Genomic DNA, 57,671 nt, shown 5'->3' on the forward strand with positions numbered 1-57,671 from the left:
AGTATCAAGGCATCTTTACCGTGCACAAGGTGGCTGCGGTTTAGTTTTGTGGTGATCTGCACCGTAAGGTCACAGTTACGCAAGCCCTTCCATGTTTGATCTGTATCAGGCGTTGCAATAGAGAAGTTACCGCCTAAACAGATAAATACCTTCACTTCATTATTCAACATGGCACGGATCGCAGAGACGACATCATGGCCATCTTCACGTGGTGGCTCAAATTTGTAGACTTCACCAAGACTATCGAGAAACTTCTGCGCAGGTTTCTCATAGATACCCACGGTGCGGTTCCCCTGCACGTTGCTATGGCCGCGCATTGGGCATAGGCCTGCACCTGCTTTGCCGATATTGCCACGCAATAGCATGAGATTGGTAATCATCTGTATGGTCGCTACGGAATGCTTATGCTGCGTAATGCCCATACCCCACGTAGAGATCACACGTTCACCTGCAACATAAATACGGGCTACCGCTTCAATATCACCAAGACTAACGCCAGACTCTTCAAGAATCACAGCCCAATCTTCACGACGGATATCACTGGCTAATGCTTCATAACCAGCTGTGTGGTTCTGAAGGAAATCAATATCGACTATGCGCTTACCACCCGTGCGAATAGCTTCATCATCCCACTCGACGATGAACTTCATCATGCCTTTGACAAAGGCTAAGTCCCCACCCAGTTTAGGCTGAATGAAAGTGCCACTGATTTTGGTGCTGCCGAATGTGGACATCTCAACCATGCTTTGTGGATCGGCGAATTTCTCCAACCCACGCTCACGCAATGGATTGATAGAGACGATTTTCACCCCTCGCTTCGCGCATTCGCGCAACTCACCCAACATGCGTGGGTGGTTAGTCGCTGGATTATGCCCAAATAACAGCAAAGTATCGGTATGTTCAAAGTCCTCAAGTGTCACACTGCCTTTACCAATACCCACCATCTCAGGCAAGCCAGCGCTGGTAGATTCATGGCACATATTGGAGCAATCAGGGAAATTGTTCGTACCAAACTCACGCCCAAACAACTGATATAAGAATGCAGCCTCATTGCTTGCACGACCAGAGGTATAAAACACAGCCTGATCAGGATTTTCCAACGCTTTCATCTGCTTACCGATAAAGCTGTAAGCTGCATCCCAATCGATTTGGATATATTTATCAGAAGCTGCGTCATACACCATCGGATGGGTTAATCGACCTTCATCTTCAAGTTTAAAGTCGCTCCACTCCATGAGCTCAGTTACAGTATGCTTGGCAAAGAACTCTGGAGTTACACGCTTGGCCGTGGCTTCTGCCGCAACTGCTTTTACACCGTTCTCACAGAACTCAAACGTAGAGGTATGTTCTTTATCGGGCCATGCACAGCCGGGGCAATCAAAGCCATCCGGTTGATTCTGCGAAAATAGCGTCAAGGCGCCCTTGATCGGTATTTTCTGATTAATCAGGTGGATTGCGACGTACTTCAGCGCACCCCAACCCGCTGCTGGCGCGTTATAGGGGCGAACAACATCTTTAAGCTCTGAATCTTTAACTTTTAAATCTTTAACTTCTGACATGAAATCTTGGTCTCAGCGATCTGCTTTAAGAGAAACAGATAATGGTTTGATATATATGAAATGCTACAGAGACTAGCGGGAGAAAAGCAGATACAGATCAGGTCTATTTTTGCAGTACAGTTCTAGAATTACTTGGTAAAACAATCAGGTATCAGGCTAAGTACAGTATAAAACTGGATCAGTTGATACTAGAAGTTCCCCTGCATGATGGGAGGCTCATCCATCAAAGCGATCTGCTCCCGCAACTCCAGAATGCGGTCTTGCCAATAACGCTGCGTATTAAACCATGTGAATGCGGCGGGAAATGCAGGATCATCCCAGCGCCGTGCTATCCAAGCGGAGTAATGGATCAGGCGTAAAGTACGCAATGCTTCGATCAAATAGACCTCACGTGGATTGAACTCGTAAAAATCTTCATAGCCCGCCAAAATATCATTGAGCTGCGCTGCCATTTCAGCGCGATCACCAGACAACATCATCCACAAATCCTGAATGGCTGGCCCCATGCGGCTATCATCAAAATCGACAAAATGCGGACCATCATCCGTCCATAGCATATTACCCATATGGCAATCGCCATGTAATCGCAAGCTGGCTACATCACCAGCACGATCAAAGCACCGTTGCACACTCTCTAACGCGTGTTTGACCACCCCTTCATAGACATCAACAAGCTCAACAGGAATAAAATTGTGATTCAACAAAAATTGGCTGGGCTCAATACCAAAACTCGCAATATCGATTGTTGGGCGAGATTTAAATACATCAGACGCGCCTATGGCATGAATTCTGCCGATAAATCGGCCTATCCACTCTAGTACCCCTTCCCTATCAAGCTCTGGGGCACGACCACCATGTTTTGGAAAAACTGCGAAACGATGCGCTTGATATGAAAACAAAGACTGATTTGCATATGCGATAGGCGCAACAACCGGGATTTCAGCGTCAGCAAGGCTATTTACAAAGTCATGCTCTTCGATAATGGCCTGATCTGTCCAGCGGGCGGGTCTATAAAACTTAACGACAAGTGAGGGCGCTTCATCCATCCAGACCTGATATACACGATTTTCATAGCTATTCAGCGCAAGTAAACGTCCATCTCCTTTTAAGCCGATGCTATCAAGTGCATCTAGAATAAAATCTGGGGTAAGGTCTTCGAATGGTGCAGTTTGGCTTGCTTTTACATCAGTCATTCAGCACGCCTAGTTATTTATTAATATTTATAAAACATCATATTATATTAATAATTTAATGTTTTACTTTATATAAGGCTTAAGTTTGTCCATCACGTCAGCCGACTCAGGGGCAATATCACTACTAAAGGCATAAACCTGTTTGCCATGAGGCAAAATCAGGTATTTGTAGAAATTCCACATCGGTGGCTCTTTGGTAATAGAGGCAAGCTGTTTATAGAATGCATTTGCGTTCGACCCGACCACTGAGCTTTTTTCGACCATAGGGAATTCTACTGCATAGGTCATCTTGCAGAACTCCCCTACTTCCTTATTGCTTCCCGGCTCTTGTTTAAAATCATTCGATGGAAAACCAATAATCAATAAGCCCTTATCTTTATGCTTTTTATACATCGCCTCCAGTTTCTCGAACTGAGGTGTGAAACCGCATTTGCTAGCCGTATTCACCACAAGAATCGGTTTGTCTTGATAATCACATAAATTGATTTTTTTGCCTTGTAGGGTGTCGAACTGATGATCATATAATTCAGAGCAAGCAGCATGCACGGTATTAACTCCCATCAACAAAAGAAATGTTACTAACAGCCGTTTCATTATGCATATCCTCAACTGATTACTTTAATTGACACCCAAGCTTAAATACATCTCAACAATAAGACATCGCATGTTTTTATTCGTTCTTATCTATCAAAGGCCTGCATAGTCTCAAATGCATCTATCATCGACGGATGTTTTATAATTACTGTATTAATTGGGGGTGAGAATACTGCTGAGACTGACTGGGGTATGCCTGGCGGAGAGGGAGGGATTCGAACCCTCGACAGGGTTACCCCTGTGCCACCTTTCCAGGGTGGTGACTTAAGCCGCTCATCCACCTCTCCGTTCGTGGAGGCGGATTATATCCCAACTATACGATCAGTCCAAACCTATCACGCTTAACAATCAACGCTTACCCTTTAGAATATAGGCCAAAACCTCACCTTTACCCTTAACGGATATAAGCCCTCTAGTTTCAAAAATATACTCGTTCTGCAATAACTGATAAGTCGCCTCAGTCACTTGAATCGTGTTAGGAATCGCAAGCTGCTCCATCCTGCTAGCCAGATTGACAGTATCCCCCCATAAATCATAGCTGAATTTAGAATGGCCGATAACGCCCGCCACGACAGGACCACTATTGATACCGATACGCATGGATAGTTTTTTGCCTGTCGCTGCAGATACCTCAGCTAATATTCCACTGATTTCTAGTGCCATATTTACAACTGCGGCAGCATGGTCAGGTCGACTGACTGGCACACCTCCTACGACCATATAAGAGTCACCAATCGTCTTGATTTTCTCAAGCGCGTATTTTTCAGTCAACTCATCGAATCGGGAAAATACCTGATTCAATAAATTCACCAGATCAGCTGGCGACATATCCGCTGACACTCCGGTGAAATCAACCAGATCCGCAAACATAATGGTCACCGCATCATGGTGCTCAGCAATGTGTGCGTCACTTATTTTCAGGCTATCTGCGACTGACTGGGGGAAGATACTTAAAAGCAGTTGCTCTGACCGTGCCTTCTCAATCGCCAGCGCATCTAACACCTTGGCTTTTTGCGATTGAAAATAGCGCATGACGATATATAAAATGACCGATAACCCCGCCATGTTGATCACGGAGAATATATCTTTCAAATGTGTCGGGATTGGCAGCGCATTACCAGCAAATAAAGGATTTAGATACCAAGAGATGCCTGCAAGCCCGATAAATAAAACAAACCATGGCGTAGATTGACGAGCACCCAAAATCATCAACGCACCTACTGGTGATAATATGGCCCAGATGGCGACACCACTGGATGCAGAGAAACCACCGATTAGCCATTGCATGAAATAAGGCATGACTAGCAACATTACGAGCTGGATGAATGTGAAGTAATCAAAACGTTTGAGTCGGTAAAATATAAGCAGGCTGGTGTATGAGAGTACGAAATATACATAAGGCACGGCTGCCATTAATGCATAGCCCTCCCCTAATCCTGATAACGCATAAATCCAGAATATACAGACTAGGCTTTCAGCCAATACCAGAATGGAGAGAATGGCTTTACTGAGCAGAGCAGCTGGCGGTTCGCTTAATTGACCTATAAAGAGACGAAGGCTCTCCACAGACTGCGTTGGTGTTATTTGCATCAAAGACTTTCGCAACTCAAGGTTCTTTATTTTTATTTATCAATGCCTAACACTGAGCAATATAGCGTAAGCCCTAATTAAACGCCACCACTGCGAAATATAGACTAACGAATAATTGGCAAGTTGGGTTAAAATACAGTCTGGCGGGCCTCCCCGCATTGCAAAGTAGCCAACTTGGTCAGGTCCGGAAGGAAGCAGCCACAACTATTGAAGCAAGTGCCGGGGGTCAGGCTCGCCTCTCAATTTTTCTGCTATAGAACCCGATATCTTTAAACTTTAGGCAGCAATAATTCAATACAAGCATGCAGACGAATCCTGTATTTTGGGCTAAAGTTAATACCTTACTCAACCAAAAGCATATCGCCTTATGAGCTATCAGGTTCTTGCCCGTAAATGGCGTCCCAAGCTATTTGAAGCACTCGTTGGCCAAGAGCATGTAGTGCGCGCACTCACCAATGCCCTTGAGCAACAGCGTCTGCATCACGCTTACCTGTTTACCGGTACCCGCGGCGTTGGTAAAACCACCTTGGCTCGCATACTGGCAAAATCGCTTAACTGTGAGACTGGCATTACAGCAAACCCTTGTGGGCAGTGTTCAGCCTGTGTAGACATAGACAGAGGCAGATTTGTTGACCTGCTTGAGGTCGATGCCGCATCGAATACCCAAGTCGATAGCATGCGCGAGCTACTTGAGAATGCGCAGTACGCGCCGACGGTTGGTCGCTTTAAGGTCTATATCATCGATGAAGTGCACATGCTTTCGCGCTCGGCATTTAATGCGATGCTGAAAACGCTAGAAGAGCCGCCTGCACACGTTAAATTTATCTTAGCGACTACAGATCCCCAAAAAGTACCTGTCACGGTTCTATCACGTTGCCTCCAATTTAATCTGAGGCAAATGTCGAGCACCGCAATTGCCGACCATTTGCAGTCAGTCCTTGGGCAAGAAAATATATCGTTTGAATCGGTCGCTTTGCAATTGGTCGCACGCGCGGCAAATGGCAGCATGCGCGATGCACTATCCTTGCTAGACCAAGCCATTGCTTATGGTGGGAATGCGGTGCACGAGCAAGAAGTACGTGCGATGCTGGGCGCAATCGACCAAAGCTATCTATTTGAGCTACTACACGCCTTGATAGCGCACGATGGAGCACGGCTGATTGCCCAAGCTCGTATTATGGAGCAGCGCAGCCTTTCATTCGATGCAGCATTAAATGATCTTGCGAACCTGCTTCAGCAAATAGCCATCACGCAGACCGTACCCGACAGTATCGCTACTGACCTTCCTGAACGGGCAGCCCTCCTGAATTTGGCAGAAAAACTGACTGCAGAAGAAGTACAGCTTTATTACCAGATAGCACTACTCGGACGTCGAGACCTTGGCTTGGCACCAGACGAATTCGCTGGCTTTACAATGAGCCTACTGCGCATGCTGGCTTTTACACCTGGCAATGCTGTTCAATCGCAAGCAGCAAAACCGATTACACCTAATCTAGCAATTGCGCCAAAGGTAGAAGGTGCTTTGCTGAAGCCTAAAGTTGCGGAACCTCAGCAGACTAGCCCTGCTATCGCAGACAAAGTAGCCTCCCCAACATTCCAAGAAGATGTCAGCGCTCCCGCCAGCACTGAAAACAATGCCATTTCAGAGCCCCCACTGGCTATAGAACCAACGAACTTCGATGGCAATTGGCGCGGTTTGGTTGATTTACTAAAGCTAGGGCTGGCTCGCGCGCTAGCTCAAAATTGTGAGTTAGTGAGTTTTGATGAAAACAACATTCACTTATCAGTCTCGCAGGAACAAAAGCATTTGCTGGATGCCAACTATAAAGATAAATTGCATGCGGCCATCCAACAATATTTCGGCAGGAAAATCCAGCTACATTTCGACATAGGTGGCACCGGCAATACCCCTGCCCAGCAAATCAGCCAAGAAAAAGCAGCATTGCAATCACATGCCGAATCAGCAATAGAGCAAGATGACTTTGTACAGGCACTGGTAAAAGACTTTGGGGCAAAAATTATCCCAACCAGCATCAAACCTATTCAATAGATAAATTTTAGGAGCATTCCATGATGAAAGGCGGCATCGGCAACCTGATGAAGCAAGCGCAGCAAATGCAGGAGAACATGAAGCGCGCGCAAGCAGAACTTGCAAATATAGAGGTAGAGGGTCAAGCGGCATCCGGCTTGATCAAGGTGCTGATCACCTGTAGCAACGAAGTCAAACGTATCAATATAGATGATAGCCTGCTTAGTGATGACAAAGAGATGCTAGAAGATCTAATTGTGACAGCACTCAATGACGCCATTCGTAAAGCTGAAGCAACTTCACAACAACGCATGAGCGCCCTGACAGCAGGCTTGCCTATTCCCCCAGGCATGAAGCTGCCATTTTAATTCTGTTGCGTTCTATCCATGCGTAATCCCCCTGCCCTTGAATCGCTGGTCGAGGCTTTGCGATGTCTGCCAGGCGTGGGGCCAAAATCCGCATTACGCATGGCATACCACCTACTGCAACGTGACCGCGTGGGCGCAAATGGGTTAGCCTTGGCATTACACAACGCCTTACAGGTCGTTAGCCACTGCGAGCTATGCAACACCTTTAGTGAACAGTCGATATGCCCTTTGTGCGCCTCAAGCAATCGTGATGGTAAGCTACTCTGCGTAGTTGAGATGCCCACTGACCTGATGATGCTAGAGCAAACACAGGCTTATCAAGGGTTGTACTTTGTATTGATGGGAAAATTATCGCCGCTTGATGGTATTGGGCCGCGTGAAATCCATCTGGATAAATTACTCAAGCGCGCACAGGATGGCATCGTCGAAGAAATCATCCTCGCCACCAACTACACCGTTGAAGGCGAAGCGACAGCGCATTATGTGAGCGAGCTACTGCGTGCACGCGGTCTGAAAGTCAGCCGCATTGCCCGAGGATTGCCAATGGGCGGAGAAATAGAACATGTAGATAGCGGCACGCTTGCCCAAGCCATGATGGAACGCCGTAGCGTTGAATAAGTCTGGCACTATCTGGAGCAAGATAGCCTGTAGCATTGGCCTACATGATTGGAAAGTCGAATTACACGGGTTTCAATTTGAAGGGAATATTTATCCCTTACGCATTAGATACTGCAAACGTTGCGGCACCAAAGAGAAAGAGATTTTGGATCAATCTCGTCTAACTGCACACTGGACCAAGTCTGAAGAAGAATAAAGACTTTAAATGAGATCCAGCAAGGCCTGAGCATTCGCTATCTGCATATCAGCACCCCAACTTTGAGGGGTTTCACTCGCATCAATGTAGCCATATAAGGCCACTACCGTTTTCATACCGGCAGCCCTGCCGGCCTGAATATCCCGCTCAGCATCACCCACATAAAGACAATCCGTAGCGCTTATGCCCATTTGCTCGCATGCCATCAATAAGCTATCGGGATAAGGCTTGGGGCGTGCCGCGCTATCTCCACTAACCACGCAAGCCGCACGTGTATATAAAGCGATGGATTTCAATAATGGCTCAGTAAATCTCTTAGGTTTATTGGTGACGATGCCCCAGGGCAAACCTTTCGCTTCAATCGCATCAAGCACTTGCTGAACACCATCGAATAAAATCGGTGATTGGGTGAATACCTGATCGTATAAATCCAGATATTCTGTGCGCATGCTCTCAAAATCGGGATCTTCTGGTGTAAGACCAAACCCTATCGACAAAAGCCCTTTGGAGCCATGGGAGGCAAACGGTCTGATCTGCGCATCGGGTAACCTGGGTAGACCATGGCGCTCACGCTGTAGATTTAGCGCCAACCCCAAATCAGTTGCAGTATCGATGAGTGTTCCATCAAGATCGAATAAAATAGCTTTGGACACGTGACTACTTGCTTGTTTGTATCAAGTAATTAACAGAAACGTCGTCGCCCAGCCAGTAATGCTTAGTCAGTGGGTTGTAACTCATGCCTTTCAAATGACTGACAGACAAATCTGCCTGCCTTGCCCATGATGAAAGCTCTGATGGTTTGATGAATTTGGCATAATCGTGCGTACCACGAGGAAGTATATTCAAGACATACTCCGCACCTATCACGGCGAATAAGTAAGCCTTTGGATTCCGATTAATCGTCGAGAAAAACACCGAACCGCCCGGCTTAACAAGATCCGCGCAAGCTTGCACTACTGCCGCAGGGTCAGGGACATGTTCAAGCATCTCCATGCACGTCACCACATCAAAACTTGCTGGTGCTTGTTTTGCAAGCTCTTCCACTGAAATCAATTGATAATCGACCTGCGCCCCACTTTCAAGCCGATGTAGCTCTGCAACCTTAAGTGCTTTCTCACCCAGATCTATCCCAGTAACATCAGCGCCCTTCTTACTCATGGATTCAGATAATATCCCGCCGCCACAACCGACATCTAACACGCGTTTTCCATTGAGCCCGACTGCAACATCTATGTAATTCAACCGTAAGGGATTGATCTCGTGCAATGGCTTGAATTCGCTATTGGGATCCCACCAGCGATGCGCCAGCGTAGCGAATTTCTGCAACTCAGCCTGATCGACATTTACGCTTTGAATTGGTTGAGCTTTACTTGCCATAAAGAAGTGATTTCCTTTAGTTCTGCTGGTTCTATGCTGGCATAGACACCGTTTTGATCATCATGCTTTTGGTATCGAAGATCGCCAGCGACCCATACATGGCTCACATGCTCACGACCTAATACATACACAAGATGCGAGATCGGATCGAAACACGGCAACGTTTCAGGGCTGCTGATTTTAACCGCCGTGAGGTCTGCAAGTTTACCGATTTCTATTGAGCCGATTTTATCATCCATACCGAGTGCGCGGGCACCATTAATCGTAGCCATTTGTAGAGCCTCAGCGGCTGAAACCACGGTTGCATCGCCAGTAATGCCTTTAGCGAGTAAGGCTGCCATGCGCATTTCAGCAAACATATCCAGGCGATTATTGCTCGCTGCCCCATCGGTACCTATTCCCACATTCACATGCTTGCTCACCATTGCCGCTACAGGTGCAATGCCACTTGCCAGCTTCAGATTGGATGTTGGGCAATGCGCCACATGGCAACCATATTCCGCCAATATTTTAATGTCTGCCTCATCTGCACACGTACAATGCGCCGCAACGAGATTAGGTCCAAGTATGCCAAGATCAGCCAATCTTCGTAAAGGTCGCACGCCATACTGTTCAATACTCTGACGAATTTCTTCCTGCGTCTCATGCAAATGGATGTGAATACCTAAGCCCAACTGCTCGGCATAAGTCATCACTTTCTCGAAAGTATGATTAGAGACCGTATATGGCGCATGGGGTGCGAGGCTACTAGATAATAAAGGCTGGCCGCGCCAACTGTCACGCGCCTCAAGCCCTTTTTGCAGATAATCATCTGCATCATTCGCATAAGGCAACGGAAATTCTAGGACAACCAATCCCAGATTCGCCCGCATACCGCTTTGAATCGCAGCCTCTGCCGTTGCATGCGGATAAAAATACATATCATTGAAACAGGTGATGCCGCCAGCGAGCATCTCCGCACAGCCAAGCAATGTACCATCTCGTACGAGTCTAGGAGAAATAAGCTGTTTTTCAGCTGGCCATATATGTTCACTCAACCAAGGCATCAAAGGCACATCATCGGCCAAGCCGCGCATCAAAGTCATCGCTGCATGCGTATGCAGGTTAATGAGTCCAGGAATTAATATATGCTCACTTAACTCAATGCGTTGTGCTGGTGAATACTTCTGTCTTGCCTGCTCAATGGGAAGGACCTCTATAATCGCCCCATCGTTAACAACGACAGATACACGCTCCAGCACTTGACCATGAGGTATCACTGGCAAGACCCAACGCGCTTCAATGACAAGATCAATTTCTATATTTGACATGTTATTCATCATGGTAGGCATAAAAAAGCCCCGCATTGCGGGGCTTTTTAGCGTGCGCTTTAAAGATTACTCAGCAGCACGTTGTACTTCGATTTCAACCACAACGCGACGGTTAGGTTGCAAAGCTTCGATCAGCTTCTTACCACGGACGCCTTCTGGAGAAACAACCGCTTCAGACTCACCTTTACCAACTGCATGTAAACGGCTTTCTGCAATACCTTGGCTAACCAAATACTTCTTAACTGCACTAGCACGACGCTCAGACAGTTTTTGGTTATAACCAGCATCACCGATAAAGTCAGTATGGCCTGTGATCAGAACCAATTCAACTTCTGGATGTGCTTTCATTTTTTCTACAACATCAACATCCAGCTTCTTCTTGCCTTCTTCTTTTAGTACGTCTTTATCAAAACCGAACAAGACCTCAGATGCAAGTGTGACTTTCTCAAATGCTGGTGCAGCTGGTCCAACTGGTTCAGCGGCTGCTGGAACTACTGCTGGCTCTGTTGCCACTGGAGTAGCCGCTGCAACTTTAGTTGGTGCGCCAAAACGCCAGATAGCGCCAATATTCAGATACGTATTGCCGATTGTCTCGTTGCTTTCAGCAGGCTTGTAATCAGCCTTGCTCCAAACTTGACGTAAATCAGCCTGAAGGCCGAAAGTCTCAGTAATCAAGTATTGCGCACCGATACCAACGTTTGCCATCCATGAAGTCTTGCTGTCATCTGTAAGGCCAGCATTGCTGTAATCAACTTTATTGTGTGCCACACCAAGACCTGCAAGCAGGAATGGGCGGAATTTTTCACGGCTGAACATATATAACGCATCAACACCTAGCAATGTTTGCTTGTATTTACCGCCTACGCCAGCGATACCAGTATCTTCACTGGACTTAGCATAACCACCACCGATTTGTACGTCCCAGTGCTCGCTTAACTCTTTACCTGCTCTGACAAAGCCACCAACACCACTGCTATCAGCATCAAGATCGCTGTCTGGATGTAAAGCACTGATACCAGCTAATCCGTACCAAGAACCTTCATAAGCTTCTTCTGCGGAAGCGCTAAACGCGGCAACGCTGAGTGCACCTGCAACAGCCAAGCTAATAAGATTTTTATTCATTGTGTTCCAGCTCCTAAGTGACTATCAGAATATCAAAAGTAACTATACTCAAAGCGCCTTTATGATGCAACGCAATATTCGACATATTAAGCATGCACGGCGTTTTGCATAGCAATGTTGTTTTTATGCAACATTGATTTTAGTGTTTGTAAGCGCGTATCGCACAAAGCTAGCTTTCTATCGGCCTCATCACATAGCGCGCCTCGAAAACCAATGTAATCAGGATTGAGTGGCTTTAATACATGAAGATGATCCAGCCTGAGAGAACCAGCGAGCCCTGACACCAATCCTAAGGCTTTAGCTTGCTCAATGAAAACCCCTGCTTTTGACAGCGGTAGATGATCGAGCAAGTGGCGTCCATCTTTACCTGCCGTGTCTAACATCACACCAAAAAAACCTGCATGCTTGAAATGATCTAATAATCCGAAATCAGGATGTCTATCAGCAAAAAGCACAGCTACCACTTTCATTCCATTTTGATTCAATGCTGAAATTGCTTCGATACATTCCAAGGAGCGGGCAGATGGGAAAAAGCCTACCTTGACGATATCCACGCCTGTTTCTGCTGTGCTCTGCATCGCTTGAACAATCAACTCAGGCACCATAGGAAGATCCCCAATAGTAGCGCTTGTTATCCCTGCCCCGTTAACCAGTGCGACGATTTCAGCGATATCTTCATAGCGCAGCGCACCTAATGCACCTTGATCCGGGTTTTTGAGGTCGATGATATCAACACCGGCATTAAGCACCATCAACGCCTCGTGCTTATCTTTCACGCTAGCGAGCAATTTGGTCATGCCTGATTTTCTCCCGAAATAGCAGCTTTATGATTGTCTATACGCTCAATCAGCCATCCCCAAGCCTCAAGCTCTCTTTCGCCTGCGGTCTTTTTAATCGCGATCTCCAAGTAGGTAATCTCAGCCTCTATCTTTTCAATGGGGAGCATATGTAATCGGCTAACTAGTACAGCCAGCTCGACGACTGCGGCCTGCGCGCGATTGAATCCACGAAATGGTGCATGTGTGGCCTCGTGCACCACCCGAAAATATAACTCTGGGCGCAGGCCATCATCTTTAACCTCAACCAACTCAAGCTCACGATGTGCCAACACACCCTCAAGCACGAAACCTGCAACATGATAGGCCTTACGCACTTGCCAGTTACGACGCGCAGTAAAGGCGCCTGCAAACACACGGACGTCATCCGTGAGATTGAGGACAGCGGTACGTTCACGTAAAAAATTATCCAGACTAGATGAGGGTTTAAAAGGTGCAATCAACACTAAACCATTACGTTCACGAATGCCAAACGGGGCAACATGCGGCTGCCCTTGCGCATCAACCGTGGTGACGATGGTTTCGTAGATCATCTCTGGCTGTTTTTGTTGATTGTGCAAACTCATGGATTTTCCGGCTTTTTGGCGCGCTTCTCTTTCAGCGATGCATCGCGATGTGCCACTCGCCCTTCTGCCGCTTTTTTGGGCGTAGCACAACCCCATTCCAACTCTTCATCTTGGCTATAGCGTTTTTTCAATTGCCAAGCGATTTGCGCTCTAGCCAACTCAACCCCCAAATAAAATGCGTGGGATGCATCATCGTCGACCTTCAAATGGGGATATAACTTGAATGGGTCAGTGTCACTGAACAAGCCATCCCGGTTAAAGATATGCACGCCATCGTTGCTGACCTGAATACGGAAACTGGGGTCTTTGATTTGCGAGGCTAGCTCGTCTATTTCTTGTGATGAATAGGTAAATGGCCGTCTATCGTGCAGACCTAGCAGACCATCACTATAGTCCCGCGGCAAGCGCCTATCTTCACGCGCCGCATACATCACGCGTCTTGCGATATCGGCCTCAGCAACTGCATTGACTGCATGCGGGCTGACGGATGTCGCGAGCACAGCGTTAATACCAAGCTCACTGATGATACCGAAGAGGATCGCGTTGATTCCGGTGGTATCGGCATCAGTTAATTCAGTGAGGTTACCAACCCCCATCATGATCTGTATATCCGGGTATCGTTTGCGCAGCCTTTGATAGCGAACAATGGAGTCGGTCAACCCAAATGGAATTGGATCCAGGATCGCATCGGCGATAAATGGCCGATTCCTTTTCTGCATGCCTTCTATAGCACGGTAAAGCGACGGCATGCTGCCAGTTTTTGCCGGAATCAGGATCGGTGTTGATGGCACCTCATCTGCGATCCATAGTGATTTCTCTGTCAGGCTCAATAAGTAATCTGCACCAGACTTGCCTGCAAGCAGTAAATCGTCGTTATTGAGAGAGTCGACACTGACCTGCATGCCGATAGACTTGATCGCTTGAATTGCATCAGCAAGATGTGCAAAAGGCGTATTAGGCAAACAACCAAGATCGATGACATCAGCGCCCTGTTGGCGAAAATACTCAGCACGCGCAACGATACCATCCACCGTTAATTGGGGAGCCTCAACGATCTCGGCAAAAATCTTAACATCATGCATGGATAAGTCCGGTTCTTTACCACCTCGCCCAAAGAACTGGGGTAGGTCTTTTAAGTCTTCCGGCCCACGCTCGACAGGAATACCGTATTTTTCTTCAAGTATACGCAAATCGCCACGACATAGGCCCGGCACAAATATACGATCGGCATCTCCCGTATCGTGGAGGCGGCGAACAATGAGTTCAGGCGTCATCAATGCAGCAACAGAAACCCCAATCTGCGCGATACGATACTTAAAGTCGTGACCAGCTGGGGATGTCTCCTGAATGCCTGCCAATACTTTATGCAGGCTCTTTTCAGCGAGTTTTCCAGTTAAGAAGAGAAGGCTTTCAGACATGCCAATCTCGCCTGAATTGCCGCATTTAATTGCTGCATATCGCTAACCACCGTTGTTTCTTCAAAGGTTTTAAGCTTTTCCATGTTTTCGATGTCGATGCGCCGTGGGTAGACCTTCACCATGTGCTCGTGTGGCGCTTCTGATTCAAGCTCTGGCTCCGTATCACAAGCAAACACGATAGAAGGAACACGGCACTTACCCGCCTGCGCATAGACATTGGTCACTAAGGTATCAGAGATGCCAGCCACCATTTTAGCTACGGTGTTCGATGTTGCTGGCGCGATAACAACGGTATGGTAATCGCCATGATAGAAGAACTCGACCGGCACCGCGCTTGCCGTTTTATCCTGAAAAACACGGCTGACATTATGTTTATATCCATATTGCTGGAGAATCTCTGCCGCCGCTTTGCTTAAGAATAAATCTACATTCTCAAGCTGCTGGATGATGTCGATGCATTCGCGTAAGTAATGCCCTGAGCCAGTAATCGCCCATGCGAGTTTTTGCTCGGCTATTGGTTTCAATATAGTCGCCTTACCATCCCTTTGCTGGGTTAGTCAGCAAAGGGATGGCGAAGAACGATAGTTTCATCGCGCTCAGGGCCTGTAGAAACGATATCGACAGGCACTTCACACAATGATTCAAGGCGTTTCAGATAAGCACGGGCATTGGCTGGCAAGGCATCCCAAGTATTAATGCCAAACGTATTCTCAGTCCAGCCCGGTAATGTCTCGTAGATCGGCTTGCAACGCGATACATCGTCAGCGCCAACAGGCAACATATCGACAATCTTGCCATCAAGCTCATAGCCTGTGCAGATGTTCAATTCAGAGATGCCATCGAGAACATCAAGCTTGGTAATACATAAACCAGTGAGGCCATTGATACGCGCAGAACGGCGAAGCGCAGCAGCATCGAACCAGCCACAACGACGTTTACGCTTGGTCACAGTACCGATCTCGCGCCCTTTATCCGACATCTGGAAGCCAGGGGAATCTTGGCATTCGATATCGAGTTCACTTGGGAAAGGCCCACCGCCGACACGTGTCGTATAGGCTTTGGTGATACCCAGCACATAATGCAACATATTTGGCCCAACGCCAGCACCCGCAGCAGCTTGCCCGGAAACACAGTTTGAAGATGTTACATAAGGATAAGTACCATGATCGACATCAAGCAATGTACCTTGCGCACCTTCGAATAATAAGTTGTGCCCTGCTTTATTAGCCTCGTACAAAGCCGCAGAGATATCAGTCACCATTGGGCGCAGTGTTTCCGCACGTGACAAAGCGGAATCCAGCTGCACCTGAAAATCGACAGGCTCGCCATGCAAATATTTAGTCAGAACGAAGTTATGGTAATCCAACACTTCTCTTAATTTATCGGCAAATCGCTCAGGGTAGAATAAATCATAAACACGCAAAGCACGGCGTGCCACTTTATCTTCATAGGTAGGGCCAATACCTTTACCAGTAGTACCAATCTTCTTGCTGGGGTCGCGCGCAGCCTCGCGCGCTTTATCGAGCTTGACGTGATAATCAAGAATCAGGGGGCAACCGGGGCTTACCTTGAGACGGCTACGTACCTCGATGCCTTCTTTCTCAAGACCCGTAATCTCTTCCAGCAAATGACCTGCATCAAGCACCACACCATTACCGATATAGCATTGCACGCCTTCACGTACGATGCCAGATGGCACAAGGTTTAGCTTATATTCACGCTGTTTGTCACCCTGGCCAATGACTAAGGTATGCCCAGCATTATGGCCACCCTGAAAGCGTACAACACCTTGTGCATGATCCGTGAGCCAATCAACAATCTTGCCTTTGCCTTCATCGCCCCACTGGGTGCCGATTACCACTACATTCTTGGACATAAATACTCTTACCTAATTTAATAATTCAGGGGCATCAACAACTTGCCACCCATGAGCTTGTTTGACTAATTTTCTATCGCAATTCAATTCAGCACGATGCGCTTCATGTCCTGGTAATTCCTGCACCACGATTTGGCCTTCAGCTCGCAACGCTTCGATCTTTTCTAACAAGGATTGATCGGCGTCATACGGGGCAAATATGCCCTTTTGCAATGCGGCGACCGGTAGTGCTGTAATGACACCTCGCAGATCAAGACTGAACCCTGTCGCTGGCCGCGCACGACCAAAGACAGAACCCACTTCATCGTATCGCCCGCCCAATGCCAGCGGGCCTGCGTAACCTTGGGCGTACGCCGCAAAGACCATGCCACTGTGGTAGTGGTAGCCACGCAACTCTGCAAGATCAAAACATACGTTGACGCCAAGATCCCCTAAATTTTGATCAACTTGGCGCAAATCATTTAAGGCATTCACTATTTCAGGTGTGGCAGGCAGACGCTTTTGTGCTTCTTCAATAATCGCAACGCCGCCGTTTAATTCTGTCAAGCTGCATAGCGCCTCTCGTATAACCGGATCTATTCCAGCAGCAAGTTCGCGTACGCTGGACTGGTCTTTACTTTGCAGCGCAGTATAAAGGGCTTGCTCAAGTATTGGATTGATTCCTGCATTCTTGACTAGATGGCTAAAGATACCCACATGGCTAAAATCTATATGCAGTGACTCAACCCCAGCGGCCTGTAATGCTTTAATCATCAGACGCTGTATCTCGATATCACTCTCGATGCCTGCATGCCCGAATAACTCTGCACCCAGTTGCAATGGTTCACGCGTCTGCGCCAAACCATCAGGGCTCGTACGCAGCACGCTGCCTGCATAACATAAGCGTGATACACCATGGTTATTGAGCATGTGCGCATCAATGCGCGCCGCTTGTGGCGTGGTATCGGCACGCACGCCCATTAACCTGCCAGTCAACTGGTCGACCACCTTGAAGGTTGCCAAATCAAGATCATGGCCAACACCTGTAATCAGTGACTCCAGATACTCAAGCAAGGGAGGAATGACATATTGATAGCCATGCACTTTAAAAAGATCAAGCAGGCGGCGGCGCAATTGCTCTATACGTGCCGCCTCTGCGGGCAACACATCTTCAATGTATTCGGGGAGTAGCCAATTACGCATAAAAGTCTTTAATCAACAATAAATACCAGCAACAACCCTGCCAATATTGAAACCAAACCAACGAACCTGAGCTGGCCATCTTTAAGCTCGACCATGCGCTGGAATGTTTGCCGCCATGCTTTAGGGGCAACGAGCGGCAAGATGCCTTCCAGAACCAGCATCAGGCCAAAAGCAATTAATAGATTCGCACTCATTCGGCTATTAACAATTTATATTACTTCTTGCCGGGACTACGCATGTACTTAAAGAAATCAGAATTCGGCTCAAGTACCAAGACATCGCTCTTGCTTTTAAAGCTATTGCGATAGGCATCTAAACTACGATAGAACGCGTAGAACTCAGGGTTCTTACCATAAGCTTGCGCATACGTCTCTGAAGCTTTCGCATCCCCTTCACCCTTGATGCGCTGCGCTTCGCGATAAGCTTCTGCAATGATGACTTCACGTTGCTTGTCAGCATCGGCACGGATTTTTTCAGCATCCGCAGCACCATCTGAACGCAGTTTATTAGCTACGCCCTTACGCTCTGCATTCATACGCTGATAAACAGATTCACTGACCTCTTGTGGCAAATCAACACGCTTTAAACGCACATCCAATACTTGAATACCCATCTGGCGTGAATCACGATCAGCACGCTGGCGTAATATTTCCATAATCTTGCCACGCTCACCGGAAACGACTTCATGAATCGTGCGTTTACCAAACTCAGCGCGTAGGCCATCGTTCACGGTCTGAGATAAACGACGCTCAGCCTGCAACTCATCTCCTTTAACAGAAACATAGTATTTGGCAGGGTCGATGATGCGCCATTTAACAAATGAATCGACCAGCACATTCTTCTTTTCACTGGTAATAAAGCGGTCTGGCTCTTGCCAATTCAAAGTAAGGATACGACGATCAAAATACCTGACGTTATCGACAAACGGCATTTTAAAATAAAGCCCCGGTTCTTTTTTGACTGAAACTATCTCGCCCAAGCGGAACACTAGTGCATATTCACGTTGATCTACCGTAAAAGCTGACAAACTGGTGACGATCAATAGCCCTATCACCGCGATTAAAACTGTACCTATATTTTTCATGATGGCTACCCTTATCTACTCTCACGATCACGACTACGCAAAGCATCGCGTGAACGTAGGGAAGTATCCAGTTCAGGCAATATAGGCGTAGATGATGCAGGTAACGATGATGCATTGGCCGGGCTTGCTGGCGCCGCAGTATTGGCAATGAGTTTATCAAGTGGTAAGTAAAGCAGGCTATTGCCACCCTTTTGGTCGACGATCACCTTGCTTACACTAGATAAAATCTGTTCTTGCGCATCGATATATAAACGCTGGCGTGTGACTTCTGGCGCACGCTGATATTGTGTCAACACTTGCTCGAAACGACTGGCATCCCCTTTAGCTTCATTTTCAACACGCAACTTATAACCTGCGGCTTCTGCCAATAGTCGTGAAGCTGTACCAGCTGCACGTGGAATCACATCATTGGCGTAAGCTAAACCTTCATTACGTTGACGTTCCAAATCTTGGTTGGCTTTGACTGCATCATCAAACGCGGCCTGCACTTGTTCAGGCGGTTGGGCATTTTGCATCGTGACGTTGACCACATAAACGCCAGTCTTATAGCGATCCAAGATGTCTTGCATCAAGACTTTTGCATTAAGTGCTAATTCTTCACGCCCAGCTGAAAGTGCAAAATCCATTTTGCTCTTTCCAACGACTTCACGAATGGCCGTCTCTGCGACACCGCGCACGGACTCTTCGGCAGAACGATTGTTAAACAGTGTGTCTTCAACATTTTTGAGGTTGTATTGAACCGCGAACTGGATATCGATGATGTTTTCATCATCTGTGAGCATGAGTGACTCTTGCTGTTGCTTGCTACGTGCAGCATCACCCTCGGAGGAACGATAGCCAACCTCAACCGTGCGAACCTGCTCCATATTGACCACAGTCACGCTTTCAACTGGGTAAGGCATGTGCCAGCGAGGGCCGGGTAACGTCGTTTCTACATGTTTACCGAAACGAAGTACGACACCGCGTGAACCTTGATCCACGATATAGAAGCCAGTGGCGAACCAAACCAAAGCCACCAACCCGACAATCGGCAGAATAGGAATCGATTTATTTTCAGAACTAGGTGTCTTATCGCCAGAATCGCCTGACTTGCCGAAAAGATTATTTAGCTTGCGGGTGAACTGACGCAAAACCTCGTCCAAATCGGGAGGCCCGTCGTTGTTACGATTGCCCCAACCGGGATCGTTAGCCATGAATTACTCCGAAAATATCAAAAACAAAACTATACGACAGCACTTATATGCGACGTGTGAGTATGCGGCGTTTGCGCATTAAGGTGCTGCTGATGCTCTAGCAAAACCTGACGAACGAGATCCAGACCTTCTCCAGTCTTGGCCGAAATCCGAACTTTTGAGATTCTACCATACTCATCTCGCTCTAATCCCGGCTCTATACCAATCCGGTCTATCTGGTTTAGTACCAGCACTTGGTACACCTGATCAGCGCCTATCTCACCCAAAACTTTATTGACCTGAGCAATCTGGTCATCACGATTAGTACTTGCGGTATCGACCACATGTAATAACAAATCAGCTTGAACCGCCTCTTCTAGCGTTGCACCAAATGCCTCGACCAGTGCATGCGGTAAGTGTTTGATAAAACCAACCGTATCTGAAATAACAACAGACCCACCCTCAGGAATATAAACCTTACGAGAGGTTGTATCTAAAGTAGCAAATAACTGATCAGCAGCATAGACACCTGATTGCGTGAGCCGATTGAATAATGTGGATTTACCCGCATTCGTATAACCGACCAAAGACACAGACATCACTTGGGAGCGCCGACGAGAGCGTCGCTGCATGCCGCGCTGCTGTTTTAGCTTATCCAGCTTTTCGCGTAGTTGCTTAACACGTAAACGCAACATGCGTCTATCGAGCTCAAGCTGCGTTTCACCAGGACCACCGCGAACACCAATACCACCTTTTTGGCGCTCCAAGTGAGTCCAACCGCGAACAAGTCGTGTAGAAAGATGCTCTAGCTGAGCCAGCTCCACTTGCAACTTACCTTCATGACTTTGTGCACGTTGGGCGAAAATATCTAGAATCAGGCCCGTGCGATCAGCCACGCGTGCTTCCAAAAGACGTTCCAGATTACGCTGTTGCGAAGGACTTAAATCATGGTTAAAAACAGCGACCTTGGCCTCGACTTCTCGCATTTTTTCAGCAAGCTCGTCTGCCTTGCCTGAGCCAATAAACAACTTGGCATCTGGCTTCGGTCGACGACCCTCTACAGTCGCTCGAATGTCCATACCAGCACTAATCGCCAATTGCCTTAACTCATCAAGGCTTTCTTCGTAGCCAGTCTCACCAAAATCTAGGCTAACCAGAACGACAGCATCACCGCCAACCGGTCTATCGAACATCGTGTTTAAGCATCAAGCGTGGATTATTCTTCAGCTGAAGTATGGGGAATATTGACTGCTCGACCAGGAACAATAGTTGAAATGGCATGTTTGTACACCATTTGCGTCACTGTATTTTTAAGCAGAATAACGTACTGATCAAATGAATCAACCTGTCCTTGCAGTTTGATGCCGTTTACAAGATAAATCGAAACCGGCACGTGCTCTTTGCGCAAGGTATTTAAGAATGGGTCTTGTAGCATCTGCCCTTTGGTGTTCATTTTATGCTCCTATGGAGTTTTAATTATTAAGTAGGTTCTATAAAGAAAACATATCTTTACCTTACTACTTCAAAGTCTATTACTTTTATCAAGGTGGGGATGATTTGGCTCATCTCAAGCACCTTTACAAACTTTTAAAGTAATTAGCCAAACACATGAAATCCATGTAGCTGTCACTACGACTCTATCTTAATCAATTTGTTCTGCCCAGAGAGAACAAATTGATAATTTATTCAGGCTAAATCAACTCTGCCTTATATATTAATCAGCAAAAGTCGAGATTCTTGATAAGACTTCCTCAGCACCCAACAGCGCCATCACAGCATCGATACTTGGGGATTGAGCGCCACCGGTAATCATCACACGCAATGGCATAGCGACTTTAGGGAATTTTAAGCTATTTTCGGTGACCATTTTTTCAATCACGCCATGAATAGCCTCAGTCGTCCATTCTATTTTGGCAAGTTCTACCACCATTGCTTTAATGATAGGCAGGATATCGGGCGTAATATGCTTTTCAACCGCAGCGGGATCGATGGCTGGTTTTTGATAGAAATAAGCTACGCTCGCCGCTAACTCATTTAATGTATTCGCACGCTCACGATAAAGCTGGATAACTGCAGTTAAATTAGGCCCAGCGGTTGTATCAACCTCCAACTTTACCAAGCGCTGTTTGATATCTTGAGCAAGCCGCGCGATATCAGCCTGCTTAATATAGTGGGCATTCAGCCATTTCAATTTTTCTGTATTGAACTGCGCTGCGGATGGTGTGATATGGTCAAGATCGAACCATGCACAGAATTGTTCCATGCTGAATATTTCATCGTCCCCATGAGACCAGCCCAAACGACCTAAGTAATTAAGGACGGCTTCTGGCAAATATCCATCTTCGTCATATTGCATGACGCTCACGGCGCCATGGCGTTTAGAAAGCTTTTGTCCATCATCACCGAGAATCATAGATAGATGCGCATATTGCGGAATAGCAGCACCGAGGGCTACTAACATATTGATTTGGCGGGGCGTGTTATTCACATGATCATCACCGCGAATGACTTGCGTAATACCCATTTCCCAGTCATCGACAACCACACAGAAATTATAGGTCGGCGTACCATCGCCACGTGCAATGATCAGATCATCCAATTCTTCATTAGCGATACTGATCTGGCCTTTTACAAGGTCATTCCACACAACATTACCCGTTTGTGGATTTTTAAATCTAACAACTGGTGAAACTCCTTCCGGTCTGGCAGGCAATTCCTTACCTAACTCCGGACGCCAACGCCCATCGTATCGCGGCTTAAGATTTTGTTGCATCTGGCTTTCACGCAAGGCATCTAACTCTTCTTTACTGCAATAACAATGATAAGCCTTACCTTCATCCAATAATTTTTGAATGACTTCCTTGTAACGCTCCATGCGCTGCATCTGGTAAAAAGGGCCTTCATCCCAACTCAGCCCAAGCCAGTTCATGCCATCAAGAATCGCTTGCACCGCCTCAGGTGTTGAGCGTGCGACATCGGTATCTTCGATACGAAGAATAAAGTCGCCTTGATGTTTACGTGCATAAGCCCATGAAAACAATGCAGTACGGGCACCTCCAATATGGAGAAAACCAGTAGGACTAGGAGCAAAACGAGTACGGACAGTCATCAACAAACCAGATAAATGATTAAAGAAGTGTATTTTACCATGATGCAGTTCATGGAAATGTCTGGATTAAAGAACGTTACTTTGAAAGTAATTCAAGTGGATATGCGCGATACATCATGTTTTACAGCAATGGCTAAATAAGGCATGATTGTAAATAAATGTAGGAACATAATAAGAAATCTAAGTCTTAAGAATAAAAATATAAAGGTTGTACATTGAGGTTGAGTAGTGAATGAAGTCTCTTATAAAAAAATTTATCACTAAACCCGTCAGGGATCCGATCGCCTCACATATCCTGTGGCTGGATGATCTTGAGGGTATGGACGACCTTACCGCCCTCCATACAGCTACTCAACATTTAGCCAAACTTCGTGATGACATTCTCATTTCAGATGAGGAAATACGCTTAGCCATACTGACGCGCGTTGATGAACACAATAATGAACACATCCTAAAAGTGCTATCGCAGTACACCAAATTTGAGAATCTACGCCCAGAACTTGAATCACGGATATCAGAGACTACCTACTACTACTATCGTCAGCTTTTCCTGAATTACCGTAAGCATATTGATCTAGAAACCAAAAAACCCGAAATCAATAAGCCTCAGTTATTACTATTACTGATTCGTACGATGCGGGCCGCTTTTGCGATGGTCAAACTCCGCTATTACAGGCATCAGCCAGCACCAGATGCGGTTTGGCTGCAAATCTTTAGCCTGTATAAAACGGCAGAAGAAAAAGGGTTGTTAAACCAACCGATCAAACCCTACGAAGGCACGCGAACCACAACATTAAGTGCCACACTTGTGCAGGCATTATTATTAGACTCTGTTGATCAGTCGAACATGCGTCGCCAAGAAATCGATCTAGTTGCTCAGATACTGAAAAAACTGATGGCTGATGTCAAAATCACCGATGTTTACAACGAAAAAGAGTTTCTTTTCTACATGGATCTTGCTGTAGATAAAGGCGGGCGTAGAGTGCGCAACTTCACCCCTACCCCAACTTGCCGTTACTGGAACATGGATAATGTGTCACTGGCTTTTGAGGTTTTAATTCAATCGAAGAACCTTAAGTTGACTTTAGAGAAGTTTGCGCTCGAACAGTTGGCAAGCTACCCTGAATTGCCCGAATTAATTCAACAATTGCATTCTGAATGGGCAAAAAACGGTTACCGCAGACAACGGCGCAAAGAAGAGAGGAATACAACACTACGGACAGCAACGATCACATTTGGCATCGAGACCATTTGCACGCAGATAAAATACCTCTCAGCTAGAAACGCGATTAAAAACGCCAGAGTTTCTGACGCGAAATCATTTGAAGAAAGACTTTCATCGCACACCGTTGCGAAATCCAACCCGACAATGAGCCTACCCCCTTACATGACGGGTGGACAATGGACGATCACCGACGAGAGCCCTAAAGGTTACGGCGCGCTCGTGAATAAAGAGTTCGCCAAGCCACTCAAACCAGACATGCTGATTGGACTTGTGATTGAAAACGAAAAAGATACGGTAGTGATCGGTACGATAAAAAGCGTCAAGGTGCTTCCTACAGGGCAAAGTCATATTGGCGTTGAGGTGTTATCGAAACAGCCCTCTTTAATTCAAATGACGCCCACTGAAAAGAAAGATGAGCCAGTACAGAGAACAGATGCTGCTGGTGCCCTTAATATCGTTGCAGGGTTCCAAGGACTATATCTAGGCATCGAAGCGGGCATATCAGAATCAGTTTCGATTGTATTGCCAAGATTGAAATTTCAATATCATGCTGTCTACCAAATCAGTAGCGCTGAGAGCAAAAGCATACTTAAACTCGGCGCGCCGATAGAAGCGAAAGAAGACTGGGCCAGAGTAGAGCTAGATAGCCAAATCTAGCCCAGCGGTTTCTTATTGTTGAGATTGCTGCGTTTCAGATTCCCAGCCACCGCCTAAAGACTTGAACAAATCAACAGTCGCGACAAGACGTGATTGACGGCTTTGGATGAATGCCAATGCCGCATCGTTATATACTCGCTGCGAATCAAGCACATCAAGATAACCCGAATAGCCGGATTTATAGCGATTTTCAGCGATTTGTAACGCTTTTTGGGCGGACTCTTTGCTGTTCTTCAGCGCGGCTTCACGCTCAGCACTTTGACGCACAGTCACCAAGGCATCATTTACCTCTTTAAATGCTGTTTGGATAGTACCTTCATATGAAGCAAGTGTTTGTTTCTGTTGCGCTGTCGCCTGATCGACACGCGCAGAGAGTCTACCTGCATCAAAAATAGGCAAGTTTAAACCTAGCCCGCCACTCCAGATGCGGGCAGCAGATTTAAGCACATCCCCAAGCTCCGCACTCTCACCACCATAATTAGCAGTTAATGTAATCGTCGGGAACAACGCAGCTTTAGCTACGCCAATATTAGCGTTAGCAGCCACCATACTCTGCTCGGCCTGGCGTACATCTGGGCGCGCTTCAAGCAAGCTTGATGGCAGCCCAGTTGGTGGAACAGGTGGGATAGGCAAGCTATCAAGATTACCTGCGGCGACTTTTAAATCAAGATCACCCGTCAATACTGCCAATTGATGTTCCACAATGGCACGCTGCTGAACCAGATCAGCGACTTGCGCAATAAGGTTAGAGTTGGCAACTTCAGCCTGATTCACATCCAGCGCCGAAGCCACACCACCATCAAGCCTGCGTTTAGTCAGCGAAAGGCTTTCAGCGCGGCTACGCAGACTATCGTTAGATACCTGTATTTGTGCCTCAAGGCTCCGCAGCAATAAATAATTGCTTGCAACCAGACCTTCTAGAGATAAACCAACGGTATCTTTTGCGTATCGAGTAGAAAGCGCTTGTGCGCGTGCAGATTCTTTAGCGCGGCGCAATTTACCCCAGAAATCCAGCTCAAAAGATGTACCCAATCGGATATTATAGTTTTCACGAATCGGGTTTATGCCCGCAGGCAAAGGGGTTGCGCCTAGCTGCGAAATACGTGAACGGCTGGCACTTGAATCCAGATTAATCTGGGGAAAAAGCGCTGCGCCAACTTCACGCAAGTAAGCATCAGCCTCCTCAACACGTGCCGCAGCGACTTTCATATCCGTATTATTTTTTAATGCCTTAGCGACCAATTCATTCAATGTAGGGTCTTGGTATAGCTCCCACCACGTACTTGAGATCGCAGCCTCAGTTTGGCCTTGCGCACTATCAGCCTCGCTATATTTCGCAGGCACATTATTTTCAGGCCTTTTATAATCAGGGCCTATCAATGCACATCCGGGCAATAAGGCAGCGATCACTGCCATATGGGTAAGTTTAATACGCGACATCATCAATTTCCTTTTATTCGTGTTCTGCTGTTCTTTTGCTCTTCGTCCCTGTCAACCAAGAGAAAAAGAGTGGGATGAATATGGTAGCGACAAACGTTGCTAGCAACATACCGCCAAATACCCCCGTACCCATTGAGCGTCGAGCCGCAGAACCTGCACCTGTAGCAAACACCAGCGGTACCATACCTAAGACAAAAGCCATTGAGGTCATCACAATCGGGCGGAAACGCAGACGTGCAGCCTCAATCGCAGCCTCCATCACTGGCAAACCTTCTTCAAGTTTCTGGCTTGCAAACTCTACGATCAAAATCGCATTCTTTGCTGCAAGGCCGACAAGCGTCACAAGGCCAATCTGGAAGTAGATATCGTTAGGCATGCCACGAATCATCACAGCAAGTAATGCACCGACCAGTGCGAATGGAACCGCCATGATCACAGCCAATGGTAATACCCATGTCTCGAATTGCGCAGCTAGGATCAGGAACACCATGATAATCGCAAAGCTGAAAGCAAAGATCGCGGCTGAACCAGTACGTTTTTCCTGATAAGCCTGACCTGTCCAAGCGATTTGATAGCCATCAGGCAGGTTTTCTCTGGCGATCTTTTCAACCAGCTTGATTGCATCACCAGAACTCACACCCGGTGCACCGCCGCCTAATATCTTGGCAGATAATAGTCCGTTGTAGCGTTCCAGTTGTTCTGCACCGACGATATTCGTCGTTTTACTCAAGGCCGAAAGCGGTACCATGCTGCCTGTACTTGACCGCACATACACCTTACCCAGATCTTCTGGTTTCATGCGGTATTGCGCATCAGCCTGCAGTTGTACTCGATAAGTACGACCGGCCAAGTTGAAGTCATTTACATAGAGCTGACCCATTGTGCTTTGCAGCGTATCGTAAACGTCACTCACGGCCACATTTTGTGAAATAGCTTTAGCCTCATCCACTTCAACAAACAGTTGTGGTACCGTAGGACGGAAAAACGTATTGATGCCAGCAAGCCTTGGCTCTTGTTTAAGAGCACCCATAAAGTCAGTGACCACACTGAACAGGTTCATTGGATTAGGGTCACCACGGCTTTGTACATACACCTCGAAACCACCAGAATTGCCCAAGCCTCGAATCGCAGGTGGATTAAAAGCGATTGCCAGACCATCAGGCTGCTGCATGCCGATGCCAAACAACTGCCCCACAATATCATCCGCATTGGCCTTACGTTCTGACCAGTCTTTCATACGAACGAACATGGTTGCGGCACTCGTTTTATTACCGCCGCCAATCAGGTCGAACCCATTGATTACAAACTCGGTTGCCACTGCAGGATTCTGCGATATCGCAGAACGCACAGACTCCATAGTCTTGGTAGTACGGCTCAAGGTTGCGCCATCAGGCATGATGACTGCAGAAATGACATAACCTTGATCTTCTGGCGGCACGAAACTGCCTGGAACCCGAATGAACAGGATAATGGCAACTGCAATAATGCCTGCAAAGACAAGTGCACCCACTATTCTGTGGTGCAGAGTCAACGATACCGTATTGGTATAAAAGTTAGTCAATCTCAAAAATTGTCTATTGAACGGCTTAAAGAACTTGGATTCGTGCTCGGATGATTTCAATAAGATCGCGCACAAAGCTGGCGTAAGTGTCAAAGCCACCATCCCTGAAATAACCACTGCTACGGCTACCGTTACCGCAAACTGGCGATACAACTCACCTGCGATACCTCCCATGAAAGCAACAGGTACGAACACAGCACACAACACCAACACAATCGCGACTACTGCACCAGAAACCTGTTGCATAGACTTAATCGCTGCATTGATAGGCGATAGTTTTTCTTCTGACATCAATCGCTCAATGTTCTCAAGCACTACGATCGCATCATCCACCACAATACCTATAGCCAAGACCATCGCAAACAAGGTCAACGTATTGATAGAGAACCCGAATATCCATAGACCGGCGAATGTACCAATCAAGGAGATTGGCACTGCGATGATAGGAATCAACGTAGCGCGCCAGCTTTGAAGGAAGATGAAAACCACAAGCACAACCAGCACCATGGCTTCGCCCAAGGTCTTCACTACCTCTTCGATAGAAGCTTTAACAAAATCACTGGTATCGTAAGGAATACGATAATCCATGCCTTCCGGGAAACGTTGCTTCAACTCATCCAGCTTGGCTTTGATTGCATTCGCAGTATCAAGCGCATTAGCACCAGTCTGCAGGAAAATCGCCATGGCAACGCCCGGCTGGCCATCAAGCGTACTGCTCACATTATAGGTTTGGGCGCCCAACTCGATGCGAGCAATATCCTTCAGGCGTAAAACGCCATTAGGGCCATTAGCACGCACAATAATATTGGCAAACTGTGAAGGATCAATCAAACGCCCCTTAGCGGTGACTGTATAAACGATCTGCTGATCTTTAGGTGATGGGTCTGCACCAATTTTACCGGCAGCATACTGCGCATTCTGCGCGCGTATCGCATTGGCAACATCCGTTGTACTTACACCAAGCTGCGCCATACGGTCAGGCTTAAGCCAGATACGCATCGCATAATCCTGACCACCAAAGATGGTGACATCCCCTACGCCCTTGATGCGCTTCATCTCATCAACCACGTTCAAAGTGGCGTAGTTACTCAGATATAGCGGATCATATTTTTTACTTGGCGAAATCAGCATCGCCGCCATCAAGATGTCATTCGAACGCTTTTGAACAATCAAGCCTGTGCGACGCACTTCATCCGGTAAGCGCGGTGTAGCGATATTAACGCGATTGCTCACGTTAAAAGTAGCCTGATCGACATCAGTCCCCTGCTCAAAGGTTGCTGTAATAGTCAAAGTACCACTGGAGTCTGCACTTGAATTAAAGTAAAGCAGACCTTCAACCCCGCTCAACTGCTCCTCAATCGGTGCTGCCACGGTTTTAGACAAGGTATCGGCACTAGCACCTGGGTAGGTAGCTGTCACAATCACAGTAGGCGGTGCAATCTGCGGATATTGCGCGATTGGTAGCTTCATGGACGCAGCAAATCCTGCCAGCACCAAAATAATAGACAATACCGAAGCAAAGATAGGGCGTGTAATAAAGAATCTAGTCATGATCGTAGCGCTTTAAGACTGCTTAGAAGATTGTGCTGCTGGGGCGCCAGCAGGGGCTTCACCAAATGGATGCGGTGTCACCGGAGCGCCAGGACGCAATTTGATGATATTGTCGACAATCACTTTGTCACCAGCTTGCAACCCATCAAGGATAATCCAGTTTGTACCTACCCAATCACCGGGAATAACAGGCCTAACAGTCGCTTCATTTTTATCATTGACCACATAAACAAATTTGCTTTGCGCTGCGGAAGAAACTGCAGCCTGAGGCACAAGAAAGACGCCATCATGCGACCCTGTAGTAATGCGTGCGCGAACAAACTGCCCAGGCAACAGACGCTTATCTGCATTCTCGAAAGTAGCGCGCAGTTGCTGTGTACCTAAAGTGGGATCGATCTGGCTCGCTGCAAAATTGATCTTACCTTTTTGAGCGTACTCACTGCCGTCAGGTAAAACCAATTGCACCTGTGTCACATTCTGGTCATTCAAATGACCGCCAAGCTTTGCCAATTCGCTATCAGAAAAACTGAAGCGCACCCAAATCGGCGAAAGCTGCACAACCGTCGTCAACAAGCTGGTATTGGCTGAAACCAAAGCCCCCTCAGAAAACTGGAAGCGGCCAGAGATACCGCTAACAGGCGCAGTCACCGTGGTATATGAAAGATTCAGCTCGGCTTCGCGCACACTTGCCTCATACTGCAACAATGCCGCTTTTGCAACATCATTATCTGATAGTGAATTGTCGAACTCGCGCTGACTGACTGATTGCGTAGCCAACAGATTTTTCAGTCTAGCTTCTTCACGTTCTGTCTGCGCTACTTTTGCTTTTTGCTGAGCCAGTGAAGCACGCGCCTGAGCCAATGCTATTTCATAAGGCACTGGATCAATTAAAAACATGGCTTGGCCAGCCTTCACTGACGTACCTTCTTCATATAGTCGCTTGAGTAATATACCGCCAACCCTTGGTCTTATTTCCACTTCCTTGGCACCTTCAGTCTGGGCTACTGCTTCGGCACTAATAGGTACTGTACTTGGCTGAACTTCAATCACACTGACTGGCATGGGCGGCATCTTGCCAGCGTTAGGGTCTGCCTTGCCACAGCCCACTAAGACCAATCCTGTGATCAACACAGATAAAATCGCCTTATGTGAACTTTTTGTCAGTGACAGCCCGTTAATATAAGAATCGCTGAGGTTGAACTTGAAAGATGCCATGCATAACTCCATGTCTAATAAACCAATTTATTTGCTTACATTCTTGAATGTATGTATATTACATACAAACATGTATGTATGTAAATAGAATTTTGTTTGAGAGGCTAAAGATATCATGGTTCGTAAAACCAAAGAAGATGCTGAACTAACACGTCAACGTATCATCGATGCGGCAAGAGATGTCTTTCTGGTTCGCGGCGTAAGTCGCACGAGCATGGAACAAGTAGCCACGCAAGCTGGTGTCACCCGTGGCGCCATCTACTGGCACTTCAACAATAAGACCGACCTCCTCTACGCGTTGCGTGATCGCGTATTCTTACCTTTAATTGATCGCATGGATGATACCTTGCTAGTTGAAGGTTCCACAGATCCGTTAACGCGTATCGAAAACTTCTTGTCTGGCACTATAAAGGTGTTGAATGACAGTATTGAGACACGCCAAACTTATGAAATCATGATGCTGAAATGTGAATATGTAGATGAATTTGAAGCCGTACTACGGCAAATGATATCTACCTGCTCAGGCATTATTGAGAATGTGAGACTCACTTACGAACGCGCGCAGGTTAAAGGCCTATTAGCAGGTGACCTAACCCCTGCCGAGCTGGCCATGGATACCCACCTATTCTTTTCCGGCCTCCTCCATATGTGGGTAAAAGACATTGAAGGCACACAATTACGCCCGCATGCACTTGCCATGATCAAAACCCATATCAACCTACGTCGTAAATAAAAAACGCTTTGCACCAATGACGAGCGCCCATAGATCATACGCACCATAGCCAAGCACGTATTTAATTTAATCGCATCGCCTCAGCGCTGTTTTATATTAATAATGCGCTCAATTAACCGTCTGGCCTAAAGTTTGCTGTAATCTAGCCGATGACAGATTAACTAGTCGCATGTCCAGCAACTGTAATCAAATAAGGAAAGTATCGACTCCATGCGGTTGCGTGTAGCACTTAATAGCCCAGTAGACCAATCAAACACTTCCGGTGCCAATGCTTTTATCCAGAATTGGCTGAACAATCGTGAACATGTTTTAGATTCGTTACTGAGCAACCTTGACGGCATGGCCTACTGTTGCCTGTGTGACGAACATTGGACCATGCTCTTCGTCAGTGATGGTTGTTACGATCTTACCGGTTATAAAGTCGAAGAGCTTTTAAACAACGACAAAGTATCCTTTCAGGAAATCACGCTGGAAGAAGATCGCCAAGGCGTCCGCGACTTGGTAGAAATAGCAATGGAATCCCGCCAGCGCTTTGAGGTTGAATACAGAATTCTCAACGCCAGCGGCGAAATTCGTTGGGTCATGGAGCGAGGCACCGGCATATTCAATGAATCCGGCAAACTAGAAGCGCTTGAAGGCTTTATCCAAGACATCACGATTAATAAGAGATTCGAGCATGACCTAAAGCAAGCAGAACAGCGCTATCGCAGTATCTTTGAGAATACGGTGGAAGGTATTTTCCAGACCAGCCCTGATGGACGATATCTGAGCGCAAATCCTGCTTTGGCCAAGATATACGGATTTGAATCCCCAGAAGATTTGATTGCATCGCTTAACGATATTGAGCACCAACTGTATGTAAAATCAACCAGCCGTCATGAGTTTGCAGAACTCATGCAGCAACAGAAACGTGTAACAAACTTTGAATCGGAAATCTATCGAGCGGATGGCAGCACGATATGGATATCGGAAAATGCACGGGCAGTAAGGGATGAAAAAGGCAAGCTCCTTTATTACGAAGGCACTGTAGAAGATATCACCGAGCGCAAAAACTATAACGAGCTCATCGAATATCAGGCGACGCACGATGATTTAAGCGGCCTACCCAACAGAGTGCTACTGAAAGATCGCTTACAACAGGCGATCAATCATGCAGAACGCACAAGCTCACAAGTGGCCGTTGTATTTGTGGATCTTGATCAATTCAAGAATGTAAACGACAGCATGGGGCACCATGTTGGCGACAAGTTACTCATATCGATGGCACAACGTCTTGAAAGCTGTGTGCGTGAAAGCGACACGGTGGCAAGGCCAGGCGGTGATGAGTTCGTACTGGTATTATCAGACATGTCCGGCCTTGAAGCACTAGGCCAAACACTGCAACGCATACTGACTAAGACGGCAGAACCTTGCATCATCGATGATCGCGAATTTGTGATCACTTGCAGCCTAGGCATTAGCATCTACCCTGAAGATGGTAACGATAGCGAGACCTTGCTAAGAAATGCCGATACTGCGATGTACAAAGCCAAGGAAGCTGGCAAGAATAACTTCCAGTTCTTCACACAAGAGCTCAACTCAGCACTTATCGAACGCCTTGAACTTGAATACAGCATGCGGCAGGCGCTGATTCATGATGAGTTCATTTTGCACTATCAGCCCAAAGTCAGCTTCCTGACACAAAAATTGACGGGCTTTGAAGCACTGATTCGTTGGAACAGTCCAACCCATGGCTTGATTCCACCTACAAAATTTATCCCGATTGCAGAAGAAAGCAGCCTGATCGAATCGATTGGTAGCTGGGTCATGCAAACGGCGTGCAAACAAGCCGTTGATTTATATAAACAGACAGGCATTAGGTTGCCCGTATCGATCAACGTATCGCCACGTCAATTTTATGAAAGGCAGCTTGTATCTGAAGTTGAGGCCGTATTGGCAAAAACCGGACTGCCTCCTGAGTATCTTGAGATAGAGATTACCGAAGGTACGCTGATTGAACAAACCTCTAAATTCATCGATATTCTAAAAAACTTGAAATCACTTGGCGTGAAGCTAGCGATCGATGATTTTGGCACCGGATATTCAAGCATGGGTTATCTCAAACACTTCCCTATTGATAATTTAAAGATAGATAGAAGCTTTGTATGGGAGTTAGAGCAAGACTCTGCGAATCAGGCGATTCTTAAGGCAATTGTGTCGCTTGGTCAAAACCTTGGGTTAAATGTGATTGCCGAGGGTGTGGAAACTGAACTGCAACGCGATTTTCTGATATCGATAGGCTGTAATGAGATGCAAGGCTATCTCTATAGCAAGCCTATTCCATTTAACCAGATAGTGGCTCATGTAAATAGCATACACGCGCTTGTATAGTCAGTTTGATGGCGCTATGATGCTCCAAAGAATGACACGCTAAGGGATTTTGTGGATATACAATCTGGTGAGATTTACGGCAAGCAGGCATCAGGTAAGTTTGTGATGTATCACGTGCTTAAAGTGAGCAAGCATGTGATCACATTGCAGAATATAGATAACCCCCTGAGCCTGTTTGAGACAACCACGCAAAAACTACTTGCCTCAGGCTACATCCGCGTTAGCCAAACCCCGTATATTGATACGCAAACCACCACAGCAAAAAAACGTAAAGCTTCGCGCAAGCCGAACAGGTGCCCTTTTACACTGGATTTTCTTGAAGATCGCGCGGATAGCGAAAAACCTAAACCGGTATTCGCCGACCTATTTGCCTGACAACTTAGAGTTTCTTAATGCCTATTAGGCGGTGACGCCCACAGATCATGTCCATCGGAGCTGGTGATTTGCGCTTCCACCATATCGCCAGGCTGCAATCCATCTGCTCCAGATAAGTAAACAACGCCATCGATCTCGGGCGCATCTGCACTTGTACGGCCAATAGCTTCATCACCATCGACTTCATCGACAAGCACCATTTCAATTCTGCCTATCTTTTGTTGCAGCTTTTGCGCGCTGATTTCTTCCTGCACTTCCATAAACCGAGCCAAGCGCTCTTGTTTTAAAGATTCTGGCACGGGGTTATCCAGTTGATTTGCAGGCGCACCATCGACAGGAGAATAAGCAAAACCCCCGACACGATCCAGCTGAGCTTCACGCAAAAAGTTTAGCAACTGCTCGAAATCATCGTCCGTTTCGCCGGGGAAGCCAACAATGAATGTGCTACGAATCGTAATATCAGGGCAAACTTCACGCCACGAATTGATTCTAGCCAGATTGTTTTCGCTACTAGCTGGGCGCTTCATTGCCTTTAAGATGCGCGGACTTGCATGCTGAAATGGAACATCAAGATACGGTAATATCAACCCATCCGCCATCAGAGGAATAATTTCATCCACATGTGGGTATGGATAAACATAATGCATACGAACCCATACACCAAGCTCACCTAGTGCACTGGCCAGATCAGTCATACGTGTTTTTATCGGACGACCATTCCAGAAACCTGTACGGTATTTAACATCGACACCATACGCACTGGTGTCTTGGGAGATCACCAGCAGCTCTGAAACACCTGCCTTCACAAGATTTTCTGCCTCTTGCATAACATCGCCGATGGGGCGGCTCACCAGGTCGCCACGCATTGAAGGGATGATGCAAAAACTACAGCGATGATTACATCCCTCAGATATCTTGAGGTATGCGTAATGTTTAGGCGTTAAACGAATACCTTGCGGTGGTACTAAATCTGTATATGGATCATGCAGTTTAGGTAAATTCGCATGTACGGCTGTCATGACTTCTTCAAGGGCATGCGGCCCTGTAACGGCAAGTACACTCGGGTGCGCATTCTTTACGACACCTGCCTTGGCACCCAAACAACCAGTGACAATCACTTTACCGTTCTCAGTCAGCGCTTCACCTATGGCATCTAAAGACTCTTGCACGGCGCTGTCTATAAAGCCACAAGTATTCACTACGACCAGATCAGAATCCTGATATGACGATGAGATGGCATAGCCCTCTGCCCGCAACTGGGTCAGGATACGTTCTGAATCTGAAGATGCCTTAGGGCATCCTAAAGAGACAAAACCAACTTTGGGTACTGATTGATTCATAATAAATTAACTTTTTGAATAGGCAAAAATTGAGTAGCGCGCAACCTACTCAAGTACAAACTTGGTAAGGGCAATAGAGGCGATACCAAGTACGATCAATACGACTTGCTGGATAGTCGCCTTTAACTCTGTGCGTTTATGCAATCCTGGGATCAAATCTGCAACCGCAACATAGATCATGCTAGCTGCGGCCAATCCTAATATCGATGGAATCCACTCGTGCACAGTCTGCAAACTAAAATAAGCAATTAGCCCGCCAACTACTGTGGCAAAACTAGAGAATAGATTAAAAAATAAAGCGCGTTTTTTACTATAGCCAGAGTGCAGCAATATCAGGAAATCCCCTACTTCCTGAGGAATCTCGTGCGCGATAATAGCAATCGCTGTGACGAAGCCGAGTTTCACATCCGTCATAAAAGCGGCGGCAATCAAAATACCATCGACGAAATTATGGAAAGTGTCACCCACCATGATCATCATGCCACTACGTCCATGATCATGCTCCTCATGTTTATGAGCGTGTGTGTGATTGTGCTCAACGGCATGCGCCTCACACTCATCCCCATGGCAATGTCGCCAAAGTACTAATTTCTCAAGTACAAAAAATAACAAAATGCCAAACAAGACAGTTGCGGCCATGTTCTCCACACTGCTTGCCTCACTAAACGCATGCGGCAGTATCTCAAGGAAAGCTGCGCCTAGCAGCGCACCGATCGCATAGCTGATCAGCATGGGAATCCAGCTTGTACGTGTATTGAGCGCCAGAAAGGCCGCACACAAAACGCTTAATACACCGCCTGCAAGGCTGGTCAAGATAATAAGGACTAAAGTAGACATAGCGCGCAATTATACGGGATAAGCAAAATATCTCGCACTAGATTGCATAGCAGATAAACATCTTGCAAAAATTAATGAGAACGATTATCATTTGAGAAATATTTGATTCACTTTGAGATAAAAAGACCGTTATGTTGCCAGCGAAAGCCCCTGTAAAAACATGCTTACTCAAGCTATTTGATGAACTGATCGAGCATGATGGCTATGGCAATTTAAAGGTTGAAATACGTTTATTACGTAGAGGTCAGAAAGAAGTGATTATTGATTGTGGCAAACAGTATCGTTTTGTGGTGGATTTTCAACCAAATGCTGAATCTGCACTGCCACAGGATGCAACAGCATCAAGCATTAGCTAATTAAGTTTCCTGATGGCTGATCAGCCATCAAAAAATCGTCCGACGGTGTGAGACCGTGGATTTGTACTGTTGAGTTTTACGCCTGCAAGCGCCTTCATGGGGAAGGGTCAACGGCAATTTCACGAGGTTTTATCATGGCTTTATCTACTAAAGTATCCGCGCTAGCATTGGTGCTTGGCGCTGCATTCAGTTCTTCTGCATTCGCAACCGGTGATGTATGGGATTCCGCTTCTCCTTGGGGTTCAGCAACGCTTACCGACTTTGCCGGATGGTCGGTATTTAATAGCGCAAACGACACAACTGCAGACGATGCTGGCAGCGGCATTGGTAGCGTTACAGAAACTACTGGCACCGGTTTCGCAACCGGTGGCGGCAATATCTACAGCTACATGGGTAGCGGGACAAGTTTCACTATCAACCTAGCTGGCACAACTGGCGATGTGTTCGATGTATATCTACGCATTGCGACCGTCGGTTTGCTGCCAAGCACTACAGCCCTTCTTAACAACGTAGCGGCAACAAGCACTGTAGCATTCTATGAATCCCAAGGTACCGTAATGGGATCTCCGTCAGGCGAGCAGGAAGCTTACTGGGTTTGGGAGAACGTGACTGGGGCATCTCTATATACATTCCAGTTTAGCAATAGCACACCGCATGTCAGCCTAGATCAACTTCAAGTAGCAACGATTGCAGCAGTTCCAGAACCTAGCACGTACGGCATGTTGGCTCTTGGTCTTGGCGTTGTTGGCTTGTTCGGCCGTCGTAAGGGCAACAAAAAGCAATTCGCTTAATTTATCTGCATTCTGATATCCGTTAATCGCTCATAGATTAACGGATATCGAATCCCCAACGGGGTGAGTCCGTGGGTTCTTTATATATTTAGTCACGTATTCAGCATGCCTTCTTGGGGAAGGGTTGCCAAATACACAGGAAGGATAAATCATGAAATTATCTGCTTTGACATTAGCGGCAGGAATTGCTTTCAGCACTTCCGCGTTCGCGACAATGGACGAATGGGATTCGACATCCAACCCGTGGGGATCATCGACATTGGCATCTCAAGCCGAGTGGAATGAGTTCGCATGGACAAGTGCAAGCGCTTCAACAAAAACCTATAAAGATGCGACTCCTGATGTAGACGGTGCTGGTGTACTCACTGCAGTGGGCACTCCCATCATCACCTCCACATCAAACATCTATAGCTGGCAGGAAACCCCTATCTCTTACAGTGTTGCATTAGCGGGGACAGTGGGCGATGTATTCGATGTGTATTTGCGTGTTGCAACATTAGGTTTAGCGCCATCTACTAGCGCTTATCTCAATGGAGTAGCAGCTACCGCTGTCGAAACATTCTATGAGTATAACGGTACGCAGTTTGGCATGGTTGATGCGGAGCACGAGTTTTACTTCAAGTGGAGCAATGTAACAGGTACCTCTTTATATACATTCTCTTGGAAAGACACTACGGCCCACACAAGCCTCGACCAACTGGCTGTTGCAACGGTGAAGGTGACAGCTCCTGTAGTCGCCGTACCTGAACCTAGCACCTACGGCATGATGGCTATTGGTCTAGGTCTAATCGGATTCATGGGTCGCCGTTCACGCAAGCAAAGACTTGCTTAATTAGTAAGCACTTATCCAGCCCATTCCTATGAACATCATGTTCAGAAGGTGTGCTGGATTTTTTCACTCAGCACACTCTACCCTTTTTTATGAAATCACTCGCTGGACTTGTAAAGTTCGTATCCTCTGCATGCTGGCTCAGCATATTGATTGGGATATCCGTACCCAGTCAGGCGCAGGATATGGCAAGTAACGTCCAAGAGAAAGTAGCTGCCGAAAACAAGACCCAGCAACTTGCACCGCCAAAAGACTCTAGTCCTCACGATGCAACGGATAAAACAGCTGTCTTACCTGAGGTCAAAGTGAACAGCAGTCGCATCAAGGATAAGCGCATTAACAAAACACAATCTATCACCACGGTGACATCAGAAGAGTTGGATAGAACCCAGCCATCTAGCATCTTCGATGCGCTACGCGATGTTCCAGGCGTAAGTATTGACGGTGGGCCTCGGCTTACTGGAATGTCGTTTAATATTCGCGGGTTTTCCGACAACGAAGATGTAGCAGTAAAAGTCGATGGGGTACAAAAAAACTTCGAGAAGTACCGAATGAGCGGTACATTCGTTGAGCCAGAACTCCTCAAAGCCATAGAAGTACAACGCGGTCCGCAAATTGCCAGCGGCTCCGGTTCACTTGGCGGCACGATTTTGGCAACGACCAAGGATGCAGCCGATCTACTTGCACCAGGTCAGCGCTATGGTGGAAAGGCAAAATTCGGTTACGGCAACAATAATGACGAATATTCCAGATCATATATAGGCTATGCACGCCCGATTGATCAGGTTGACATTCTCTACAACTACTCCAACCGTCAATCAAACGATATTATGCAGGGAGATAACGAGCCACTGCCCTACTCATCTGTGCAATCTGTCTCACACTTGCTAAAGCTCAGTATTTTCCCTACGGACACATTGCAGTTCACGACTTCCATCGTCAAATATGAGCAGGGAAAAACCATACAACTGTATGACTCAATCAGTGAATTTAATACCCAATTCGGCTATGTGTTACGAGCTATTGATGAATTAACAATTTCCGAAACAATGACCTTCAAACCAGATACGCCATGGATAGACTTAAAAGCCACGCTAGGGAAAGGTCATACGAATAACGACGAGACCACCCCGTTTGGATGGCCGAGAAATACACTAAGCCAGTCTGGGACTTATTACTGTGATGGCTTCATCCGGCGACGTATCAACAATAACGTGGCCTCTACCGCAGCGGCATCCGCAGCAAACTGTCGTGGAGACCGATATGAGTTGTATGAATTTGAGAACACGACAGTCGATATCGCAAATACCGCCAAACTCTATCAAGGCGATGACCTGAAGATAGGCATCTTGAAAGGACTACAGTACCTTAAACAGGATCGTTCTGTGGCGCTGGATTTTGAGAATCCGGCTTCATTGGCTGTGTATGCTGGCTATATCCCTGTTTCTGGCACAAAAACAACTCGCGCTGCCTATATCCAGCCAAGACTAGAGTGGAAAGGCTGGAATATCGTACCCGGCATCAGAGAAGATCGCGTAATACTGGAAGCAACGGACGACACGTTAAAAGGCTTGGAACAGGCAAACCAGGCAAACAGGATCCATCTCAACGAAAGAACCTATAGCTTGGGGATAGCGTATGACGTCATCCCCAAGCGACTGACAGTGTTCAGTAATTATGGGCAAGCATTCCGTCCACCTTCAATGGAGTATCAGTATTTTTCCAACAACGGCAGGATATCAGGTGTACCAATAAGTACGAGCCCCTGCCCTCCAGGTGCGTCATGCGATGATACCTACAAGGTACAACGCTCAGAGAATACAGAAGTCGGGGTTAGCTATCTCAACCCCAATCTTTTTGACCAGCAAATCCAGCTTACGAGCAAAGCGACATTCTTCCATATTCACACGAGCAACCTGATCAACTCATGGCAAATGGCAAATGGCGTCACATCACAAAATGGCAAGGAAACCCGTAACGGCTGGGAGTTTGAAAATAGCCTTGCATACAAATACTTATATGCAAGGGCAAGCTACTCCCGTATCACAGGGACAGTCACCATGCCAACTCAGGAGTTTCCGGTATACACGATTCCCGGACGTACGCTCAACCTAAGTCTGGGAATGCGAATTGGCGATCAATGGGATGCAAACATCAGCTACCGCAAAGTTGGGGAGCGGCAGTATTTGACCAGCATCCCGCCTGCATACACGTTTGCTACTCAGGATAATTACGAGCTGTTCAATGCAGGCATACGATGGGCACCCAACCGTAATCTGGCGTTCCGTGTGATAGGAGAAAATCTCGGCAATAAACTGTACTACCTTGATGGGGGTTTCGCTGGAACCTTGGGGCTCGTGGGTGCAGGGCGGAACATAAAATTTGTAACAGAACTGACTTACTAAACCATAAATTCTTAAGTTTAATGATACCAAGAGGAGGCATCGAAGATGACACAACCATTAGAGCATGAGAAACAATACCAAGCATTTCACGCGATCAAGCAAGAGAAAAAATTACGCAACCGCGAAGCGGCGCAAGCTTTAGGTATTAGTGAAGGTGAAGCCATTGCAAACGCAATTGGCCGCGAAGCAATCAGGTTACGTGGGCCATTCAATGAACTAATCGCGGATGTACCAAAGCTTGGCCGCGTCATGGCATTGACCCGCAACGAAGGTACTGTGCACGAGAAGATCGGTACTTATGCAAATGTATCTTATGACCACGTAGGCTTGGTCGTTGGTCCAGATATCGATTTGCGTCTTTTTTACTCACAATGGAAGCACGGTTACGCTGTCACTGAAGAATCACCTAAAGGTACGCAACGCAGCTTGCAGTTCTATGATGCAAGCGGTATAGCCGTACATAAGATTCATCTAAAAGAATTCAGCGATGTTGATGGCTGGAACTGGTTAGTCGAAGCGTACCAGCATACCGACCAAGCGCCTGGGCAAACAGTCACGCCGCCAAATGCTCCACACAAAGCAAAACCAGATAGCGAGATCGATCAAAAAGGGTTTGCTGACGCCTGGTTGGCGATGAAAGATACGCACGACTTCTTTATGCTGTTGAGAAAGTTTGGCGTGACCCGTACACAAGGTCTACGTTTGGCGCCTGAAGGCCACGCATGGCGCGTAAGCAACGATGCAGTAAAGCAAGTATTAGAAACAGCTGCCGCAGATAACACAAGCATCATGTGCTTTGTCGGCAATCATGGCAATATCCAGATCCATACTGGCCCAATTAAAAACGTGAAAGAAATGGGGTCATGGATCAATGTATTGGACGAAAACTTTAATCTTCACCTACGCATGGATCTAATTGCTGATAGCTGGGTTGTCAGAAAACCTACCGATGATGGTATCGTTACATCATTAGAGTTATTTGATGCGGATGGCGAGATCATGGCGCAGTTCTTCGGTGAGCGTAAACCGGGAAAACTGGAGCTGGATGCATGGCGCAATATCATTCAGCAATTACCTGCTTTAGCTTAAAGGAAAGCATATGAAATACTGTCTGTTATTGACGAGCCTTGTGCTGACGATAGCAAGCGGAGTGGCAGAGGCTGCCGAGCGGTTATTGACCATCGGCGGCTCCGTGACAGAGGTCGTATATGCATTAGGGAGAGGCGATGAGATCGTGGCCACGGACATCACCAGTTATTATCCTGAGCAGACAAATAAACTACCCAAGATAGGCTATATGCGCACGCTATCGGCAGAGGGGTTATTGTCGATGTCCCCTACCCTCATCATTGCAGATGCAGGGGCCGGGCCGGTAAATGTGCTAGACCAGATTCGCAGTGCAGGTGTTAAAGTCATTCAATTAAAAGAAGGCCATACACCTGCGCAGGTAGCGACTAATATTCGCTTTATCGGCCAGCAGTTAAATGCAGCCAATACTGAAAAAGTAGCTGCTCAGTATGAAGCTGCTTGGCAGGCGGCAGAGGCAAAGATAGCAGCATTGAAAACGAACCCGCGTGTATTGTTCGTGCTGGATCACACAGGAAAAAGTCCACAGGCTGCCGGGAACGAGACGGCTGCAGATGCCTTGATCAAACTAGCCAATGCCACAAACGTCATGTCTGGATTATTCAATGGCTATAAACCACTGACAGCGGAATCTATCGTTGCTGCGTCACCTGATGTCATCATCACGACATCTGAGGCGATTCAGGCAAGCGGTGGTATAGATACGTTTCTGAATAAACCTGGCTTGGCGCTTACGCCAGCCGGCAAGGCGAAACGTGTAGTGAGCTATGATTCTTTATATCTGTTAGGCTTTACGCCTCGCTTACCTAATGCAGTGAGCGATCTAGCAACTGCGATTCGTAAGCAATGACAGCGATATCAACAGTGTCTATACCGCTTAAACCACAGCTTGGCATCAGCGCACGAAACAGTATCTTGTTAACGCTTTTTGTCGCTTTGATTTTCACGTTGATCATTTCAGCAGGCATCGGTGCAGTACAGATTCCCGCCTCACGCGTGCTGGAGTTGCTGACAATACCGCCATTTTCAGATAAGTGGCAAAGCATTCCCCAAGAATATATGCAGCAAGCCATGGTTTTATGGAATATTCGTTTACCAAGACTGTTATTGGGCGTGCTGACGGGTGCATCACTTGCCGTATCAGGCGCAGCAATGCAGGCGCTACTACGTAATCCATTGGCTGAACCAAGTTTGGTTGGTGTTTCAGGTGGTGCAGCGGTATTTGCAGCGGCAGGGATCGTCTTAGGTGGCACGTGGATGCCCGCATTACACAATTTGATTGGCGAATTCGCACTGCCCTCTTTTGCCTTTATTGGTAGCCTAGGTGTGACTGTGCTTATTTTTGCGATATCCACTCGTCAAGGCCGCACATCAGTCGCATTGATGTTGTTAGCAGGTATTGCCATCAGTTCCCTCTGCATCGCACTTATTGGCCTGCTTACATTTTTGGCAACAGATATTCAGATTCGCACACTCAATTTCTGGTCTTTGGGTAGCTTAGGCGCTGCTACTTGGCCTATGGTATCCATGGTTGTTTGTTTGGCGGGTATATCAGTCGTCGTATTACTCAAACAAGCTGGTGCATTGAATACTTTGGCCTTAGGTGAAGTGCAGGCACAGCTATTAGGCGTTTCCGTTAAAAAACTTAACCGTTTATGTATCGCTACAATTGCCCTATCAGTGGGTGCTGTGGTTTCGGTTACCGGCATCATCGGTTTCATTGGTTTGGTAGCACCTCATTTGGTCAGATTAACATTCGGGCCAGATCAAAGATTGGTGATGCCTGCATCGGCTCTAGTGGGTGCAATACTCGTTTTATTATCAGATCTTATTGCACGCACGATCTCGGCTCCAACCGAGATTCCTGTAGGCATTATTACCGCCTTATTAGGTGTACCTTTCTTCCTCGTATTGCTCTTCCGCATGCGCCGTAAGATCGGCATCTGAGCTCAATATCCAAGTAAAGAATCCACCACTATGCTCGAAATATTGAATGCCAGCCTTAAAGTAGGACATCGAAGCTTACTAGACAACATCAGTTTCACCATTCAGCCCGGTGAGTTCGTCGCTGTGTGCGGGCCGAATGGCGCAGGCAAAAGCTCATTGATTCGTTTGATCTCAGGTGAAATAAAGCCTGCAAATGGTCATGTACGCTGGCATGGCAAAGATATCGCTGCATGGAATCTATTGCATCTCGCACGCCATCGAGCCCTATTGCAACAACGTTGTGAAGTGGGATTCGATTACACCGCGATGGAAGTGATCTTGCTGGGGCGTCATCCTCATCATCAAGGAGCAACCAGAAATGTGGATGTCAGGATCGCAGAACTTGCGCTAGCTGAAGTGGAAGGCCGCCATCTAGCTGACCAGATATACAGCACCCTTTCAGGCGGTGAACAAGCACGGGTGCAAATGGCAAGAGTGTTGGCTCAAATATGGGAACCCTCAGACTCGCCAAAACTGTTATTGCTCGACGAACCTACAGCGGCACTAGACCCACGTCAGCAACATCGTATTCTCTCTGTAGCAAAGCAATGGGCGCGCAAAGGCGATGTAGCGGTTGTTGCTATCGTGCATGACCTTAATCTTGCAGCACAATATGCTGATCGTATCGCCCTTTTGCGTGAAGGCAAGCTGCAAACAATTGATACTGTACATGCTGTTGTCACACCTGAAGCGGTCGAAGCATGCTTCGACTTACCATGCGTATTATTGACGCACCCTGATGGCGGAACACCGATGGTGGCTGCAAGGCGAAATATAAATTAGGTATACATCATGTCAAATTTAAAAACCAGAGAGATCAAAGCGTTCGTCCCGGCAAAAGACTTTGCATTGTCGCAGCAGTTCTATACAGATATTGGCTTTGAGAAAAGATCAGAAGGTAGCGGTGTCGCGTATTTTTGTTTTGAGCATTGCGCATTTCTGCTACAGGATTTTTATGTGCAGACATACGCTGAGAATTTCATGATGCATCTATTGGTAGATGACGTGGAAGCATGGCATCAAGCCATTATTGCCTCTAATATTGCTGAGAAATATGGCGCGCGCGTATCCAATATCGTGGTTCAACCGTGGAAGATGCGAGACTTCACATTCAACGACCCTAGCGGCGTACTATGGCGTATCGGCCAAAATATCTGGGATTGATCACTCCATCCAGATAAGGGTTGCCATGCGCCCTGTTGCGCCGTCCCGACGATAAGAGAAGAAATTCTCTTTATCTGTATAGGTGCATAGGCCGCCGCCATATACATTTGTCACGCCAACTTGTTGTAACCGTTGGCGAGCCAGAAAATACATATCCCCCAGCCATTTATCGCCTGTAGCTACGAAAGCGCGGACGGCATTGCTATCTTTACTTATAAACGCCTCACGAACTTCAGAGCCGACCTCAAATGCATTTGGTCCGATCGCGGGGCCTAACCATGCCATCAATGGCTCAGTAGCATGCATCGTGTTTACCGTGGACTCGATAACACCATCAAGCAAGCCTTTCCACCCGGCATGTATTGCCGCGACGACTGTACCAGCTTCATCACACAACAAAACAGGCAAACAATCTGCCGTCATGACCGCACATACAGTTCCACGGGCTTTTGTATAAGAGGCATCTGCACTTGGCAAGCAGCTCGCTGTTGCTGCATCTAATGCTACAACACCATGCACTTGGTTCAGCCATAAAGGCTCACTGGGCACAAAAGTATTCAATCGCTGGCGATTACTTGCAACATTCAAAGGATTATCTTGCACATGATCGCCAAGATTCAAACTATCGTATGGCGCATGACTAATGCCGCCGTGACGTGTTGTTTGTAAAGTCTTGACGTTAGCAGGCGCAGGCCAGTCAGGAATGATCAGATCCGATTTATTCAACATCCTCGTCTTCCTCGTCTAGCAGGCCATCGTCAGGGAAATCATCTTCAGACCCGAAATCAAACTCTTCATTATCGAACTCTTCATCATCATAGACATCTTCCACACGCATAGCTTCAAGCATGGCTTTCATATCTTGTGGCAACTCCGCTTGCCACTCCATCGCCTCACCAGTCGCAGGATGGATCAATCCAAGCTTCACAGCATGCAATGCCTGACGATTAAAGCCCTGCAATGCATCCTTCAATGTTTGCGTCATCGCGCGCAAGGGCACGATGCCACGCATGCCATACACAGGGTCACCCAGCATAGGCGCTTGCAGGTACTGCATGTGGACACGAATCTGGTGTGTTCGCCCAGTTTCAAGAACACAGCGTAAATAAGTGTGTACCGCGAAACGTTCCAGCACCTCATAATGCGTTACAGCCGCTTTGCCTGTGCGATTCACGGCCATCTTGGTACGTGCGTGCGGATGACGGCCTATCGGCTGATCTACTTTGCCATTACGCCATATCTGTCCCCAGACAATCGCACGATATTCGCGTTTGACTGTTCGCGCTTGCAACTGTCTGACCAAGCTTGTCTGTGCCTCTAACGTCTTCGCCACAACCAGCAAACCACTGGTGTCTTTATCAAGACGATGCACGATACCTGCCCGCGGTACATCTTTTAAATGCGGTGCATGAAATAGTAAGGCATTAAGCAGCGTACCATCCCAATTACCCGCAGCAGGATGCACCACCAAGCCAGCAGGTTTGTTAATCACCAGTATATGGTCATCTTCATAGACGATATCCAGTGGAATATCTTGTGCGGTATATGCGCTGGACTCTGGCAAAACCTGAGGTATGAGAGCAACTTTCTCGCCTCCCCATACTTTCAGTTTTGCGGTGACAGCTTGCTGATCAACAGTGACAAGGCCATCCTTGATCCAGCTTTGCAAACGGGATCGCGAATGCTCAGGCATCATTTTCTGTAATGCCTGATCAAGGCGTAAACCACCTAAATCTTGTGGGATAATGAGAGTGATAGTAGTGTCGGTCATCGGTTATAATCTGGTAATTATGTATTGTGCTTGAGTTATATAACTTGGCCATCTAAATTTGTAACTTGGTCATCTAACCTGGATTGTTTATGAAGCATAGTTTAGCGTTTATTTTAGCCCTCTGGCTTACTGGCTGCGCCATTTTCGGCGACCCGACTGAAATCGATGAAACAAAAGGCTGGGATGCGCAACGCATATACACTGAAGCCGCCGCCAAGATGACTGATCGGGATTACGACAAAGCCATCAAATATTTTCAAGCACTTGAATCACGCTATCCGCATGGTCGCTATGCAACTCAAGCCCAGCTTGAGATGATCTATGCCTATTTCAAAAAGAGCGATCCAGCATCCACGATTGCAGCAGCAGACCGCTTTATAAAACTACACCCTAACCATCCAAACATCGATTACGCCTACTATATGAAAGGCTTAGCCACCTTCAATGAGCGTGGAGTCATCGAAAAACTGACAAAACAACAGATCAGTGACCGTGATCCTAAAGCATTGAAAGAATCTTTTCTTTCGCTTAAAGAACTCACTACCCGCTATCCCAATAGCCGCTACATTAAAGACGCAACCTTGCGTATGACTTACTTAGTCAACACACTGGCAAGCTATGAGCTTAGTGTCGCGCGTTATTACATGAAGCGCCAAGCTTACGTTGCTGCACTAAATCGCGCCAAGTACGTGCTTGAGTACTATCCTGACTCCCCAAGCGTTGAAGAAGCATTAGTCATCATGATCAGCGCTTATGACCTGCTTAGCATGGATGATCTCAAACAAGATACCTTACGCGTCCTAGAAGCAAACTATCCTGACAGCAAGATGCTGGGTAAAGGCATCCCTGAGGATAAACGCGTCTGGTGGAAATTCTGGGAAAGCCTTTACAACGATTAAGGCTTGAAGTCTTTTAGTTTAAACCTGCTTTAAAGTAGGTTTAAACTCTTCAGGAAATCAGAAAACACCTAAATTAACGTTTGGGTGTTTTTTTTGCGCTTCTTGCAGGTCTGGCTTTATTCGCTACTGCTTTTTTTTCCACACTCGATTTTACTGCGCTTGATTTTACTATGCTGGGTTTTACCGGCGTACCATCACGCTCAGCATTCTTTCTGGCATTCAATTCGGCGCGTTGTGCAGTCTTACGGCGGCGCATACTGACGATACCCTCGCCCTTCTTGCGTGTACCTTCTGGATCAGCAAATGGGTTGGCACCTTGATTGAACTGCACCCTTAATGGGGTCCCCGTCAATTGGAATACCTTACGGAATACACCCTCAAGAAAGCGCTTGTAACTATCTTTTACGCCATCAACGTGATTACCATGCACCACCACAATAGGCGGGTTACTCCCGCCTTGGTGCGCATAGCGCAATTTAGGGCGGATGCCTTTACTGATGGGCGGCTGATGCTGAATCGTCGCATCGATGAGAACACGCGTAAGCTGAGGCGTAGATAACTTAGCCATCGCAGCTTTATAGGCTCCATCGACGGACGTAAACAACTCAGGCAAGCCTTTTTTCTTTAGTGCCGAGATATAGTGGAATTTCGCGAAATCCAGAAACTGGAGTTTGCGATCGATCTCGCGCTTGATCCAATCACGCTCATCATCTTTCAGGCCATCCCATTTATTGATGGCAACAACCAGTGCACGACCCGTATCGAGAATGTAAGCGGCAACGTGCGCATCCTGCTCAGTGATACCTTCTTGCGCATCTACCACTAAAATAGCGACATTGGCTTCTTCAATGGCTTGCATCGTCTTGACGACTGAGAATTTTTCAACCGCTTCAAAGACTTTACCGCGCTTACGCACACCAGCCGTATCGATAATGGTGTATTTTTTGCCGTCTTTTTCTAAATCGATGTGAATAGAATCACGTGTGGTACCTGGTTCATCAAACGCAATCACACGCTCTTCACCGAGCAATGCGTTGACTAAGGTAGATTTGCCAACGTTAGGACGGCCGACAATCGCTACTTTAGGAATACGAGTAGCGCGCTTTTCATCTGAGTCATCTTCTTCGTCTGGTTCCACAAATGGCTCTAAGGCGAGCTCAACGATGTCGCGCACACCTTCACCATGTGCTGAAGATATGGATAACGGGTCACCTAGACCAAGTTCATGGAACTCCGCACTGACGATGGCGCGCTGCATGCCTTCAGTCTTGTTGACTGCCAGTAAGATAGGCCGCTGGCTTTTACGCAAACGTTCTGCAATGACTTTATCTTGCGGGTCTAGCCCTGCACGCCCATCTACGAGAAATATGATGACATCGGCTTCATCAATCGCCAGCAACGTTTGGCGCGCCATCTCTTTGAGAATGCCACTATCTGCGGTAGGCTCAAAACCACCTGTATCGACAACCAGAAATGGCCTCTCACCAATGATGCCACGACCATAGTGGCGGTCACGAGTCAAACCCGGCAGATCAGCGACTAAGGCATCACGGCTTTTTGTGAGGCGATTAAAAAGAGTAGATTTGCCAACATTGGGTCGGCCGACCAGAACAATGGTGGGTAGCATTTAATTATTTCAGTGAGATAGCGAACAAACCGCCATTACGTGTTTGGACTAACAGACCATTGGTACCGATCTCAGTCATTTGCGGCATGACAGCACTGTCATCTGTTTTAATTCGGGCGGCGAATGTACCTTCATCGCGATCCAGAAAATGCACATATCCTTCCACATCACCCACAGCAACCACGCTACCCATAGGTAATGGCGCACTTAATCGGCGATTGGAAAGATCACCCTGACGCCAGAAAGTCTTGCCGTTTGAGTAGTCAAGCGCATATACCGAACCAGTTGCATGTGAAAGGTAAACCCGTGCATCTTCAGAGCTTAAGCCAGTGTAGCTCGAGATATCGCGACTCCAGCCTACGCGACCAGTAGCACGATCAACAGCCGTTATTTTGCCTTGATATGCAACCGCATAAATCAAAGAGCCATCGACAACAGGTAAGCTTGTGATATCAGCAATGCGCTCGATCTCCGTTGTACCCTTAGGCTGTGCTACAGAAGCTTCCCATGCGATCTTGCCATCTTCGATACGCAAAGCAATCAGCTTACCGCCAGCAAAACCTGCATATGCCATGCCACTATCGACAGCAACACCAGCGCTGCTTCTTAAACTTAAAGCAGGGGTCGCACGCTCGTAGATCCATTTACGCTTGCCATCTATGGTGTTCAAGCCGAATATACGGCTATCGCCGCAACGCACGACCACCATGCCGCTATCTACTTTCGGCGAACTTAACACTTCACTGCTTACCTTAGATTTCCAAAGTAAAGCACCCGCTTGATCATAGGCAATCACATACCCTTTAGGCGTACCAACCAACACCAGGTTCGGGCCTAGGCCTACGCCACCAGAAAGCTTTTCCCCAACATTAACGCTCCATACCTGCTTGCCAGTAGCACCATCCACCTTGACGAGTTCGCCAGTGGCACTCGCTGCATACACGGCGCCATCTTGAGTTGCAGGAGAAAAATCAAAGTCGTCCGCTTTACCCAGCTTAATACTCCACATCACTTTAGGAAAAAGCGTTGGCTTAATTTCAGTCAATTCCGCAGGTGGATCAGCAGGCACACGGCCAAACACACGTTCAGAGAGGTCTGTTTTTATGTCCGTGATTGAGCTGCAGCCAACCAGCGTAATAGCTAGCAAGCTTACCCATAAGCCAAAAGTCTTAGTTGATTGCAAATTAACTCCCTAAAGCTTCCAGCTTGTGTTCGGTATAACGATAGTAACGGCCTTCAGCATCAAGCTTAGATAGCGCTTCTTGATAAGCCGCCTTGGCTTCATCTTTCTTGCCTTGGGCGATGAGCACATCACCTTTCAAATCAGCAAAAAGGCCATCAAAGCCTTCATCATGTTTTTCTGAAAGCGTTTTCAGGGCTTCATCATAAGATTTTTCTTCGAGCAGAATAGCGGCTAATTGAAGATTGGCCAGCGCTTGCACCTGTACTTCTTTTGCATGCTGTGCAGCCCACTGCAGTTGTGATTTGGCACTTTTAATGTCGTTGGCATCATAATTAGCTTTGGCTACCGTCAATGCAGCACGGCCAGCATAGGGTGTCGATGCATAATTGTCGATCAACTCACCTGATGCGGTTTGTATAGCTTTGGTATCTTTAGGGTCTATCATGGTCAAGGCGTCGTATTTGATCGAAGCCTGGCTTGACTGCTCATGCTGGTAATAATCCCATGACTTATAGCCAACAAGGCCAAGTATAAGCACTGTTACTGCAATGCTAACAATGCGACCATTGGCCTTCCACCATGATTTAAATGCATCAAACTGTTCTTGTTCTTCAAGATCGAGAGCCATACAAATTCCTAAATCGTCAGTTTTTTAAGTGCTTGCCATAGCTGCATGTTTGCGGCCTGGAATAGCGTTCAATAAGTTTCTTGTGTAATCCTGTGCAGGTGACTGGTAAATATCATTCACCGCACCCTGCTCGACTACTTTACCTTTGTACATCACTACAACCTCATCAGCGATATGCCGAACTACCCGCAAATCATGGCTGATGAAGATATAACTTAAACTCATCTCTTGCTGCAATTCTTTCAGCAAGAGCAGTATCTGTGCCTGTATCGAGACATCCAAAGCAGATACGGGTTCATCACAAACCACCACCTTGGGCTGCAAAATCAACGCTCTGGCTATACCAATACGTTGGCGCTGACCACCTGAGAACTCATGCGGATACTTCTGCATATCAGCTTCACTCAGCCCAACGCGCTTCAGCATGCGAATCACCTGCGCCTGCTGTTCGGCGAGAGTGCCAAGTCGATGGATCAAAAGACCCTCACCAACAATCTTGCCGATACGCATGCGCGGGTTAAGCGATGCGAATGGGTCTTGAAACACCATCTGCAAATCCCGGCGCGTATGTCGTAGCTCACTACCGGAAAGCTTAGCTAAATCCTTACCCTCGAATATCACTTCCCCACTATCAAGGGGCTGCAATTGTAACAGACATCTAGCCAAGGTGGACTTACCACTACCAGACTCACCGACCACAGCTAAAGTCGTACCCGCTTTCAATCCAATGCTGACATCATCAAGTGCCTTGACTTGCGTCGTACCAAAGCCAAATTTACCGCTACGCTGGGTATAGGTTTTAGTAAGATGATGGGCTGAAAGAATCAAATCGCTCATGCAGCTTGCCCTTCATTAAGCCATGCATAATCGATAGGCTTCAGTGGCTTCTTGCCGTCAGCATCAGGCACACAAGCCAATAAGGCTTTTGTATAAGGATGCTGTGGCTGGTTTAGCACTTGATCGACAGCCCCTGACTCAACGATCTTGCCGCGAAACATCACGACCACGTTATCTGCAATATCAGCCACTACGCCAAAATCATGGGTGATAAATAACATACCCATTTGCATACGGGTTTTAAGCTCATCAAGCAGCTTGAGTATCTGCGCCTGCACCGTCACATCCAGCGCAGTTGTTGGTTCATCCGCAATAAGCAATACCGGCTCACAGGCGATACTCATGGCGATCATTACACGCTGACGCTGACCACCGGACAACTCATCAGGATAGCTATTAACGCGCTCCGCAGGAATGCCGACTTGTTCAAGCAGGCTGGCTATACGCGCTTTCAGCATTCCACCTTTTAGTCCAAGATGTACTGTAAGGGTCTCACCAATTTGATAACCCACGGTCAATACGGGGTTAAGAGAGGTCATCGGCTCCTGGAAAATCATGCCGATACGCTTACCGCGAATCTGCTGCATCTGTTGATTCGTCAGGCGGCTGATATCTTGTCCCTGAAAATTCACTTGCCCGGCAACTTGGTTAAGCTGGGAAGATAGCAGGCCCATCACAGCAAGTGCAGTCAAGCTCTTACCACTCCCTGACTCCCCTACTACGCAGGTGGTCTTGCCAGACTCGAGCACAAAGGAAATATCATCAACCAAACAGCGCTCAGGTGCTGATTTTGGTGTAATGGTCAATCCCTCTATGCGGAGTAGTTCGCTCATTATCAAATTGGCTTAACGCCCTCTTTCAACTTTTCTATCGCAAGATCTAAAGATACGCGGCTCTGCTCACCGGCAACGATCATCGGTTTCAATGTCACTTCATTTACCACAGCTTCATCTTCACCGATAATCACAGCATACCGAGCACCACTGCGATCTGCTTTTTTCATCTGAGACTTGAAACTGCCACCACCTGCGTGCAATACAATAGAAAAACCTGCATTTCGAAATGTTTCAGCGATGCTTAGTGCTTTTTTCTCAGCAGCCTCACCGACATTGATCAAGTAAGCATCAGGGGTATGGTTAGCCGTTATTCCGTATTCCTGCATCAATAAGAAAACACGCTCAAGGCCAATACCAAAGCCACAAGCAGCAGTCTCTTCACCGCCTAAACGCTCGACCAACTTATCATAGCGGCCCCCACCTGCTATCGTACCTTGGCTACCAAGCTTGGTCGTCACCCACTCGAACACCGTGCGGTTATAGTAATCCAATCCGCGGACCAAGCGTGTATTCAGCTTGTATGCAATACCAGCATTCTCAAGATGCGCGCAGACTGCATCGAAATGCTGGCGACTTTCTATCCCTAGTATTTCTAGTAGCTTGGGCGCAGCATCAATCATCTCCTGCATACGGGGATTCTTGCTATCCAGAATGCGTAACGGGTTGGTATGAAGACGACGTTTTGCGTCCTCATCCAACAATTCTGCATACTTTTCAAAATAAGCGATCAATACTTGGCGGTATTCTGCGCGCTCAACTGCATCGCCAATCGTATTGATCTGCAATTCAACATCGGCCAATCCAAGCTCACGCCATAAGCGTGCCAGTAAGATGATCTGCTCGGCATCTACGTCAGGCGTCGCAAAACCAAAGGCTTCTACACCAATCTGGTGAAACTGGCGCTGGCGTCCTTTTTGCACATTCTCATGACGGAACATCGGGCCGCTATACCAAAGCCGCTGTGGCCCATTGTAGGTCAGACTATGTTCAACGACAGCACGTACGCAACCAGCCGTACCTTCAGGGCGTAAGGTTAATCTGTCACCGTTGAGTTTGTCTTCCCAAGAGTACATCTCTTTTTCGACGATATCGGTGTGCTCGCCAACGCTACGAATGAACAAGTCGGTAGGCTCTACCAGCGGAAGCCGGATATTACGATAGCCATATTGCGCCAGCACCTTTCTGGCAGTGTCTTCGAGCTTCTGCCATAGCGCCGTATGTTCAGGCAGTATGTCGTAGAAGCCTTTGATGCTTTGGAATTTATCAGCCATTACTTAGATTAATATTTTTGGTTCAGGAAACCGCTTTGAGCGGAATGGTTTTATATTCTTTTTGTGCCACTGGCTGCTGATGCAACTTGCCACCCACAGCATAATTCTGTCGGACGTACTCTTCTACGATCATCTGAAAGTCTTCGGCAATCGCCTCGCCTTTAAGCGTGACAGTCTTTTCACCATCCACAAAGACTGGCGCTACTGGCGTTTCACCAGTGCCCGGCAAGCTAATGCCTATATTGGCAAGTTTTGATTCACCGGGACCATTGACCACACACCCCATGACAGCAACGCTCATGGTTTCAACACCGGGATATTGACTACGCCAAACTGGCATCTGTTCGCGCAAATAACGTTGGATCTTTTGGGCAAGCTCTTGGAAGTATGTAGATGTTGTACGGCCACATCCCGGACATGCAGTGACTAATGGAGTGAATGAGCGTATGCCCATCACTTGCAGAATCTCCTGTGCCACAATAACCTCTGTAGTACGAGATTCACCGGGCTCAGGCGTTAAAGAGATACGAATGGTATCGCCAATACCTTCTTGCATGAGCAAAGAAAGTGCCGCTGTAGAAGCAACAATACCTTTTGAGCCAATCCCTGCTTCGGTAAGTCCAAGATGTAAGGGATAGTCGCAACGACTACCTAGGTCTCTGTAGACAGTGACAAGATCCTGCACGTCGCTCACCTTGCAAGAGATGATAATACGATCAGCAGGTAGGCCTATATTAATTGCCTGTTCAGCACTTTCCAACGCGGATTGAATGAGCGCTTCACGCATCAAAGCATCAGCGGAAAGCGGTTCAGCGCGTTTGCCGTTTTCATCCATCATGCGCGCCATTTTTTCTTGATCTAAGCTGCCCCAGTTCACCCCAATACGCACAGGCTTGTTGTACTTGATGGCGGCTTCGATCATGGCAGCGAACTGCTCATCTCGCCGAGAGCCTTTACCAACATTACCAGGGTTAATACGATACTTGGCCAGCGCTTCGGCACAATCAGGGTACTGTGCTAAGAGTTTGTGCCCGTTGTAATGAAAATCCCCGACAAGCGGCACATCACACCCCATGGCATCAAGCTTACGGCGGATATTAGCCACTTGTGCTGCGGCTTCTGGTGAATTCACTGTGATACGTACAACCTCAGAACCGGCCTTCCACAATTCAAATATCTGTTGCGCCGTTCCTTCTGCATCAGCGGTATCTGTATTGGTCATGGATTGCACGACAACCGGCGACTCACTACCCACCGGCACATGGCCGATCATGACTGTTTTTGTAGTTCTACGTACGATGTTTGATGACTTACCCAAGATTACTCCAACATCAACCGTACCACGTTAAGTTTATTATATGGGCTCAGGTCAAAAGGTTTATCGTTTACCGTCAATTGCGCACCTTCAGCATTGCCAATGACCACTTTAATCGGCGGCGCAGCCTCTACGCGTTGCACGCCACCTGCAGGAATCGTCCTGTTCACAATCTCATTATTAGCTTGATCAATGACACTCACCCATGTTGTATCGTTTACAGTCAGCCGAATTTTCATAACAGGTTTCGTTGATGCTACAGGTTGCACTACTGTATTTACAGATGTGTTAGGAGAGGTAGTGGCACTTGGTGATGTAATTGGTGAGGCACCAGCAGGCACAGCGGGAGTAGGCACCACAGGAGCGATAGCTGGCACAGTTGGCTTTTCCACTACAGGCTCAACAGGTGGTGCTGATTGTTGAATAACAATCGGATCGGATGCTGTGTCAGCCGCCGCTTCTCGCTCGGCAAAGGGCAAGGCAACTTCAGGCATCGGCTCATTAGAAACTGAACTATCATCAGGCGGCAGTTGCGCACTATCCTCAGAAGAAACTGCAACGGGCTGCTCTGCCTCCATATGATGGAAATAATCCATATACACCACCCAGGCACCCAAAGCCAAGGCGATCAAGATACTACCTACGATATACTTGATCCACACCGGTTTTCTGGTGCTTGATATCAATATATTGGCTGATTGCAGCGTAATCGAGTGGCTCACCTCTGATGGCGCATATACCCTGTATATATCCAGCAAAGGCTCAGGATTTATTTCCAGCAAACGCGCATAGTTGCGGATAAAGCCTCGCGTAATAGTAGCTTCAGGCAGAATTGCAAAATCGTCACTTTCCAAAGCTTTGATCTGACGCAAGCTTAGACGTAACCTGTTTGATACATCCTCTAGCGAGAGCTTTTTCTCTTCCCTTGCCGCTTGAAGCAGGACACCCAATTTAGCACTTGGTGCCGAAGCTGCCTCAAAGTTAGCGTTTAATTCTTCAACCATACTTTATCGTCCTGAAATCAAAGCTTTTGTCTGCTCAGAGCTTGGATACCTCTTTCTCAACTGTATGGCATAAGCAGTCTCAAGACTCTTATCTCCAAGCGCACGCTGGATGCGCACACCAAGCCAAAGCACATCAGCAGTCGGATCAGCACTCGCTAAAGCAAGTCGCAAGGTTTCCCCAGCTAGCCCGGCCTGACCACGATTGAATTGTATTAAAGCCAGCTGATACGCTGCCTGATAAAGTATAGGTTGAACAGCCAGTGCTTTCTCAAAGTACATCTCTGCACTTTTCTCGTCCGGTTTTTTCAGAGAGCAGATGCCTGCATTCATGTATGCAATACCAGGAGTGGCATATAAAGGATTTTTAAAGGCTTCTGAGAATTGTGCGATTGATTCATCGACTCGATTGCGGGAGCACAAAAATGAGCCATAATTATTATGGGACTCAGGATTACTAGAATCAAGCTGGATGGCTCTTCTGAAATTACTATCAGCCTTGCTATCCTCTTTTAAGGCAGCATAAACAAGCCCAAGCCCGTTATAAGCCAGAGCATAGGATGAATCTATTCTCACGGCCTCTTGAAACTCTTCCAGCGCGATAGGCAACTGGCCCTGCCCATAATAGCCTGCGCCTAATTCTGTGTGAACACGCGCACGCTCACGTGAAGGTGACTCAGTTCCATATTGGCGCGTTTGTTGCTCAGCACAACCTAATAATGTAAATAGCAACCCAAGAACAACAAAACGCTTCATGCAGCACTCTCCAAATGAATCTTACGTAATATTCGCTGCTCAGTACGCTTGGTTTTATCCTGCACTTTACCCGCTAGTTGACCACATGCTGCATCAATATCCTCACCACGTGTTTTGCGCGTTGTGACGACATAGCCAGCTTGCATCAAGATATCGCGGAATCGCCGGATATTATCAGGCGTGGAGGTATCGTAACCACTATCAGGGAAAGGATTAAAAGGAATCAGATTGAATTTGCAGGGTACATCCTTGACGATTTCAAGTAATTGTTTCGCATGTGCCTGCGTATCGTTTACCCCATCCAGCATGACATACTCAAAGGTCACAAAATCACGTGGGGCTTTTTCTAGGTAACGTTGGCACGCAGCCATCAATTCAGCAATGGGGTAGTTCTTGTTAATCGGTACGATCTCGTCACGCAGCTTAT

At 47.1% G+C, this 57,671-nt stretch carries 54 protein-coding genes, 1 tRNA gene and 1 other RNA gene (2 of these 56 only partly in view); 18 read left to right on the forward strand and 38 right to left on the reverse strand.

What is annotated here, in order from left to right; genetic code table 11:
* From A7981_RS06585 to A7981_RS06605, 5 genes are all read right to left on the reverse strand, one after another.
* Positions 1-1,559, reverse strand: partial view of an FdhF/YdeP family oxidoreductase gene (locus tag A7981_RS06585; protein WP_067265768.1) — the 5' portion only. The gene continues 781 nt to the left of window position 1, outside the view; 1,559 of the gene's 2,340 nt are visible here — the first part of the coding sequence; its start codon is at positions 1,557-1,559; its stop codon lies beyond the left edge, outside the window.
* Between the two features lie 188 nt (positions 1,560-1,747).
* Complete coding sequence (locus tag A7981_RS06590) at positions 1,748-2,752, reverse strand: serine/threonine protein kinase (RefSeq protein WP_067265772.1); 1,005 nt, start codon at positions 2,750-2,752, stop codon at positions 1,748-1,750.
* A gap of 63 nt (positions 2,753-2,815) precedes the next feature.
* On the reverse strand, positions 2,816-3,346 hold the full coding sequence (locus A7981_RS06595) for a glutathione peroxidase (protein WP_067265775.1): 531 nt from the start codon (positions 3,344-3,346) through the stop codon (positions 2,816-2,818).
* Positions 3,347-3,543: 197 nt separating this feature from the next.
* Positions 3,544-3,633, reverse strand: a tRNA-Ser gene (locus A7981_RS06600).
* Positions 3,634-3,694: 61 nt separating this feature from the next.
* A complete protein-coding gene (locus A7981_RS06605) occupies positions 3,695-4,936 on the reverse strand; it encodes an adenylate/guanylate cyclase domain-containing protein (protein WP_088178030.1) in 1,242 nt (413 codons plus the stop codon).
* Positions 4,937-5,078: 142 nt separating this feature from the next.
* Here A7981_RS06605 and ffs point away from each other — a divergent pair.
* The 4 genes from ffs to recR all read left to right on the forward strand — a co-directional run bounded on the left by ffs (position 5,079) and on the right by recR (position 7,951).
* Positions 5,079-5,176, forward strand: an RNA gene (gene ffs / locus A7981_RS06610) — signal recognition particle sRNA small type.
* 127 nt (positions 5,177-5,303) lie between these two features.
* A complete protein-coding gene (dnaX, locus tag A7981_RS06615) occupies positions 5,304-6,986 on the forward strand; it encodes a DNA polymerase III subunit gamma/tau (RefSeq protein ID WP_067265777.1) in 1,683 nt (560 codons plus the stop codon).
* Between the two features lie 20 nt (positions 6,987-7,006).
* Positions 7,007-7,333 (forward strand): YbaB/EbfC family nucleoid-associated protein, encoded by a 327-nt coding sequence (locus A7981_RS06620; RefSeq protein ID WP_067265782.1) that lies wholly within the window; start codon positions 7,007-7,009, stop codon positions 7,331-7,333.
* Between the two features lie 18 nt (positions 7,334-7,351).
* The gene (gene recR / locus A7981_RS06625; protein WP_067265785.1) at positions 7,352-7,951 is read left to right on the forward strand and encodes a recombination mediator RecR; all 600 of its coding nucleotides are present in this window, start codon (positions 7,352-7,354) and stop codon (positions 7,949-7,951) included.
* Positions 7,952-8,152: 201 nt separating this feature from the next.
* Here the strand turns inward: recR and A7981_RS06630 are convergent, their stop codons facing one another.
* The 16 genes from A7981_RS06630 to gltX form a co-directional block, all read right to left on the reverse strand.
* Positions 8,153-8,800, reverse strand: a complete 648-nt coding sequence (locus A7981_RS06630) for an HAD family hydrolase (protein ID WP_067265787.1) — start codon at positions 8,798-8,800, stop codon at positions 8,153-8,155.
* 4 nt (positions 8,801-8,804) lie between these two features.
* Complete coding sequence (gene ubiG, locus A7981_RS06635) at positions 8,805-9,524, reverse strand: bifunctional 2-polyprenyl-6-hydroxyphenol methylase/3-demethylubiquinol 3-O-methyltransferase UbiG (protein WP_067265790.1); 720 nt, start codon at positions 9,522-9,524, stop codon at positions 8,805-8,807.
* The gene (locus A7981_RS06640) at positions 9,491-10,834 is read right to left on the reverse strand and encodes a TRZ/ATZ family hydrolase (protein WP_067266642.1); all 1,344 of its coding nucleotides are present in this window, start codon (positions 10,832-10,834) and stop codon (positions 9,491-9,493) included. The genes ubiG and A7981_RS06640 overlap by 34 nt, the downstream gene beginning before the upstream one ends.
* 66 nt (positions 10,835-10,900) lie before the next feature.
* Complete coding sequence (locus A7981_RS06645) at positions 10,901-11,956, reverse strand: OmpA family protein (RefSeq protein ID WP_067265792.1); 1,056 nt, start codon at positions 11,954-11,956, stop codon at positions 10,901-10,903.
* An 86-nt stretch (positions 11,957-12,042) separates the two neighbouring features.
* Entirely contained in the window at positions 12,043-12,753 is a 711-nt protein-coding gene (locus A7981_RS06650; RefSeq protein ID WP_067265795.1) for a (5-formylfuran-3-yl)methyl phosphate synthase, read from the reverse strand.
* Positions 12,750-13,325: a DUF447 domain-containing protein gene (locus A7981_RS06655; protein ID WP_067266644.1), complete on the reverse strand. Its 576-nt coding sequence runs from the start codon at positions 13,323-13,325 to the stop codon at positions 12,750-12,752. The genes A7981_RS06650 and A7981_RS06655 overlap by 4 nt, the downstream gene beginning before the upstream one ends.
* Positions 13,326-13,354: 29 nt before the next feature.
* Positions 13,355-14,776 (reverse strand): DUF6513 domain-containing protein, encoded by a 1,422-nt coding sequence (locus tag A7981_RS06660; RefSeq protein ID WP_067265796.1) that lies wholly within the window; start codon positions 14,774-14,776, stop codon positions 13,355-13,357.
* The gene (locus A7981_RS06665) at positions 14,752-15,300 is read right to left on the reverse strand and encodes a flavoprotein (RefSeq protein WP_067265798.1); all 549 of its coding nucleotides are present in this window, start codon (positions 15,298-15,300) and stop codon (positions 14,752-14,754) included. The genes A7981_RS06660 and A7981_RS06665 overlap by 25 nt, the downstream gene beginning before the upstream one ends.
* Positions 15,301-15,329: 29 nt before the next feature.
* Positions 15,330-16,652, reverse strand: a complete 1,323-nt coding sequence (locus tag A7981_RS06670) for an adenylosuccinate synthase (protein WP_067265800.1) — start codon at positions 16,650-16,652, stop codon at positions 15,330-15,332.
* Positions 16,653-16,664: 12 nt separating this feature from the next.
* Positions 16,665-17,834 carry an ATP phosphoribosyltransferase regulatory subunit gene (locus A7981_RS06675; RefSeq protein WP_067265802.1) on the reverse strand — a complete coding sequence of 390 codons (1,170 nt, stop codon included), beginning with the start codon at positions 17,832-17,834 and terminating at the stop codon, positions 16,665-16,667.
* Between the two features lie 8 nt (positions 17,835-17,842).
* Complete coding sequence (locus A7981_RS06680) at positions 17,843-18,028, reverse strand: DUF2065 domain-containing protein (protein WP_067265804.1); 186 nt, start codon at positions 18,026-18,028, stop codon at positions 17,843-17,845.
* Positions 18,029-18,048: 20 nt separating this feature from the next.
* Positions 18,049-18,918 carry a protease modulator HflC gene (hflC, locus tag A7981_RS06685; protein WP_067265806.1) on the reverse strand — a complete coding sequence of 290 codons (870 nt, stop codon included), beginning with the start codon at positions 18,916-18,918 and terminating at the stop codon, positions 18,049-18,051.
* 11 nt (positions 18,919-18,929) lie between these two features.
* Positions 18,930-20,111 (reverse strand): FtsH protease activity modulator HflK, encoded by a 1,182-nt coding sequence (gene hflK / locus A7981_RS06690; protein WP_067265807.1) that lies wholly within the window; start codon positions 20,109-20,111, stop codon positions 18,930-18,932.
* 29 nt (positions 20,112-20,140) lie between these two features.
* A complete protein-coding gene (hflX, locus tag A7981_RS06695; RefSeq protein ID WP_067265809.1) occupies positions 20,141-21,283 on the reverse strand; it encodes a GTPase HflX in 1,143 nt (380 codons plus the stop codon).
* A 23-nt stretch (positions 21,284-21,306) separates the two neighbouring features.
* The gene (hfq, locus tag A7981_RS06700; RefSeq protein ID WP_067265820.1) at positions 21,307-21,543 is read right to left on the reverse strand and encodes an RNA chaperone Hfq; all 237 of its coding nucleotides are present in this window, start codon (positions 21,541-21,543) and stop codon (positions 21,307-21,309) included.
* A 261-nt stretch (positions 21,544-21,804) separates the two neighbouring features.
* Positions 21,805-23,199 carry a glutamate--tRNA ligase gene (gene gltX, locus A7981_RS06705; RefSeq protein ID WP_067265822.1) on the reverse strand — a complete coding sequence of 465 codons (1,395 nt, stop codon included), beginning with the start codon at positions 23,197-23,199 and terminating at the stop codon, positions 21,805-21,807.
* A gap of 232 nt (positions 23,200-23,431) precedes the next feature.
* Here gltX and A7981_RS06710 point away from each other — a divergent pair, with 232 nt between their 5' ends.
* The gene (locus tag A7981_RS06710) at positions 23,432-25,081 is read left to right on the forward strand and encodes a hypothetical protein (RefSeq protein ID WP_067265825.1); all 1,650 of its coding nucleotides are present in this window, start codon (positions 23,432-23,434) and stop codon (positions 25,079-25,081) included.
* 12 nt (positions 25,082-25,093) lie between these two features.
* Here A7981_RS06710 and A7981_RS06715 read toward each other — a convergent pair whose 3' ends face one another.
* The 3 genes from A7981_RS06715 to A7981_RS06725 are packed head-to-tail and all read right to left on the reverse strand — an operon-like array spanning position 25,094 to position 30,848.
* Positions 25,094-26,524, reverse strand: a complete 1,431-nt coding sequence (locus A7981_RS06715; protein WP_067265829.1) for an efflux transporter outer membrane subunit — start codon at positions 26,522-26,524, stop codon at positions 25,094-25,096.
* Between the two features lie 10 nt (positions 26,525-26,534).
* Positions 26,535-29,633: an efflux RND transporter permease subunit gene (locus tag A7981_RS06720; protein ID WP_067265832.1), complete on the reverse strand. Its 3,099-nt coding sequence runs from the start codon at positions 29,631-29,633 to the stop codon at positions 26,535-26,537.
* 12 nt (positions 29,634-29,645) lie between these two features.
* A complete protein-coding gene (locus A7981_RS06725; RefSeq protein ID WP_174545139.1) occupies positions 29,646-30,848 on the reverse strand; it encodes an efflux RND transporter periplasmic adaptor subunit in 1,203 nt (400 codons plus the stop codon).
* Positions 30,849-30,963: 115 nt separating this feature from the next.
* On the opposite strand from A7981_RS06725, the gene A7981_RS06730 reads away from it, so the two are divergent.
* From A7981_RS06730 to A7981_RS06740, 3 genes are all read left to right on the forward strand, one after another.
* Complete coding sequence (locus A7981_RS06730) at positions 30,964-31,581, forward strand: TetR family transcriptional regulator (RefSeq protein WP_067265842.1); 618 nt, start codon at positions 30,964-30,966, stop codon at positions 31,579-31,581.
* 210 nt (positions 31,582-31,791) lie between these two features.
* A complete protein-coding gene (locus A7981_RS06735) occupies positions 31,792-33,951 on the forward strand; it encodes a bifunctional diguanylate cyclase/phosphodiesterase (RefSeq protein ID WP_067265845.1) in 2,160 nt (719 codons plus the stop codon).
* A gap of 51 nt (positions 33,952-34,002) precedes the next feature.
* Positions 34,003-34,326 (forward strand): hypothetical protein, encoded by a 324-nt coding sequence (locus A7981_RS06740; protein ID WP_067265849.1) that lies wholly within the window; start codon positions 34,003-34,005, stop codon positions 34,324-34,326.
* A gap of 14 nt (positions 34,327-34,340) precedes the next feature.
* Here A7981_RS06740 and rimO read toward each other — a convergent pair whose 3' ends face one another.
* Together rimO and A7981_RS06750 are read right to left on the reverse strand one after the other, a co-directional pair.
* Complete coding sequence (rimO, locus tag A7981_RS06745; RefSeq protein WP_067265854.1) at positions 34,341-35,666, reverse strand: 30S ribosomal protein S12 methylthiotransferase RimO; 1,326 nt, start codon at positions 35,664-35,666, stop codon at positions 34,341-34,343.
* Positions 35,667-35,711: 45 nt separating this feature from the next.
* The gene (locus A7981_RS06750; protein WP_067265858.1) at positions 35,712-36,503 is read right to left on the reverse strand and encodes a ZIP family metal transporter; all 792 of its coding nucleotides are present in this window, start codon (positions 36,501-36,503) and stop codon (positions 35,712-35,714) included.
* A 131-nt stretch (positions 36,504-36,634) separates the two neighbouring features.
* Here A7981_RS06750 and A7981_RS06755 point away from each other — a divergent pair, with 131 nt between their 5' ends.
* From A7981_RS06755 to A7981_RS06795, 9 genes are all read left to right on the forward strand, one after another.
* Positions 36,635-36,859, forward strand: a complete 225-nt coding sequence (locus A7981_RS06755; protein WP_067265861.1) for a hypothetical protein — start codon at positions 36,635-36,637, stop codon at positions 36,857-36,859.
* Between the two features lie 134 nt (positions 36,860-36,993).
* Positions 36,994-37,650: a PEP-CTERM sorting domain-containing protein gene (locus A7981_RS06760; RefSeq protein WP_067265863.1), complete on the forward strand. Its 657-nt coding sequence runs from the start codon at positions 36,994-36,996 to the stop codon at positions 37,648-37,650.
* Positions 37,651-37,801: 151 nt separating this feature from the next.
* The gene (locus tag A7981_RS06765) at positions 37,802-38,482 is read left to right on the forward strand and encodes a PEP-CTERM sorting domain-containing protein (RefSeq protein WP_067265865.1); all 681 of its coding nucleotides are present in this window, start codon (positions 37,802-37,804) and stop codon (positions 38,480-38,482) included.
* Between the two features lie 182 nt (positions 38,483-38,664).
* A complete protein-coding gene (locus A7981_RS06770) occupies positions 38,665-40,884 on the forward strand; it encodes a TonB-dependent receptor plug domain-containing protein (protein WP_082889224.1) in 2,220 nt (739 codons plus the stop codon).
* 45 nt (positions 40,885-40,929) lie between these two features.
* On the forward strand, positions 40,930-41,973 hold the full coding sequence (locus tag A7981_RS06775) for a hemin-degrading factor (protein ID WP_067265867.1): 1,044 nt from the start codon (positions 40,930-40,932) through the stop codon (positions 41,971-41,973).
* A 10-nt stretch (positions 41,974-41,983) separates the two neighbouring features.
* Positions 41,984-42,820 carry a hemin ABC transporter substrate-binding protein gene (locus A7981_RS06780; RefSeq protein WP_067265872.1) on the forward strand — a complete coding sequence of 279 codons (837 nt, stop codon included), beginning with the start codon at positions 41,984-41,986 and terminating at the stop codon, positions 42,818-42,820.
* On the forward strand, positions 42,817-43,917 hold the full coding sequence (locus A7981_RS06785) for an iron ABC transporter permease (RefSeq protein WP_067265876.1): 1,101 nt from the start codon (positions 42,817-42,819) through the stop codon (positions 43,915-43,917). Before A7981_RS06780 ends, A7981_RS06785 begins: the two co-directional genes overlap by 4 nt.
* 30 nt (positions 43,918-43,947) lie before the next feature.
* Positions 43,948-44,739, forward strand: a complete 792-nt coding sequence (locus A7981_RS06790) for a heme ABC transporter ATP-binding protein (protein WP_067265884.1) — start codon at positions 43,948-43,950, stop codon at positions 44,737-44,739.
* Between the two features lie 9 nt (positions 44,740-44,748).
* Positions 44,749-45,120, forward strand: coding sequence for a VOC family protein (locus tag A7981_RS06795; protein WP_067265886.1), 372 nt, complete (start codon positions 44,749-44,751; stop codon positions 45,118-45,120).
* On the opposite strand, the gene pgeF is transcribed toward A7981_RS06795, so the two are convergent.
* A complete protein-coding gene (gene pgeF / locus A7981_RS06800; RefSeq protein WP_067265888.1) occupies positions 45,121-45,849 on the reverse strand; it encodes a peptidoglycan editing factor PgeF in 729 nt (242 codons plus the stop codon).
* Entirely contained in the window at positions 45,839-46,891 is a 1,053-nt protein-coding gene (rluD, locus tag A7981_RS06805; protein WP_067265891.1) for a 23S rRNA pseudouridine(1911/1915/1917) synthase RluD, read from the reverse strand. Before rluD ends, pgeF begins: the two co-directional genes overlap by 11 nt.
* A gap of 89 nt (positions 46,892-46,980) precedes the next feature.
* Between rluD and A7981_RS06810 the strand changes: the two genes are divergently transcribed.
* Positions 46,981-47,790 carry an outer membrane protein assembly factor BamD gene (locus A7981_RS06810; RefSeq protein WP_067265894.1) on the forward strand — a complete coding sequence of 270 codons (810 nt, stop codon included), beginning with the start codon at positions 46,981-46,983 and terminating at the stop codon, positions 47,788-47,790.
* A gap of 73 nt (positions 47,791-47,863) precedes the next feature.
* Here the strand turns inward: A7981_RS06810 and der are convergent, their stop codons facing one another.
* The 10 genes in view from der to rlmN are tightly spaced (at most 24 nt apart) and all read right to left on the reverse strand, a layout consistent with a single transcriptional unit that may run on beyond the window.
* Positions 47,864-49,417 (reverse strand): ribosome biogenesis GTPase Der, encoded by a 1,554-nt coding sequence (der, locus tag A7981_RS06815; RefSeq protein WP_067265897.1) that lies wholly within the window; start codon positions 49,415-49,417, stop codon positions 47,864-47,866.
* 4 nt (positions 49,418-49,421) lie between these two features.
* Complete coding sequence (gene bamB, locus A7981_RS06820) at positions 49,422-50,600, reverse strand: outer membrane protein assembly factor BamB (protein ID WP_067265901.1); 1,179 nt, start codon at positions 50,598-50,600, stop codon at positions 49,422-49,424.
* A 1-nt stretch (position 50,601) separates the two neighbouring features.
* On the reverse strand, positions 50,602-51,228 hold the full coding sequence (locus A7981_RS06825; RefSeq protein WP_067265904.1) for a tetratricopeptide repeat protein: 627 nt from the start codon (positions 51,226-51,228) through the stop codon (positions 50,602-50,604).
* A gap of 24 nt (positions 51,229-51,252) precedes the next feature.
* Positions 51,253-52,065, reverse strand: a complete 813-nt coding sequence (locus tag A7981_RS11735; protein WP_082889225.1) for an ATP-binding cassette domain-containing protein — start codon at positions 52,063-52,065, stop codon at positions 51,253-51,255.
* Positions 52,062-52,898: an ABC transporter ATP-binding protein gene (locus A7981_RS11740; protein ID WP_082889226.1), complete on the reverse strand. Its 837-nt coding sequence runs from the start codon at positions 52,896-52,898 to the stop codon at positions 52,062-52,064. Before A7981_RS11740 ends, A7981_RS11735 begins: the two co-directional genes overlap by 4 nt.
* A 2-nt stretch (positions 52,899-52,900) precedes the next feature.
* Positions 52,901-54,172, reverse strand: a complete 1,272-nt coding sequence (hisS, locus tag A7981_RS06835) for a histidine--tRNA ligase (protein ID WP_067265908.1) — start codon at positions 54,170-54,172, stop codon at positions 52,901-52,903.
* Between the two features lie 22 nt (positions 54,173-54,194).
* Positions 54,195-55,490: a flavodoxin-dependent (E)-4-hydroxy-3-methylbut-2-enyl-diphosphate synthase gene (ispG, locus tag A7981_RS06840; protein ID WP_256365547.1), complete on the reverse strand. Its 1,296-nt coding sequence runs from the start codon at positions 55,488-55,490 to the stop codon at positions 54,195-54,197.
* Between the two features lie 2 nt (positions 55,491-55,492).
* Entirely contained in the window at positions 55,493-56,491 is a 999-nt protein-coding gene (locus tag A7981_RS06845) for a RodZ domain-containing protein (RefSeq protein WP_067265912.1), read from the reverse strand.
* Positions 56,492-56,494: 3 nt separating this feature from the next.
* Complete coding sequence (gene pilW / locus A7981_RS06850) at positions 56,495-57,244, reverse strand: type IV pilus biogenesis/stability protein PilW (protein WP_067265916.1); 750 nt, start codon at positions 57,242-57,244, stop codon at positions 56,495-56,497.
* Positions 57,241-57,671: the 3' portion of a 23S rRNA (adenine(2503)-C(2))-methyltransferase RlmN gene (rlmN, locus tag A7981_RS06855; RefSeq protein ID WP_067265919.1), read on the reverse strand. The gene runs 688 nt beyond the window's last position; 431 of the gene's 1,119 nt are visible here — the last part of the coding sequence; its start codon lies beyond the right edge, outside the window — the gene reads right to left on this strand; it ends in the stop codon at positions 57,241-57,243. Before rlmN ends, pilW begins: the two co-directional genes overlap by 4 nt.

Origin of the sequence: Methylovorus sp. MM2 (genome assembly GCF_001648895.1) — a bacterium.
Lineage (GTDB): Bacteria > Pseudomonadota > Gammaproteobacteria > Burkholderiales > Methylophilaceae > MM1.

Coding starts and splice junctions, on each gene's coding strand:
- A7981_RS06590 (WP_067265772.1), bottom strand. CDS start 2,752: ATGACTGATGTAAAAGCAAGCCAAACTGCACCATTCGAAGACCTTACC.
- A7981_RS06595 (WP_067265775.1), bottom strand. CDS start 3,346: ATGAAACGGCTGTTAGTAACATTTCTTTTGTTGATGGGAGTTAATACC.
- A7981_RS06605 (WP_088178030.1), bottom strand. CDS start 4,936: ATGCAAATAACACCAACGCAGTCTGTGGAGAGCCTTCGTCTCTTTATA.
- dnaX (WP_067265777.1), top strand. CDS start 5,304: ATGAGCTATCAGGTTCTTGCCCGTAAATGGCGTCCCAAGCTATTTGAA.
- A7981_RS06620 (WP_067265782.1), top strand. CDS start 7,007: ATGATGAAAGGCGGCATCGGCAACCTGATGAAGCAAGCGCAGCAAATG.
- recR (WP_067265785.1), top strand. CDS start 7,352: ATGCGTAATCCCCCTGCCCTTGAATCGCTGGTCGAGGCTTTGCGATGT.
- ubiG (WP_067265790.1), bottom strand. CDS start 9,524: ATGGCAAGTAAAGCTCAACCAATTCAAAGCGTAAATGTCGATCAGGCT.
- A7981_RS06640 (WP_067266642.1), bottom strand. CDS start 10,834: ATGTCAAATATAGAAATTGATCTTGTCATTGAAGCGCGTTGGGTCTTG.
- A7981_RS06645 (WP_067265792.1), bottom strand. CDS start 11,956: ATGAATAAAAATCTTATTAGCTTGGCTGTTGCAGGTGCACTCAGCGTT.
- A7981_RS06650 (WP_067265795.1), bottom strand. CDS start 12,753: ATGACCAAATTGCTCGCTAGCGTGAAAGATAAGCACGAGGCGTTGATG.
- A7981_RS06655 (WP_067266644.1), bottom strand. CDS start 13,325: ATGATCTACGAAACCATCGTCACCACGGTTGATGCGCAAGGGCAGCCG.
- A7981_RS06660 (WP_067265796.1), bottom strand. CDS start 14,776: ATGTCTGAAAGCCTTCTCTTCTTAACTGGAAAACTCGCTGAAAAGAGC.
- A7981_RS06670 (WP_067265800.1), bottom strand. CDS start 16,652: ATGTCCAAGAATGTAGTGGTAATCGGCACCCAGTGGGGCGATGAAGGC.
- A7981_RS06675 (WP_067265802.1), bottom strand. CDS start 17,834: ATGCGTAATTGGCTACTCCCCGAATACATTGAAGATGTGTTGCCCGCA.
- A7981_RS06680 (WP_067265804.1), bottom strand. CDS start 18,028: ATGAGTGCGAATCTATTAATTGCTTTTGGCCTGATGCTGGTTCTGGAA.
- hflC (WP_067265806.1), bottom strand. CDS start 18,918: ATGAAAAATATAGGTACAGTTTTAATCGCGGTGATAGGGCTATTGATC.
- hflK (WP_067265807.1), bottom strand. CDS start 20,111: ATGGCTAACGATCCCGGTTGGGGCAATCGTAACAACGACGGGCCTCCC.
- hflX (WP_067265809.1), bottom strand. CDS start 21,283: ATGTTCGATAGACCGGTTGGCGGTGATGCTGTCGTTCTGGTTAGCCTA.
- hfq (WP_067265820.1), bottom strand. CDS start 21,543: ATGAACACCAAAGGGCAGATGCTACAAGACCCATTCTTAAATACCTTG.
- gltX (WP_067265822.1), bottom strand. CDS start 23,199: ATGACTGTCCGTACTCGTTTTGCTCCTAGTCCTACTGGTTTTCTCCAT.
- A7981_RS06710 (WP_067265825.1), top strand. CDS start 23,432: ATGAAGTCTCTTATAAAAAAATTTATCACTAAACCCGTCAGGGATCCG.
- A7981_RS06715 (WP_067265829.1), bottom strand. CDS start 26,524: ATGATGTCGCGTATTAAACTTACCCATATGGCAGTGATCGCTGCCTTA.
- A7981_RS06720 (WP_067265832.1), bottom strand. CDS start 29,633: ATGACTAGATTCTTTATTACACGCCCTATCTTTGCTTCGGTATTGTCT.
- A7981_RS06725 (WP_174545139.1), bottom strand. CDS start 30,848: ATGGCATCTTTCAAGTTCAACCTCAGCGATTCTTATATTAACGGGCTG.
- A7981_RS06730 (WP_067265842.1), top strand. CDS start 30,964: ATGGTTCGTAAAACCAAAGAAGATGCTGAACTAACACGTCAACGTATC.
- A7981_RS06735 (WP_067265845.1), top strand. CDS start 31,792: ATGCGGTTGCGTGTAGCACTTAATAGCCCAGTAGACCAATCAAACACT.
- rimO (WP_067265854.1), bottom strand. CDS start 35,666: ATGAATCAATCAGTACCCAAAGTTGGTTTTGTCTCTTTAGGATGCCCT.
- A7981_RS06750 (WP_067265858.1), bottom strand. CDS start 36,503: ATGTCTACTTTAGTCCTTATTATCTTGACCAGCCTTGCAGGCGGTGTA.
- A7981_RS06755 (WP_067265861.1), top strand. CDS start 36,635: ATGTTGCCAGCGAAAGCCCCTGTAAAAACATGCTTACTCAAGCTATTT.
- A7981_RS06760 (WP_067265863.1), top strand. CDS start 36,994: ATGGCTTTATCTACTAAAGTATCCGCGCTAGCATTGGTGCTTGGCGCT.
- A7981_RS06765 (WP_067265865.1), top strand. CDS start 37,802: ATGAAATTATCTGCTTTGACATTAGCGGCAGGAATTGCTTTCAGCACT.
- A7981_RS06770 (WP_082889224.1), top strand. CDS start 38,665: ATGGCAAGTAACGTCCAAGAGAAAGTAGCTGCCGAAAACAAGACCCAG.
- A7981_RS06775 (WP_067265867.1), top strand. CDS start 40,930: ATGACACAACCATTAGAGCATGAGAAACAATACCAAGCATTTCACGCG.
- A7981_RS06780 (WP_067265872.1), top strand. CDS start 41,984: ATGAAATACTGTCTGTTATTGACGAGCCTTGTGCTGACGATAGCAAGC.
- A7981_RS06785 (WP_067265876.1), top strand. CDS start 42,817: ATGACAGCGATATCAACAGTGTCTATACCGCTTAAACCACAGCTTGGC.
- A7981_RS06790 (WP_067265884.1), top strand. CDS start 43,948: ATGCTCGAAATATTGAATGCCAGCCTTAAAGTAGGACATCGAAGCTTA.
- A7981_RS06795 (WP_067265886.1), top strand. CDS start 44,749: ATGTCAAATTTAAAAACCAGAGAGATCAAAGCGTTCGTCCCGGCAAAA.
- pgeF (WP_067265888.1), bottom strand. CDS start 45,849: ATGTTGAATAAATCGGATCTGATCATTCCTGACTGGCCTGCGCCTGCT.
- rluD (WP_067265891.1), bottom strand. CDS start 46,891: ATGACCGACACTACTATCACTCTCATTATCCCACAAGATTTAGGTGGT.
- A7981_RS06810 (WP_067265894.1), top strand. CDS start 46,981: ATGAAGCATAGTTTAGCGTTTATTTTAGCCCTCTGGCTTACTGGCTGC.
- der (WP_067265897.1), bottom strand. CDS start 49,417: ATGCTACCCACCATTGTTCTGGTCGGCCGACCCAATGTTGGCAAATCT.
- A7981_RS06825 (WP_067265904.1), bottom strand. CDS start 51,228: ATGGCTCTCGATCTTGAAGAACAAGAACAGTTTGATGCATTTAAATCA.
- A7981_RS11735 (WP_082889225.1), bottom strand. CDS start 52,065: ATGAGCGATTTGATTCTTTCAGCCCATCATCTTACTAAAACCTATACC.
- A7981_RS11740 (WP_082889226.1), bottom strand. CDS start 52,898: ATGAGCGAACTACTCCGCATAGAGGGATTGACCATTACACCAAAATCA.
- hisS (WP_067265908.1), bottom strand. CDS start 54,172: ATGGCTGATAAATTCCAAAGCATCAAAGGCTTCTACGACATACTGCCT.
- A7981_RS06845 (WP_067265912.1), bottom strand. CDS start 56,491: ATGGTTGAAGAATTAAACGCTAACTTTGAGGCAGCTTCGGCACCAAGT.
- pilW (WP_067265916.1), bottom strand. CDS start 57,244: ATGAAGCGTTTTGTTGTTCTTGGGTTGCTATTTACATTATTAGGTTGT.